Source organism: Vibrio sp. A37, assembly GCF_059777565.1.
The window spans coordinates 1-43484 of record NZ_JBLNLI010000022.1; the positions used below are offsets into that span (position 1 = coordinate 1).

Sequence of the window (43484 nt, forward strand, 5' to 3'; positions counted from 1 at the left end):
ACTGGATCGGGGGTTGGAGCAATCTAATCTAGTGAAGGCGTGTTGAGCTAGAAATGTGTTCTTGTAGTGATATAAGAACCCTCGCCCGATAGGGCGGGGAGAGGTCAGTCAGTGGTTGTATACACGCAACCAAAAGCCAAAATATTTAAAGGAAAACATGTCAACGAACCTCAAACAGACGTCCTAACTTTGCCTATGTTTGAAAATTGGATTAAAAGTTTAAGAAGACAAGAGTTTGCAACCTTTTCAAAGAGGGAGTTTTCTAAAATACATAAGCTTATCAAAGCTCACGAACGTCAATATGAAAAAGGGTATTTAAGGATTGGGGAAATACAGCTCACAACTTAAAGTATTCTTCCTGCATCAATCATCTATCCTCTTCATAGCTTTCCTGTAAACATCGCTACGTTCGCGCTTTCCGACAGCTAAAACGGTCACAATGATGACATCATCTTCGACTTTGTAAACTAGGCGATAACCCGATTGGCGAAGCTTAATTTTGTACATGTTGTCAGCCCCAGAAAGCTTTGAAGCGGGAACATGTGGATTTTCTAAGCGTTCAATGAGTTTTTTCTTAAACTGCTCTTGTAGCGTTGAACCAAGCTTTTTCCACTCTTTGAGCGCACTCTTTTTAAAGTCGAGCTTATAGGTCATCAATATTTACCGAAATACTCTCTTCAGATTCACGCTCTTTAGCAATGGTGAGCAGCTCTAGGTCTTCGAGTTTGTCCATCATCATTTCGTACGCTTCGGCAGGCACGCAATAAAATGCTGGTTCATTTCGGTTTAATACAGCAACAGGTTCACCGTAAGCACTCGTTGCGACTTTCATAGGGTTAGCTTTCAACTCAGTAATGCTTGCAGCAACATCGGCTAAAATTCTAGCGGTCATTTAATAGGCCTCTTAAGTGGTCTTAATATTGGTCATTTTAGTCTCAGCCAAGCTATATAACAAGTGTTATGAGTTGCAAAAAACTTTTGAACTCTCGAACAATTGAGCGTAGCAATATGGTAAATGTCTTAAGAACTCGGTCATCTAGACTCTTATTGTTTGCAGCGAGTCTATTTTGAGCAACCTAGCCTTGCCAAATATCAATCAACATGCTTATCATATAAACAGTTTTAGCCGTTTGTCCTATTTGGACGAACACTAAACGCTCCTATTTGGAGCTTGAAATGTGGTTATCACTTCGGTGGTAAATGTCGGGAGAGAATCTCCATAGTCTAGGCTGAAAACTAGCGAAAGTAGCGACACCACACACTCTGCTTTTACGATCAAACCTCGCTCTCTTGAGCTTACCGATACACCTAAGCTACGGCTTAGTTATGACTCTCCCTACCCTATTTGTCTTTGGGCAAGGAGTCGTACTTTCCCATTGGAACGTACACCCAACCTTTATGAACTCTTCGCTTCTACTGTCATGGTATGAGCGGCTTTGTCGTGTCTGCAAGATAGCTTCTAGCAACACACTATCTGAAACCTACGGGTAAACCTTACCCGTCTGGGCATAGGTCTACCCTTTATTGGAGAAACCTATGACCAAACAAACTCAGTTATTACAGAACTCACTCCCTCTCATTGCTGCAGGACTTGGCGACAAGTTAGGTGTGCGTGTGACGGTCAGTGGTAATCAGGCCAGTACAGATAGCAAGTCCATCAATATTCCTGATTTTCAAATCTCCTCGAAAGAAGAAAAGGATGCGGTACTTGGCTTTATGAGCCACGAAGCCGCACACATTAAGTTTCATACCTTTCGGGGTATCGATTACGACGATATTCAAGTGCCACTGCGCAAGCATATGTGGAATATCTTGGAAGATTGTCGTATTGAAACCGCCATGATTGATTCCATGATTGGCACAAGAAAATGGATGAACCAAATTTGGATCAAGCGTCAAAAAGAAGGAACGCGAGAGCCGGTCACAAAAGACGATGCGCCAGCATCTATTCTGTGTGACTACCTGTTGTTTACCTGCCGTGTTCATCATCGTGGACAACAACATTTGGAAAACTATCTAGATGCCGCTGAAGAAGCATTTATCGAGGTATTTGGTTGGAAATTATTGAGTCAGCTACAAGCGCTCTTAACCCAGCAAATTGGTCGTCTGTCATCCTCAAAACAAGCCATGGCTCTTGCAAAAAAGGTCGAAGACCTCATCAAGAACCATGCCCCTGAAGAGGAAGACAAATCTTCACAGGAAGAACCTGAACACTCAAGCGAGCCACAACAAAGCGAAGAGAACTCAGATGAACAAAGTGATGATGCTGATTCTGAGAAGCAACCTGATGCAGATACCTCTGAACGTTCTCATGCAACACAAGAGAGTGAACAGTCTCAGCAAGGAGAGTCTAAAAATGACGGCTCTGAGGAATCTGAATCTGAATCTGAATCTGAATCTGAAGACATTACAGAAGGTCATGAGCCAAGTAAAAGCCAAGTTCAACCTGAATACGTCGAACCGTCATCGGAAGACATAGCCAAAGCCATTGTTTCGGCCTGCTCTGCCTGTGATGAAGACTTTACCGACGAAATGGAAGACTTCGCTTTAAAGCTGACTAAGTTAGCCAATGCGAATACCGCGCAATCCACCGTTAGTATTCCTGATTATAAGTCCGTGATCGCCACGTCTTATATGAAAGGACAAGGTGATGCGTTGGTGAAAGCCGTCAAGCAGACCTCAAATACTCTGACCGCCAAGCTGCAAGGGTTGGTGCAAGAGAATATGAGAGTGAAAGCGAAAACGGGGACTAGAGGGCAAAAGCTCAACACGAAAGTGCTTCAGCGCTACAGCGTGGGCGATGGCCGATTGTTTAAGTCAAAAACCACGAAAAAGGATATTGATACGATTGTAGAAATTGCGATTGATAACTCTGGCTCAATGGTGGGCTCTGGCAGCAATGATTTACTTCAAGTGGCCAAAGAAGCGCAAGTGGCACTGGCGTATGCGTTAACTCGTATACACGGTGTGACAATAACCGCAAGTGCTTACCCGTTGACCGCAACAGAGAATACGGTAATGGAACTGCTCAGTGAAGGAGAACACGTCAAGCACTTACCGGCGCGTCTCTCTTACGCAAGAGGCCAAGGCCATCATACCCCATCAGGAAGTGCCATGTGGCATTGCTTGAGAAAGGTATTGAGAAGTTCAAAAGAGAAAAAAGTGATTTTGTTTATCACTGACGGATACCCAAACTACGACGAAGAAGAGGCACTTCGTCAACTCGTCCTGCGAGGCGAGCAATCCGGAGTGTTCATTGTGGGCATTGCAATTGGCAGTATTGCAACGAATAAAGCGGATTTTTACCGCTTCTTCAATCATGCGCTGTTCATCTCGAATATCCGTGACTTGAAACAGGAATTGTTCAACATCGCTCAAGACATCTTGATCGACTAGAGCAAAAGAAACCGCTACCCACAAGGGCATACATCACGCCCTTGAGCATGATGTTTGCCCGTTAATCGGAGAGCATCATGCGAATTAGAACCTCTAAGACGTTAGAGAATACATCTCAGTGTTTGCTGTTTCCAAAAGAGCTAGAAACCCCAACGGAGTTTTGGTTTGATTGGACGGATACTGAAATCATCTCTATACAACGCGCCATGATTGTTCAAGCGCTCACTGAGTTGCAAGACCATCGGCGTTCCAGAAAAATGCGTCAAGAAGCTTGGGATTGGCTTTTCAGCAATGAAGACCATGCTTTTTCCAGCCGAGTGTGCGCAAGAAATAACCGACTTGATATCGAAACACTGCGAAGCATCGTGCGACGACTGGTGAACGATATCTAACCTCCACCTTTAGACACCCAATGGGCTATTTCCCATTGGGAAGTAGCGCCATGGGTTCGGTTCAGGAGCTATTATGCCTATTTTTACGATCTTAATGTTTGTACTCATTGTTACTGTTATTGGCTATGCCTGTCAGCACTATGGGACCTTCATTTCTGACTAGTCACGTTTAGCGTTTTCTCTGCCATTGGGGCTTTTCAAAGCCAGTGTTTAAGCAGGTTTTGCAAAGCCTCAATGAACACAACGGAGAAAACCCATGCAAAACGTCACTACCCACCCACCTCACATCGCTGTTTTACCTAAACATCAGCGTGTGTTCCTAGACGATTGGACAACCGACGACATCAATGAACTCCAATACGGCTTGATAAAATCAGCGATAGACGATGTTCGTGATGGCCGCAAATCCAAAAAAATGCAGCAAGAAGCGAGAGATTGGCTACTGAGTGAAGATACCACTCTCCCACTTTCTTTCTCGAATTGCTGCCATGCATTGGGTCTGGATGCCGATGTCCTGTTGGACTTGGTAGACAAATTAACTCATGGAGGATTGTACCTATGAACTTCCAAAACAAAAGCGATGCGGTAAAACACGCCGCTCAAGGTCGATGGCTCGAAATTTTGAGTGCTATTGCGCCTGATTTAGACAATGCAATAAAACGCTGTCCTCATCATGTCCCCTGCCCTGTGCATGGTGGCAAAGATGGATTCAGACTGTTTAAAGACGCCAACCAAACCGGTGGGGGAATTAGTAATGCAGACGGTGCAAAGCCGAATGGCTTTGAGTTACTCATGTGGGTTCTCGATTGTGATTTTAAAACGGTCTTGAACGATGTGGCTGACTATCTTGGACTGAACAAGTGGAACACCCAAGATGTAACACCCAAAGCAGCGAAGCGCAGCTCCGATTATCGGGACGCCTCCCAAATAGATGAAGCCACCTTGGATAAAAGGCGATGTGCGCTAAGAAAGACTTGGCAACAGTCGTTAGCCTTACACTCTGCAAAAGCTCAGCTTGCTCGGCAATACCTCACACATAGAGGAATTAACCTGGCAATGATGAACTTAGAAGGTTTGAGTAAAACACTACGCTTTCATCCTTCACTTGCACTATGGCATGAACAACAGTTCATCGGTTATTTCCCTGCGATTGTGTCCATGGTGAGCTATAGCGACGGCCAGCCTGCGTGTTTACATCGCACTTACCTCGACAATCAAGGGCGAAAATTGAACTTGATGATAGAGGGAGAGCCTGTTCAGTCGAAAAAACTGATGGGACGATGCAAAAACCAAGCGCTGACTGGCGGAGCCATCAGACTGGGTATCGCTCAACACACATTGCATGTTACTGAAGGCATTGAAACCGCGCTCAGTGTGATGCAAGTGAAAGGCGAAGCCGTATGGCCTTGTGTAAGCAGTACGTTGCTGGCCAAGTTCGACCCTCCGGAAAATGTCACAGATATTTTTGTTTGGGTGGACAAAGACCGCAAGAAAGTACTGGATAAAGGCAAAGTGGTACAAGCTGGGTTAGATGCTAGCATGGAACTGTTTGAAAGGATGGAATCTAAAGGGGTGAACGTGACAATAATGCTCCCTGAAGATGATATCCCAGAAGATAGCAAAAGCCTTGATTGGAATGACGTACTCGTCTCTCGTGGCGAACACGCCTTTCCAGCTCATTCGCTGTATCTTTGGCATTAGGAGGCGACCGATATTAATAGTGAGAATGAACCTGACGTATTGACGGTCAATCAGCATAAACCGCTACTGATTGTCAGCCTCGAAGGCCAATTCCTTGCGAAATTTAACCCTCCTACTTCAGGGGGGATGCACCAAGAGCTGAAGCTTTTGGCTCGCTCTTTCCCTGAGTCTGGAACTTTTGAGACGCTGATGCATTACTCTAAGAGCAATTCGTTGGCTCCACTAAAGTTTAACGAAGCCCTACTGTGATTGAATATTCGCAGTAGGGCTTTCTTTTTTCCTCACATTACCCGGACAGAGCTCACAAAGTTGGTTCTTCCTCTCACTTCTGCTCTCCCAAGTTCTTTTTTAATCTCTAGCAAGCTCCCACCATCGACACCTAAAAGGATATCCCACAAACTCTATTTAAGTTCCCATATATCATTAAGTTATATAAATGCCCACCGCTCTTTTCATTGTTAAAGCATTACCTATATTTACCGATTTAGGAAATTCCAAACCTCATGAGTAAATAAATAGGACAGCAAATGATCTACCCATAAAGAAAGGAATACCCATGTTCAAAAGGACGTCATTAGTGTTGGTGTTTTCAGCATGTCTCACTCCCACTATCGCACTTGCTCAGGATACCACAACGCAGAACATTGACTCTTACTACCAAGATGCTGAGCGAGGTTGGTATTGGTATGAACAACTTCCTAAAGAAGAGCAACAAAAATTTGTCGAAAAGCTCCTTCAAGAGCAGCCAAATGTCATCCCCGACCAAACAAAACCGAAGGAAAATTCGCAACCGGCCAAAACTGAAGATAAGCCGCTATCGAATGCATGGTTTCGCGCCAATTTTCAAAATTACATGGATGCAGCAATAGATAACCCGTATGACGAAGATGCCATGCGTACCTACCTATACCTTGAAAAATTCATGCGTGATAGAGCTGTTGCCTTTGGCTATGAAAGACAAAAAGCGGTCTACAACGACCCGTTCCTCGATGCATCCAGCAAAAGGCCCACTGCTAGCTTTGGCATGAAAACCATGAGCCGAGCGGCTAACAACAATCGTGATGCGCTGTTGAAGAGTTTTGGTGATAAATCAGGGATATTCTTTTTCTATCGCTCGGATTGCCCTTATTGCAAGCAACAAGCTCCACTCATTCGAGGTTTAGAGCGTGAGTTTGGTTTTCAAATCAAGCCCATTTCTCTTGATGGCCAACCCCTACCCAACAATCCATGGGAGGGCTATTTAACCAATCAAGGTCAAGCCGAACAATTGGGTGTTGCTCAAGTGCCTGCCATGTACCTATTTAACCCAGACAACAATGCCATTGAGTTGGTGGCTCAAGGACTCCAAGCTTTACCTCAGTTGAAGAAACGCATCTTGTTAGCAGCAGAGCGTGCCGAACTCATCACACACGACCAATACAGCACTACCATACCGACGGGGCTTTATTCCGATGTGAGTGGCGGCATCATTGGCCATTTCCCAATGCCAGAAAACTCACCTAACACATTCAAAAATCTGTACTACCAATCTTTGGAGGCGAAACAATGATCAAGGCAAAACCATTCAACTTAAAGAAAAACGCGTTGTTTATTGGCCTTAGCCTCATGAGCCCAATCAGCTTTGCAGGCTCCATTAGTTCTCAAATGGACGATGCATTTAACGCTCTCGTCAATGTTACCGATGCAACAGCGTACAATACCGCAAGGCGTGGTGTTATCTCTGGGGGGCAAGTGTTTATAAAAGTGCCTACAAAGCGTGTCAGTTTGACCTCCGCTACCGCTCCACGTATCACCGCAGGATGCGGCGGTATTGATATGTACGGTGGTTCATTTAGCTTCATTAATGCCGATGAAATGGTGGAAACTTTCCAGGCTATCGGAGCCAACGCTCTAGGTTATGGAGTTAAACTTGCTGTGACCTCAGCTTGTCCAACCTGTGAGCAGGTTATGACTTCATTAGAGAAAACCGCTCAAGCTATCAACTCTCTCAATATTGATAGCTGCCAAGCCGCCGAAGGATTAGTTCAAGCCACAGGTTGGAGTGCAGCTGTAAAAGATGCCGACAAATCATCGAAGATGATTGGTATCGATACTGGTACATTTAGTGACGCAGGAGAAGCTTGGACTAAAGCTTGGAAATCAGGTACATCCCCAACTAAAGAACTAGAAAAAAATGACCCTGATAAATACAAAAAGGAAATCACAGGCAATATAGCTTGGCGAGCATTTAAAGAAACTAGCTTCAAGGACCTCTACGGTGGTGACGATGAATTCTTGGAAATGGTGATGACCATTACTGGCACCGTGATAATGAACAACACGTCATCAGACAATGAATCTTCCGCTGCACCAAAATCATTTAAAGGTCACGGAATCAAATTGGTTTCCCTTCTGGAAGGAGCAGAAACAGGACCAGCTTTCAAGATTTATAAATGTGACACAGTTACAGAGAATGGTTGTCTCAATATGTCAGAAGCACCAACAAAGGAGATTTCAGATAAAGGGCTTAAAGCTAGGTTTTTGGATGCCTTAACTGGCTCTGGCGGTCTAGTTGAGACCTTCGGCACAGATGCCAAAATGTCTGACGATAAACAAAAGCTCTTGCAGTTTAAAACGTCTATAGGAGGACTATGCACGCAAAAAATTCGACTCGCAATGATCAACCAAAAAAATCAATCACTCGCAACACAAATAGCCTCTGACTGCTCAGACCGAATGGCATTGGATGCAGCAATGGCACAAATCAATTCTTATATTGATGCAGCTCAGGCAGCTTTACTCAACGCGGGTTCTTCAGACAGTCAAAAATCAGCTAAAGATGCTGCAAAGAAAATATTTGAAGATAGCCGAAAAGCCTACAAGGACGAATACGAGCTGTTGAGCAAAGACTACGACTATAAAACTGTCAAAGACAAAATATCAACGGTGGTACTGGAGAGCAAAGCGAAAACAACGCAAGGAGAGAAATAATGGTATGGGAGATAGTGGCGTTTGGTAACGTCAACGCCCTAAATTTAACTTTCAATGCTATAGCAAGCATTTTTGCGGAAGGAAGTTATAAGTCCGCAGCAATCGCAATCATTTTATTGGTGGTGGTTGGCAGTTCAATGAAAAGTTTAACTGATGGAAAACAAGAACTCCCTTATGCGAAACTGCTGGCAGCTTTGATCATTTATATGATGGGGTTTAATACATTTTCGACTGTATCGATAGAAAACCGCTATGATGGAACCGTGACTACTGTTGACAATGTCCCTGTCGCAATTGCTGCTCCTGCCTCCTTAATTTCGCAAGTTGGGTTGTATATGGCAGAAACCGTTGAGACTGCTTTTGGGAATACGGGCTCTGATATGGAAAGAGTGACCTCATCTGGCTATTTGTCTCCACTAAAGCTCTTAACTACCTACAGAAATAAAACCATGTACCGCTGCCCCGCCGGTGAAGAAATCTCTACTGGTAATGGTATAAACCTGTGTCAGTCTCTATCGTCTTACATAGCAGAATGTGCCATGGTAAAAGCCAATCGAGACAACGCCTACCTATCGATGTCTGAAGGTAACTTCTTAGATGCTATCAAGTTTGATTCAGAAGCGTTTGCAACAGAAATTATAACAAGCTCTGGGGTTGCCGTAACCAAATCTTGTAAAGATGCATATGAAATTATTAAGGGGCTATTTGATAGCACCACCTTTGACAATATGGTGAATGTAACAACTTCTGGATATGGGGTTGGTACAACAACTGAAACTGGTATTGAGAAAACAGGTGATGCATTGAAAGCGATAGGAGTAGACTCGGGACAGGCTCGTAACCTACTCGCCACGATGTTTATGAGAAAATCAGCAGAAGATGGAGAACTTGAGTTTTATTATGCAAATGGGGCTTCTGATTTAGCAGAAAACCTGAACAGCTCAATAGAACAAAGAAATTATGCTTGGACACTGCAAGGAGAGATGTGGGTTCAAATCGTAGATAAATTCTTGGCAATCATGGAATGCCTTATATACGCAATGGCGCCGTTTATCGGTCTCATGGTTTTAACTGGCTCTTTGGGTTCCAAAACATTTCTTTTGTACTTGCAAATGCTTGCAGTTATTCAATTAATGCCTGCGTTGCAAGTAATAGCACAAAACATCATTCTTTCGGACATGATCACCTATACAACTGAGCTTGCGAATAGAAAATATGAAATAGGTTCAATGGCCTATGAATTTAGGCTACTTGATAAAGCAAAAGAGTTGATTGGTTTAGGTGGCATGATAGCTGCCACCATTGTACCCGCGATGGCTATGGCTCTAGTGACAGGTTCCGGTATGGCCATGATGGGAGCGATGAAAGGTGCAGCTGCGACGCCAAAAGATACCGATGCTGTGCCTGATTTAGCTGGGCAAGGTGGGTCAATGACCAATTTGGGCGTGATGAATACGGCCAATATGGATGCCTATGGTAATCGTATTACTGAAAACACCCGTGACCAAATTGGACAAATTGCGAAAGGATTAAGCGCAACTAACAATGTCCAAGCTGCAAAAGATCGTGTTGACACTGCACAGCAAGCCTATAGCACTGCACGATCAAATATAAATCAATCGACTGACGGTACAAGCTATAGTGCTTCTGATATGAGATCGGCATCAACCTCGCTACTTGGAAGCAGTCAAACCCTCGATAGCTGGGCTGATAAGCAGGTTGACTCACTATCAAAAGGGTTGAATCTTAGCGAATCTGAAAGAAACGAGTGGAAACAAAAAATTGTATCCAGTGGTCAATTTGGTGTTGAAGCGGGAATTAAGGCTGGTTTATTTGTCTTCGGAAAGGCTAGTGCCAGTGGTTCAGTGGCTGCCTCCAATGAAGATGCAAATGGACGTAGCGTCAATAAAGAGATGCAAAAGCGGTTTGATAATATGACCTCTGGTGAGAAAGGTAAACAATTCACTGCGAGTTACCAAGAAGCAAAACAAGCAGCAAGGTCGAACAATGAGAACTACACGACGCAGAACAGTACTATGGACAGCAATATTAAAAAGTCTGAAGCAGCTTACAGCGAAGTGCAATCTGCTGAACAATCGTATGCAACGAGCCAGCAACTGAGTAGTACCATTTCTCTTATGAGTTCAGACTTAAGTACCGTACTGCACAGCACATCGCAGGATCGCGGTGTTATGAACAGAGTGTCGAGTGACTTCCTTGATTGGGATGACAACAAAAAAGCTCAATATGTCTCATTAGTTAACCAGTATGAGGGAGGCGTTGATGGTAATGCTATGGACAGTCAATCGGCTCGTTTGGCAGCTTATCTCGCCACAAATAGAATATGGGGAGATGAACAACAGTCCCTCGAAACTCTATCTCTATATAAAGGCAATCAGCCATCCACAACCGATGAACTCGTCAATTCAAGTCTTGCGCCAAAAGACAACACGAAAACTCAAACTGACTCAAACACAGGAGAGAAAACTAAAATAAAAATAGAAGCGCCGGAAAGCTTTGACAAAGACACTAAAAACATTGCCGATCCAATAAAACCAAGTGAGATAACTAGAGGAAACACCCTTTCAGAAGATAGGCAAGGGGAAATTTTAAATGACGAAAAAGCTCAAGAGCATGTTCAAGCGGTCGTAGCTAAAGGCAAAGAGAGCATGGTTCATCAAGAACAAGTGTTTTATGAAGGGACAGCCTCGCCATATGGGCCTCCTACAAGTGGCTTCAATCAACAGAAAACCAACCTAGAAAAAGAAGCGGATACTAAGATAGATGAAAGTAACCGCAACAAAGGTAACTTGATAACTCAAACCTTGGGCTTCGTCGCAGATGTGAAAGAGGAAGGTATGCAACTCATATCTAACTCAAAAGATAGCCTTGACAAAGCAACCAATTACTTTAAGAAAGATGGAAAATAAACAAACAGCATAAATCTAAAATAAAGGGCATTAACTGTGTGATCCCGAACCTTGACTGACAGCACAGTTAGTGCCCTTTATATTAACTTAAAAGTATATATCGATACATTTAGGTGCTTCGCATACTCTTCTCTCGTTAACTCAACGACTTTGGCACTTATATTAGTCAGTTTACTTAAATCTGATTTCTTTACATTCTTGATAATTATTGGGTTATTGAAGCCCCATATTAACATACGATTTTTCTTCGAATCATTTGAAAACTGCATACTAAAACTACGAGAGCCAGTCCTATAATCTTTGGCGTTGGCAACTATCGGTACATATTCTTTATTTACAGCACTTACCTCAATAACTAAAAACTTGGAGTTAATATAATCTAGCAATCTACTTGTATATGGTTTTTTTTGTAATTCATTCGTATTTTTTTCCTTATATAAGGCCAATGTATATGGTAATTCTTTTTTCCTGTCAGTAACATTAAAATACTGAGAGAGAGTCTTCTCAACAGGAGAACGCCTTACGTTCCATGATATTGGCACTCTAATATCATAGGTTCCATTGCCATTATTAATAAAACGAGGCTTTCCAAGGATTATTTTTGTTTCATTAAGAAAATAACCGAACACATTCTGGTTAATATCTTGCTTGGCTAGCTCAAAGTCCTTGTCATCGAGCTCTGCTAATTGAATCAATGTACCCTTTTCAAAAACTTGTTTTGCCGTTGAGCGGTTATTATTTAACTCCTTGAGTATTCCTTCACGAGCAGCCATTAAATCTTGCCTAGACGTCCCTGTGTTGATTGTATTGGTCAACTCTAACAATTTTTTTCTAAGTCGTTTATTGTCATCTGATAGGAATTTTATTTTTTCTTGTCGTTCTGGATCAGACTTTAACTTCGCGATCCCCTCTTTAATTGATTGCTTAGATAGCTTTATTTTTGCATCAGTAACTAATTGAATGCTACCAGATTGGCTAATTTCTCTTTTATCAATACGAGAAAGGACTTCCATAAACCCTGCACTAAGAACACGAACTTGTTGCTTGGTGATTTTTCCATCTAGTAATTTTAATTCACTCTCTACATATGTCCCAGCGTAATCAGAAGCAGACTTCTTTGCCTGCTCTATGTTTATCGCTTTAGCATCAGTCAATGTATCATTGTCACCAAGCACATAGATTTCCGTTACATTGAGAACAATATCCTTCTTTGAATCCTTATCGACAGTCACATCAGCCAACGTCGAAAATGAATAGAAAATGAGATAGAGAAATAACAGCTTCATTTTTATCTTGTCCATAAGAATGTAATTATTGCCAATTTTACCATGGCACATAAAAGTCCAAAATCTTCTACACAGTCAGGTTGGGGTTACTCGAAATATTAATAGAAAACCTGCACATATAACATTGAGTAAGTCGTTAATTACTATTTGAAAAATCAATAATCAGTGGAAGGCGATACTAATCATACATAGTGCTGTGTCGCACTATTTACATTTCGGCGAATGTGAGGTCGTGGTCCCAAAATACGAATGATTACATCTAAATATCTAGTCCAAAATACTACAATAATTCGTCCTTTACTTTGTAGTACAAATTATCATCTTAATTCGTTACTACATTTGTTACGGTATAGGTTGTTGAAAACACCTTTACCAAGAAATGTTTTTGATGGTCTTCAATCATGGATGAGATACAAGACGAAATTTACCAAAAAATCGACCAATTGTACGCAGAAGCGGTTCATATCCAACGTGCATGGATGAAACTGGTCGCTGATCGAGAAATCAATCGAACCTATAGCGCCCACAAACAAAACGAATCGACGAACTATGAATTTCGAATCGAATTATCCGATTGTTCTTTTTCGCTACGATGGTTCCGTATTCAGTTTATTAAGCGAGGCAATAAAACCATTCGAATTAGAAAAGCCATCGCCATCCCTGCTTCAGGAAAATATAAGGCAACGCAATTTCGATATGCCGAAGATTGGGAATTGCAATACATCCTCCAAATGGAGGATGCATTAGCCAAAATTCGTGTGAAAGTAAAACACCTGATGAAAATGCATCATTTAGCCATCGCCGTCTCCAAGGTAGATAAGAAAAAATTCAAGAGCACCCCTATAAAAGAAAGAGTTGAACCCTCCCCTTACTCAATTAGAAAGTTCAAAGAACAGCTTTATTAAGGAATATCAGATGGACGTTACGATTAGAAGCATCGGAGAGCATGAACTCACCGATGAAATGAACAATATTATCGACGCGGTTCAATCAGGACATAGCATAAAAAGTTACGCTTATGCAGGCTCTGGGAAAAGCACGCTACTGAGAGCGATTGAAAAGTATCACGAGGGAAAGCTCGGCCTGTATATGTGTTATAACAAGTCGCTAGAGAAAGAAGCGCGTAAGTTGTTCAAAGGTCATAGCGTCCATATTGCGACTTCTCATTCGTTTGCATTAAACAGTTTCGATAAACAAGCCAAATCGAATTTCCTAAAAAAAATCCATTTAAACACTGTGGTGAGTCAGTCATCAAGTACAGTCAGTTCGACACAAACCATGCAGAATTCAAATTACTCGACATACCAAATAACTGGCGAGTCGTGCTTTCGTCGGCCAATCAATTCATTTCATCCGCATCACGACAATTTTCAGACATTCACCTTGTAGAGAAAGCCGAGCGAATTATTGGGCAGCTCGTTAAACATCAACAAATACGGCCAGAACAGAAAGAAGAGTTGCTCCAATATTGGGTATATCATTGTGAGATTTTTTCAAAAGCCATGCTCGATGCTGATAGCCCTTGCCCTAGCTCTCATGACGCGTACGTAAAATACTGGCAGTTGAATGACCCATCCATTGATTATGACTACATCATGTTTGATGAAGCACAAGACGCCAATCCTGTTCTTTTGAGTGTGATATTAAAACAATCTTGCCAACAAATATTTGTTGGGGATAAATATCAAAGTATTTATCAATTCCGTGGTGGAGTGAATGCCATGGATATCATTCCTTACCCTGCCTTCCCTTTGTCTCACTCATTTCGATTTGGGCCCAACATTGCCAGCTTGGCCACGAAAATACTAAACCACTGCGATGATAAAATAGTGATTCATGGGCGAGGCTATGATACTCAGATTATTAAAGGCTCAGAATACCATGGAGGCAAGCCTTTTTTGTATTTGGCCCATACCAATATTCACTTGCTGGATGTGCTGGTTTCTTGCTACCAAGCAAAAGTGTCGGCTGTGTTCACATCGAACAAGGCGGGCAATACGCTCAGTAAACTTAAAAGCATGATAAGCCTTCATGATTCTGGCGAAGCCATTTCACCTGCCCACAAAAAATACACCTCCCTAGAAGCCTTGCTGCTGTCTGAGCATGATTTAGAAACACAAACGTTAGGAAATTGGATAGCACATGAGCCTGATAAAGTTGGATTGCTGATAGCAGCGCTTAAGTGGACGTTAAACCTAATTCCCACAAAAGCACTAGTTCACTTATCTACCGCCCACCTATCCAAAGGGCTTGAATTTGATACTGTCATGCTGGCCGACGACTTTAAAGCGGCCATCGCGAGCTTTCACAACGGAAAACCGCTGGACGAAACGGATTTAAATTTACTCTACGTGGCCATCACCCGTGCAAAGAGAACCCTAATCCTACCGGATAAATTGTTTGAGGCAATGCAGGAAAATCTAGCGTTCACATTGAACAAGCACAAACCAGCCCCGCGTATGTTGGACAATCTTCTCCCGAAGCGAATGCATCCGCTTAAGGTGAAAGCATGCTCGGATCCCAAGATTAAAACCGTTTGCTCCAATGCAGCTCAAGAGTTGGAATCAAGCATTCAATCTAGCCCCTCTTCCTTGGTCAGCTCTACGTTGCTACAGCACACCGCTCAGGCACAGCAAGTCAACCAAGCAGACACACGCTCCCAACAAACGCACTATGACTCAAAGAAAGCATCAAAAGAGACACAAACATTCACACAGATCAAGCCTGAGCCTTGTCCTAAAACGTCGGTGACAAACACATCAAACGCGATATCCATTGCTGTCGGGCACAGCCAACCTGACGATTCTGCTCTGACATGGACACCCACTGACACCAATGAGTACTTGAACCCAAACCTTGCCATTGTTGGCACCATGGGTACTGGTAAAACTCAAACAGTCAAATCCATTCTCGCTCAACTTAAACAGCAAGAACAGCTGAACACCGGCAATGAGTCTCTTGGTGTGCTGATATTCGATTACAAATCTGATTACGTAGATGATAAGTTCATCTCGGCCACTGGCGCGACCGTATTGGAGCCAAATAACCTCAAAATCAATCCGTTTGCTCTGCACTCTCAACACCGTTTGGCGCCTATGAACACTGCAAAGGTCTTTATCTCAACGCTGAGCAAAGTGTTCAAGCTGGGCGTCAAACAAGAGCAAATGCTCAAGAACTGCATCATTGCCGCCTATGAAAGCAAAAACATCGACAAAGATAATCTGGGCAGTTTTAATAACACGCCGCCGACGTTACGTGATGTCTTTGCCATCTACAACTCGCAAAAGAAAATACCGCAAGACTCGTTAACCTCAGCGCTATCCGATTTGTACGATTTTGAGATTTTTGAGAAAAATGGCCGTCTATGCCAGAACCTTTATGACACCTTAGAAGGTAATGTGGTTGTGGTGAGCTTAGGTGGACTCGATCCAAATCTGCAGAACCTGATTGTGGCCGTTCTTCTCGACCAGTTCTACACCCAAATGCACCTTGCACCAAAACCCGAGCCTCAAGGCCATGAGCGCGCATTAAAGAAACTGGTACTGGTCGATGAAGCCGATAACTTCATGAATCAGGATTTCATAAGCTTACGAAAAATTCTTAAAGAAGGCCGAGAATTTGGCGTTGGGTGTTTACTTTCGACTCAGGGTCTCGATCACTTTCAGACCTCAGAAAACAGCTACAGCGACTACATGACTGCTTGGATTGTTCACCGCCTAAACAACCCGAAATCGAAAGATGTCGAACAGCTGCTTAATACCAAGTCAAAGTCCGAATTGGACAAGAGATTGAATGAAGTTCGCGAGCTAAAAAAACACCATTCCCTTTTCATTAACGGTAAAAAAGAGGTGACAGCTCAAGAATCTACTGCATTTTGGGCGCTGAAACCTTGACGATAAATAGGCGGAATTCGATTTAAAATACGCGACGTTAATTTCTGCCCAATGTTAGGGCAGGATATTTTTTTGTACGGCAAGCCCAAACAAAAAGTGGGACAAACACGTACATTAATATTAGGTAAGCAATTGAAGGCGCCGTATAACGAACATCGTTAAGCAAACTTAGAGATAAATAAATAGCTAATGCTACGTTCTGAACTCCAACTTCGATAGTGATTGATTTAGATTGGGGGGCATTCAGCCCAAAAGTTCGACTAATCAGATAACCTGAAGCCATAGTAATCGGAATGAGTAAACCCACACTCAATGTGAGTTCGAGTGGAGCACTAAATAACTGATCGGAATATTTAAAAATGAGCGGTGGTGTCAGACCAAGAAGCAATAAAAAAGCTGAATTTGCCACAATCCTCTGTAGTTTCTTGGTTATATCAGGGAATACTCGCCGTGCAAACATCCCTATTAGTACAGGAATCACCGTATACATCACTACGCTTTCTATCGTTTTGTAGACAGGCAGATAAACGCTGGACTCTTGACTAAATACCACTATTGATAAGCTATTAAAGATAATGGGTACGGACAAAATAGAGAGTAAACTACTAATAGACGTCAGTGTAATTGACAGAGCCACATCCCCTTTGGCTAAATAGGTCATATAGTTGGAAGATGCCCCACCAGGACATACACCAATCAACAACACACCCAGAGCGATGTACGTGTTGTTCAAAAATAGCGCAATGCACAGAGCAACAACAGGCAATAGGATGACTTGACCTATTAGACCCACAAACACCGGTTTGGGTTGATAGATTATTCGAGAAAAATCACTAAATGAAAGGCCCATCCCCATCGAAAAGGCAATGGTTACCAGAGCAAGTCGAACCAAGTCTAAAGTCTGCAAAGTTTTACTTCCTGTAAATGACCTACAAAGACCCACTATTTATACCAGAAGACAGCCGAAAATATAACGTATTCTCTTATACCTTTGGCCAAATTTGGATAATAAGGGACAATGCCTCTTCTGTGCCTTTTGTTTCGGACGGGCTGCAAAGAAAAATGATAAAAAGCGAGGATTCTATTAAATTATTTAAATTTTTGCTTAACTGGCTTTCAATATTCGCAGAAATTAACATGAAGTTACGTGATTTTTCACTGTGAAATAAGGAATTAAAATTACTAATAATATTAATCAGTACGATATTCAATAAAGATAAAAATATGATATAAAACATTTTTTTAAATGGGCAACTCACTTATACTCTGCGAAATTTTTCAAGATTACTTAAAAATAAGGGTTATGACCATTTTGCAAAAAAAACTCGGCCGCCCAATAGGTACAGACAGTAACATTAGAGAAAAACTCGTTTCTTGTTCAAGCACTCTCTTTCTATCGATGCCCTTTGAGAAGGTTTCAACGCGCTTAATAGCAGATAAAGCCGGCGTCAGTAGTTCTTTGATCCGATACTATTTCGGCAACAAAGATGGCTTATTTGAAGCAGTCATTGAGTCCATGTTATTGCCAATCCATGAGGCTTACTTACAGCTGTCTATCGATGCGAACCATCAATCTTTGATTGAATACCTAACCACTCTATTTAATGAGCTTCAAAAAAATCCTAAGTTACCTGAGTTTATACGAAGAATATTGAAGTTTCCCAGACACAATAGCAACAAAGAATATTTAAACGATATTATTAATCAATTCAACATTAATGTTAACGATAAATTATTAACTAGGCTTGTGGAGAATGGTGTGTTTCGCGAGGGCATGACACCGCAATTATGCAGGGTTTCATGGATTGGTCTTATCTTATCGCCTTTTTTATACTCTGTAGATACTCTTGGCTTCAACCTAGATGAAGAGGCGAACCAAGAGTTTCTTGCTGAGTTGCTGCAACACAACATTGATGTCATGCGCCATGGGTTTCTCTCAAATAAAAGTTAACTGGATAACTATCACGACACAGCTAAACACACTCCCACTTCTGATGTCATCGCGTTACTTGAACCCACCGAGTACATAAAGTTAAGTCATTAGGTTCAATAAGGTTTGTTGGTTAACAACTTACGTAGCAAAACGTCAGGTTGTAACCAACAACACTACCGCTAGACGAAATTTAGGAAATATTCCCCTCTATGATTCAATGAGATTGCTCATCTTACTGTTAGGGAGGATAGAATGTTTGATTTACTCAAGTTGGTCACGTTTGCTGCCGGATGCGCTGTGATTTACGGTTTAGCGACCGGCGCAGATTTAAATGAATTGTTTACACAGATTACTTCCGAAGCCATACCCGTCATTAAAAAGGTGATAGCATCGGTTTGGGAAATCATCCAAAGTGCCCTTGAAAAATAAGAGGGCTTTGTCATTGAACTGACCATTGCAGACTAAACGCCCTGCGGTGTCTAGTCTGGGTAACACAATGAGCAGTCCATAGGATTCAATAGCCCAAAACCAATCAAATCGATTCTGGGCAGGTCTCTACATCAACGCTTTTTAAGATAAAGAGAGTTGAGTAAATAGGTAGGCTGCATCCATATTGGTCGGCATCCCTCCCATACTGGTTGGGCCTAACCCGACCGGTAGAAATGATTGGGTTTGCCCCTCTTGGTTAAGAGGTACGTAATCAAAGTGGCCTGTTTTCTGACCCTGTGGGAGCTCCTGATTGACGACGTTGTACAACATGGTGATGTATGGCGTGCCCTCGACACTGTAGCTATTCATCGCGGTCACATTTCCAGCACCAATATTGGCATACATCTGAGTCATCGCCGACACAGTCCAACTGCTTCCACTGGCAGGGCCAGTTTCCAACATCAACCCGTTTCCTTGATAATTGGGAAAGGCGAGTTCTTGAACATTGTCTTGAGAAGTAAACAATGTCCCAGCTTGAGCACCAATCGGGTATGTTTGACCGTCCATCGCTCTCCATTGGTCATTGGAGTAGCCCCATATAAACTGCTGTTTACCATTGTCGATACTTGATTGTGAATATTGACCGATAACATACAGGGAATCATCGTTCGCATTGCTGAGTAGCTTAGCCGCACTGTCAAAATTGTTCAGTGAAGAATCCGACTGCATGAGAGTCGTCCATTTGGAATTCGAGTTGAGAGGAAGTGGCGCAGTAACAATGCAATTACTGGATTGTTGATAGCCACAGTCACTTCCGATATACAACGTGCCATTTTTGTTTAAAAGAGAGCGGATAGCAGTTAACTCTGGCAAGGTTATCTGGCTCCAGTGTTGGCCATCGTACTCCCATAACTCGTCTCCTCCAGCAACAAACACATAATCTTGATCATTCTGTGTGTACGTTAATATTTGCGTAATGTTAAAACCTAGCGACGCCCATTTCGTCCAATGCACGCCATCCCATCGATAAATGTCTCCATTACTCAAAGACGCGATGAGCGACGAGAGATGATTAGAGTCGGTATAGCTGGCGATCGCCGTCACACCGTCAGAAGAATCAATTTTTCCGCTAAAGCCTCCAATCGAATTTGCAGAAATAATATGATTATATTGGGTAATGGTGGAAGCGATATAAGAGCGGGTTAAGTCTTGGTCCAAAATATACTGTTTCCCACCCAGCGCGAACTCCGTATCGATTTTAAAGTGTATTGATTGAGCATCACCACTGGCACCATTATCAGTTATTGTTGCCTTGGCAATTTGTTGGCCGGGGTAGAGACCGTTTTTGGCATGAAACACAATAGAACAGGACGTCGCACTTGAAGAGATCAGGTATTGATTGTTTGACGATTTACTCACTTCACAGCTGTTGGACGCTTGGTATTGTGTATCAAGGTCTATTTGATCTGAAGAAAGCGTGAGGGTGCTACTTACTCCACTTTGGTTATCAATCGTGAGTTTATAACCATTGATGCCATATTGTGCGAGTGCGATAGACTGAGGCGTGACACCTAACGACATTGGAGCGGCATGAGCGAAGTTGAAGGCACTGTAGGCTAGACTAACGGCTGTGAGGTATATCGTTGGATTGCGCAAATTGTCTCCTTACTATATTTACAAGTTAAAACAATAAAATAACATTTGAGCAAACTCTCAAACTTTTAATCGTTAAACAATGGTTAAAATACCCCACTAGATGAATACAATTACAAATGCAATAATCAAGATTTATACACCAAGATTTTGATATATATAAAAATAATGATTAGCAAGGTTGCACATTAAAGAACAATATGAGGTCAATATGCTTAACAAGCGTTCTGATTGTCATTTTTATGCACGATCTAAATCACAAAAAATGTAGTAACCTTTGTCGAATGAGTGAGTTAGAATCGGAATCAATATATTCACCACCGCTAATACCATATTTTTATCGTCCAAAGTGTTTCCTATAGGGCCACATTAAACAAATGATAACCACAGGTTACAAAAAGGAAAAACATCCCCATACTGATATCACTTTCTTCAAGTATCGTAATTACAAAAACTTTTTCGGAACTTGCTTCATTGCTCCCAGCAGCTAAGTGCACACTCTTCTTTGCCATACTCCCCACCACAGATGATGTGCCCCTCATCATTGAGTTAAGACCTAGATTTTGGCCAGGCATAAAATGTGTAATAATTTACTCAATCATTAATATAGGAAGAACAATTGAGTGATTATTTACACATTAATTGAGTTATTCCGATTTTATGAGTAAAATATTACACATAATGTCGGGGAGATGTTGTTGATGGATAAATTAACTTTACAAGCCTTTTTACAAGGCGAGTGGCTGGATATTGCGATAATTTCATTTCCTAACAGTGAGATCGGAAGTTATCGAGTCACTGAACTCAACTACGGCAACGATTATGCACTCGCCCATCTTGGCAAAGACGACTGGCATGCGCCTTCCATTAACCATGCGGTTTCTTTGTTCTTTGATGATATGGGATCGAGTGGGTGGCTAAAGTTTCTGGATGATATTATGCCAAGTGGGGCAAGTAGGCGATATTGGGTCAAGCAACTCGACATTGAAGATCTCCCTCCTGATCAGCAAAACTTTGTGTTGCTTAAGGGGGGGACCATGTCTCCGGTGGGAAACTTGAGAATAAGAGAGTCTTTGCCGGATTACAACCCCTTAGCACACGAGCTCTATTTCACGGCTGATGATGTAAAGAACCGAGCCAGTGACTTTCTCGATTATGCGCAAGAAAGAGGCGCTGCAGCGGGGGGAGCAACGGGGGCAGGAGGAGAAGCTCCAAAGTTACTGCTTCGATGTGGTAAGAGCGATAAAAAAATTTGGATCGACACATATCAAGACGATAACTTTAATCTCGACCGACACTACCTTGTGAAATATCCGAGAGGTTCAAGGCTCGATGTCGACTGTAACATTCTTCGATCAGAATATTATTATTATCATGAACTTACCGACATGGGCTATGAGACAATTGCCGTAGACAATATGCGTCTCGAGGAAGGCTCACATTACCCATCGTTGTGGCTGCCAAGATTTGATATTCAAGTGAATGAAGGCCAGATTGTGAGGCTTGGAATGGAGTCTGTGTATTCAATATTGGGACGAGGGGCAGGCGCAGAATTGGAGCACGAATCGACAATAAGGGCGCTCGTAAACAAAATTTCCCAAAGTCATATGGTATTAGAGCAAGGATTTCAGTTCGACGTACAAGGTTTCGTTATTGAATGGGTCAAACGCGATTTGCTGAACATTCTATTTGGCAACAGTGACAACCATGGTAGAAACACTTCGTTTTTAAAAGGTGATGGGGTTATTAAATTGGCTCCGATTTACGATTTTGCCCCAATGAAAGCCGACCCAGAAGCGATTCCGCGATCAACAAAATGGCGTGCCCCATTTGAATCCGGTGGCGAGTATGATTTTCCCGGTATCGCAGAAGCGCTTTCCGATCTAGTTGCCCCTACTGTATTGTTAGGGGAGTTGCGTATTGTGGCTAAGCAGTGCCTTGGTCTTAAGAAGCGGTTAGCAAGTAGAGGCGTGCCAGAGCAGATTTTAGAGATGCCAGCTATTGGTCTGAATTTTGTTGCCGATAAAATACAACGGTGGGGATTAATATGAAAGGTGAGAAACAAGACGCCACAAAGGAGTCTCTCAGTGAGACAGTCGCTCGCCTAAAGGCGACCAGAAAACCGGATAGTTCAGGGATGGTTGGTTCGGTAAACATTAGCGCCACCCCCACAGCTTCGATGAAGTTTAAAAAGAACGCTTCGAAGCGTTCTTCTGCAATTAGCGCAGAAGAGCGAAGTACTATGATGAAAGAAATCATCGAGCAATTACTGCTTGGTGAATTAACTCAAGGGCAAACTCTGAGAGCGCTTCGTGTTGACTTACTTAACCTACAACAAGCCGATTTCGCTAAGCTCGTTAAGGTATCTAGAAAAACCGTTTCGGATATAGAAAATGATAAAGGTAGCTATACTACCGATATTTTGAACAAAGTTTTCCGTCCATTTGGTTTGAAGGTGGGGTTGATTCCATCCTCTCCCCAAACTCTATATTCACTATTTGAGCGCATTCTGAGAGCGGCACATACCAAAGATACATGACCTCATTTTTTGAGTCAGTGCGATATGCCTCTCCATTGAATTCGAGTAACAAAGTATATGAGTCTAACAACAATAAATCCGGAGAAAGACTCTACACACCACCGAAAGAGAGTATATAGAATATTTGCCCATAGTGATTACTTAGGCAACGCGAATAATAATGTTTATTAGCTCAGAAAGTAGCCCCATAGAACCACACTAAATAAACAAAACCCACAGGTTACAAAATGGAAAAAGAACCGCATAGCGATATCATTCAAGATGGTGCCAATGCATATTATCAAGGCATAAAATACGAGAACAACCCACACACTAATACGACGTTAAAAGAAAAATGGGATATAGGCTGGCAGCTAGCCGCTGACATGGAGAAACATCAGAGACAAAATTTGCGGCATTAAGCAAATCAATAAAGAGAGTTCGGAGAAAGATAGATATTTAACTTGTGAGGGGGCTTTGGAAAGTTCTTCGTGTAGTAACTCACAAAGTAATACGAGATAGCCAATTACTCTTTGCTCTGTCGCCTCTTCAATTACAATCCAGAACGTATTTTTGCACATAGTTTTTAATGAATTTTTTGTAGTTATGTGCTGTTATCTACTGCTCGGAACTCACCAAGCCCCCTGCGCGAGCAAGACTATAACGTTTTCATTATAATGTCTATGATTGCATATTGATTTTTTCTATTATTTTTATATCAAGTGCATCCACACCAATCCCTCCTTACTTCTTGACTGTTAGTGTTAGTGATCAAACTTTAATATCCCAGACTCGATAGTAGGAGGTTGAAAAGTAAGCGATAGTCCCCATATTCGCTATGTGTTTAATAACTACAAATAGAACATGGTCATTAAAGATTTCGAGTACTATCAAAGCTTACGCAGTGTTTTAACAAACTCCCTTTTACACCTTCTGGTACAAGTCGCTAACTCAGAGCGCTTTTTAACTGTTGAGAAACGTAATGAAATACTCATTCGCTACCTTAAACCCAAGCTCAAGCAAAAAACATGGTCAATTGTTAAAAAAGACGTCCGTGTGATGATTCAAATTGGTCGAAAAAGAGGTGGGAATATAGAAAGAAGAATGTACGAACTTCTCAATGTGTCCAAAAACTGCGAATTCGACGGAGTTCAAAAACTCTATGACTTATTGGTTTATTTAGATGAGGAAAAAGGATTTCCATCCCTGCTGTTCGAACCAGACAAAAAGGTGAAACCAGAAATATTGTATATTCTAGAAGATCATATTGAGCATTGTTTTGAAAATAAGGAACAAGTGGCACCGATATCAATGCTTCTACAATCAGAGCGGGCCCCTACCCTAATAGACATCATTAACAACCAGCAAGCTTTTAGGGCTGAAATGCAGGAGTGGAATGCCGATAGTAAACAAGCGCATATGCTTTTGCATCCTGCTTAATATCACTTCTTTTAAGAAACACCATGCTCAATCCAAAATTTGTACTTGTCATACGTGCAAAACCGAGCGAAATTTGCTGATGTTCGCGCGAGTTCCGAAAAATACCTACTCCGAAGTTCTTTACTTATTTCCCCCTATTGAAAACTTGGAGTAGTCAAATTGGCTTCGACGACTCCAATTTAATATTCAATAACTCATGGAACATTTTAGGACACAACTTTGACAATGCAGCATTGGTTAGCCAAGCCGCATCGTCAAAACGAAGAGTGCATGCATTTCGAATATATCTGGTTTCCATACCCCATCCTCACCGACTCTCTATACAACTAGGCACTCAGCAGACGGACGATTGTCCGGCTTGATAAACAATCGCTTATGCCTATGTGGTGTTAGCTTAAATAATTCTCTAAAGGTGCAAAACATATTGGTTTGAGAACTTCGTCATATATCATTCGCATCATCGGTTTGGAGAGCTCTTCATCTGGTATAGCGAGAATGTCAACGTAACCTAAATATTGTCGCGATTGTTGAAATTGTGTCATATGATGATCGCCTTTCATGAAATCTCGTCCGATTCCCATCAAATCTACAAGTGACTTATACTGCTCGAGAGCATTACCGGCACTTTTGAAATTCTTCAGGTGCGCTTTTATATCCTTGCCAGAATTAATTTTTGACAAAAATACAGTTTGTATAATTTTACCAGACTCGAATCTAATCTTTTTATCGTTGGCATATAAATTATTAACCAAGGCATAAATTGCAAATTTAGCGCTAGTAGAGATGAGCAGCTCATGAGCTTCTTTCTGAGCAATCATAGGATTTTCTATTTGTTCGTTAACTGAAGCAAGTTGTTGCTCATAAGACTTTATTTTGTCTCTGTATATCTTTTTATATGGATTATTAGACCCTCTTGCTTGCATATCTAATTTTTTGTATTTTGATATTTTTTCTTTGATACGTAGCTTTTGCTTTTTAAGATTTGGAACAGGGTGAGTCATCATATCAAGCAAATATTCTTTAGTTTTATTGTGCTTATAACTTTTATAAGCTTTCCAAATCAAATATCCATTGGCAAAAAGAGCTATACCTGCAGTGATAGCCCAACCCACTGGAGAAGAAACAGTGAGTATCGCAGTTGTCGCGATAAATACAGCGGTCTGCAAGGTAGTAATACCACCTCCCATCCAAAGCTCAATTTGGGTATTGGTTTTGCTTGTCCCTACACCTTTCAAAAGTCCACTAGTTATAGATACAACTGGTGCCTGCTTTAACTTTTTCTGTAACGCTTTTAAATCATTAGTCAGCTTTTTTTGCTCTTGGAGCTTTTTACGATTGACATAAACACCGCCATAACCGACCACGGCGTTTAGTCCTCCATTCAAATAACCAACCATCGTCAAAGAACGAGTTAAAATCATGCGGCCTACATGACCGTAATGATTCGACAGGTATAATACTTCACTACCAAAAGCAGTCGCTTCGTACGCATATGTAAGATTGTTGTTAGTTTCATCTATTTGATCGTATCCATCTTTTTGCAGCTGCGGAGAGTTAGCTAGCTGATTGTACATCTTGCTACTAATAGGTTTGGTACTGGGCATTTTTACCTCACATAAAATCAATGCATTTGACAGTAAATACATAATTATTTTATGGAAATAACGTGACCAACTTCAAACTATAACTTTATTTACAAATCGAATAAGCGATAGATTTCAAATAGATAATAATTATCATTATCTCGAATATGCTCTAAAAAATGCGGCGATGAAATTGGGCAAGTGATAAATTTATACGTAAAATCAACCTATCCAAGCTACCCATGACCTCTTGAACTTTTGAACTTTTGTCTACCACCCGTATCAACTGCTTTTGAACTGAGTAAAAGCAAATCTAACAACATACAGTGGAGGCTAAGCCTCGCTTTGAGTAAACGTTAGATATAACCTTCACCGCATTAAACCCAAGCTCAAGCAAAAAATTTGGTCAAATGTTAAGAAGACATTAGCGTTATGATTTAAATTGGCCGAAAAAAGGCGAGAATATAGAAAAAAGAATGTACGAACTTCTCAATGTGCCCAAAAACTGCGAATTCGACGGAGTTCAAAAACTCTATGACTTATTGGTTTATTTAGATGAGGAAAAAGGATTTCCATCCCTGCTGTTCGAACCAGACAAAAAGGTGAAACCTGAAGTATTGTATGTTCTAGAAGGTCATATTGAGCATTGTTTTGAAAATAAAGAACAAGTGGCACCGATATCAATGCTTCTACAATCAGAACAGGCCCCTACCCTAATAGACATCATTAACAACCAGCAAGCATTTAGGGCTGAAATGCAGGAGTGGAATGCCGATAGTAAACAAGCGCATATGCTTTTGCATCCTGCTTAATATCACTTCTTTTAAGAAATACGAGACTCAACTCAACATTCCCAATTTTTATACTTGCAAAACCGAGTGAAAGTTTCTGATGCTGGCGCGAGTCCATGCATAGAAATTTCAATGTCTTTTTATCAAGGACGAGGGCCCCAGAAAATAAACAATCCCCCCGTTCGTAGACGTTGAACATAGGATTAAAAGCACAAAAATTAGCCAACATGTTGCTCATTTGTACGATTTTCCTTAGAAGAGATAGTTTATAACAGGTGTTGCGTTTCAGGCGACGGAAGGCCAGATCAACTGGCCAATCTAATTGTCGCTCAATAGGCTTCTCGATAATTGGGAATTCAATATTTGAATCCTCCAAAACAAAACAGAAACTGCTTCACTACTCAATCTGAACCTGAATTCCAGGATCCACAAGAAACACCACGATTAAGTCTTGAGTATAATTCACCAGAGGACATACGCATTATATCATTAAAATCATCATGTTGCAGTCCTAACCCATTCTCACTATTCAACTCAAGAGAACCACCTGCAAGCTTCCTATATTTACCAAGTGAACTTTCAAAAATCTCACAACTTCTGCTTTTATTTGATATTTCATCAACCACTACCTTCGCCCCATTAGAGTGAGGTGTTTGCATGACGTATTATTTAATATACAGCTTATCGACTCAGTATTAGTTTTTGCACCTAGTGCATTCACTGTAGGTTCAATACTGTCATCAGACCGACAAAGAAAGCCCTTCCGACCTCCTGAAAAAACCTTGTAATTTTCCACTGAGTGCGTTCGGTCGTGACTCAAATCGGTTGAATCACCAATAGAACTCCCGCTCGATAAACGTCCCTATAACCTTGTCATGCATCTCTTCTGATTTTGAAAAACCGATCGTTTTACGCACGAGTCGTTTCAATCTTGAACGTAATGTCAGATTGGTTCGCTCAATTCGTTGAGTGAACCTTTTACCTACAACGTGCTTTGCCCTTGGTAACTCTTTCGTGTAGACACTGAAGTCATCAGTAAAAAAGAAGCGGATGTCGAACGGCTTTAGTAAAGCGAGTAACGACCTCAACGCATCCGTATTACGTTTACCAAATGCGTGAGCAATGACACGTTTGTAGCGCGGCTCCCATGCATACCAAAGCCAACGACGGTGTTTCTTATTACCTACGAAAGAACATTGCTCATCGACTTCACAGATTAGACTGATGTTTGCTCTATCGAAAGGTATCGAGGTTACTTGCCTTGGCGAGAGTTTTTTAAAGTGCTCAATACAGTGTTGTAGGCCACATTCAAGACTCTGGCTGTTTCCCTAACGCCAGAGCTATTCATTGCCATTTCTACAATTTTTTCTTTACGAGCTTCATAGACATAATCGATTTGAAAGCTCTTTCTACACTCGATACATCTGAAGCGAGGAAAGCCTGAATGTCCCTTTCCATGTTTACGGACGGGTTCAGTTTTATTGCAGAAGCGACATTGAACTTGGATGGTAGCCATGAGTTAAAAGTAAAGAGAAATCAGCAGGCTATGTTAGCACATTTCAACCGTTCTGAGTCATGGCCCGAGGGAATCTACTCTGTATTCAATTAAGCTTAGCCTGACCAGCTTCGGCTAAAAGTATAAGCTGGCGGTAAAGTAAGGTGATGGTTGCCACCACCTTACGAAATATCTATTTGAATCAGGGATCAGGCCACATTATAGCGATAGGGGAGTCCGAAAAATATTAGCTAAGTACATTCAAGAAGCGGGAATTACGCATCCGATATCCCCACATCAACTCAGACACTTCTTGTTTACATGGCTAAAAAAGCAAAATATTGATGATGCACTGATTCAACCTTATTCAGACCATGAGAAACGTTAGTCACTCATTCCCAACTCAGGGTTGTTCATAAAAAAGGCCTTTAGATCAGCTAAACCATCTTCAGATGGGTTATTGATTTCTTCGATACAACTTTTTACTCCAAACTCAGAAAACCTTTTTTTTTCAATATAATCTAAAACGTCAGTCTTTGAATTAAGGTATTTAGCTCTAATACGATTCATTGCATTCGTTCCATTTAAAGAACCATGCGTTGAAATGCTGGAATTATGACAAATGTGACTAGTACAGTTAAAATATTTCAATTTAAAAAGTGATCCGTGACTTGCAATATCATTGAACATCTTTTCAGAGAAAAAAGGGTTACCTGGTTCTGAATGGGACCAAATAAAGGATATAATTTCTAAGAATGGTACAGAATTTAATTTAGGTAATGCATCCAAATACATTCTAACTATACATCCATATGCAACCTCGCAGGCATATTCTGATTTTTTTGTAGGTATCAATCCACTCAAGCCTACAGCTCTTCCAGACTCATAATGAATACTGAATGGGTAATTATTTTTTGCTAGAAGTATATTTTGCAGTGCAAAAACAATAGACCTACCATTACCATCAGGAAATGGATGGAGCGTATGTAGTGATTGTATAAAGCAAGTTATCCTTTCAAAATCAGTTAATGGAACACGATATCTATTAAGATTCATGTAGCTTCCTTTTTTATTAAGAAATTCAATCATACAATCTATAGCTGATCTTAATTCATTACCAGAGATTGCCATGTGTAACTGCCCTGAATTTTTATATGGTGACAAATCATCATCGGGTGGTATTGAACTTTTTCTGTGAGAGAAAACAGAAGATAGACCATTATTGAAAAAGGTTTCATTTGATAGTTCTAATATTTTGTCCTTTATTTTAAATAATTTTCGCAAACCAATTTCTTTGCATAAAACAGATTCTATTAGAACTGAGATCTCTTTTAATATAAAAAAATCTTTCGTTTTATTTGAGTTTGTTTTTATAATCGATATTATTCTTTTGATTCTAGAATTAACATACTCAGGCCTAATTAATGGGTTTCTTTGTGATAATTTTAAGCTAATTTGTAATAGTAGGTTTGATATTTCTTCTAAATTTTGGCTAACAGATGGCGATAACGTAAAGTTACTATTACTATTACTATTACTATTACTATTACTATTATATTTATTGTATTTATTTATTGACGTATGTATTTCATGTAGCTTTTCTATGAAATAAAGTGTATTTTCCTCATTGAAAGCATATTTAATGGCAAAGGAAGAAGTTATCTTTCTTTCTAATACTATTCTTTCATTATTATATTTTTCTTCCAATTTTAAGAATCTAAATGGAGTTGCCTTGTTGTATACATGTAGATTGGTTGGGAAACGAGAGTTTATTATTCTTATGAATTCATCTATCTGATTCTTACCTAACTCTGAAGGGTTCATACTAGTGCCAAAAGTTTCAACTTTCATCGTCATTGAGTAAAGATCGTTTCCCCTAGTGCGCCTAAACCCCACAGTTGTACTAGATGATTTAGATATTAATTCTAAAATATCTATCGATAGATCGCTTTTATTTTTTATTAGATAATGTTCGAATTTATTCGCTATTGATATAGCTTCTTTGAAATATTTACTATGACGATTATTAGTGTATAAATCATTGATATAACTAAATTTAGATGATTTGTAGTCAAAAACGATTGGGTTGAGATCAGAAAAAGAAAAAACAATAGGTTTATATAAGGTATGTACTGATTTTAAATATTTCCTACAAGATACAATGCTATTTTTTATTTCAACATTCATTTTTATATATTCTCATGTTATGTATTTTTGAAGAGTAGGCCACTCGCTTTGCGATGCGGCTTTGTTAACGTGCTTACTTAATCATCAATTTTGACTTGAGCATATCTTCCCTCTTTCAATGTTGCACCGCCAGTTGCGCAAGTGAAGTATGAGAGTGACTATAAGTGGGGCTTCGTTGCATAGTTTAATTGATGTCTTATTTATCGATGTTTCCACTCATTAAAAATAAGGCGCTTCTCAACTAAAATTCAATTTCCCTTTTATAAACGATCCGTATCACCCCAACTCCTTTGATTGTGGCATAACAGTTTTAATTAATTGAAAAGCATGAATAGGTTAGTTTACAAACTATTTTTTCTGTTGATACAGAAAACCACGGTTTACCCGTGGATGAATGAACTATCCAAAATCACAAAACTGTCGCTTTAAAGACTAAAAAGGCGTTTAAAAGGGAGGTTATGGGAGGAACCTAGAAGTTCATTAACCCATTTTTCAGTATCTTAAGGTTATGTTCGAAAATCTGAACATCGAAATTATCGCTATGCTCTATACCGTAGCAGCTGAGTAGGAGTGGAGGTATACTAGATGGATAGAGAATCAAACTTATTAGAGATAATCCCGCCCAAAATGGATCAATATTATCTTGCAATAGCCCGTGCTTGGATATATTAGTAATGACTTTCTTATATACACTTATAAGTAACTGTAATTCTTCTTCCAAGAATTTTCGCCAAAGCGAGTTATCTACCAATTTTGTAGCAAGAAAAATAAATTTAATATCATGATAATTTCTTTTTAACATAATAGTAAGTGAGGTGATGGTTTTTTCTGTTTCTATTTTGTTAAATTGATCGTGAATACGCAAAATCTCATAGTAAAGCCTTCCAGTAGCATCCGTTATGATATATTCAAATAGGCCTTGCTTACTTCCAAAATAATACTTAACCAGCGAACTGCTTACTTTGGCTTTGTTGGATATCATTCTTATAGATATCTTATCGTAAGGGAGTGTAGAAAGAAGAATTCTTGCACTATTGGCCAATTCAAATTTAACATCTATACTATTTTTAAAAGGTCTACCAACTTTGGTTTTTTTATTTGTAGATAGCATTATAAATATCCTAAAGCATTAAATTATAAATGTGCAAATATATTTTTATGGGATATTACTAATTGTTTAAATTTAGTTTTAATCCCAGCTGACTTTGATTTATATATTAATCAAAAGCTATAGTTTCGATCAATTTTAATATTTTGATAAATGAATTCCATATTGGAATGCATAGACTAGCTAGAGTTAGGATCATGACGCTAATCTATAGAACTCTCGCTCAATGAATGTTCCAATTACTTTTGTCTTGGATCGACTCTGATTTTGAAAAGCTTATTATCTCTCGAACCAGTCGTTTCTACAGAGCTCTTAGTATTAAGTTTTTACTGAGTGTACCTTTTACCAAACATATGTTTGGTAAAAGGTACGTGGGATGAGTACACTCGAAGGTCATATTTGCAGAAAAAATTGATGGTGGAAGGAGATAACAAACAGAGTAGGCTTTTGAGGATTTCTGCATTCCGTATTCTCGAATGCATGAGTTAAAATGCGTCTACACGCTAAAATTGTCGATTGCCGACTTGATAACTTCCATAAATTGTCTCGCAAACTCATCAACGAAAACCAAGTTGTTGTGTCGAATCGTTAGCTGTGAAGAACATGATCCGAAATCTAGAACTAGAAAAGCACATCTCTGATGCGATGTTGGGGCGAGTTTGTTCGCCAACTCCACTATAAAGCAGAATGGGCGGGACGTACTATTGCTGAAGTTGAACAGCGGTTTCCAAGCTCTAAACGTTGTAGCTGTTGTGGTTCAGTGAGTGAATCAATGCCGACGAATATCCGTGATTGGGTGTGTGCTGAATGTAAGACACACCATGACTGAAATATTAACGTAGTAATAAATATAAAAACTGTCGGGCTGACGGGGTTAGCTTAAGGAGCGACTGGATCGAGGATTGGAGAAATTCAGTCTAGTGAAGGCGTGATGAACTAAGAATCCTCTTCATTTATGGGGAGGAGTATGTCAGTTTCCAACGAGTAGATACTGCTCATAGACTTCACATACAAGCTCTATATTTGGTATTTCGAATCGGATGAGGTTACTTGTCTCTGCTGGTGTTTTTAGAGTGCGCACGACGGTGTAGTATCCCACTTTCAAAATACGTCCAGCATCGCGTAATTCTGCACTAATCAGCCCGATATTAACCGGTTTTCTTTTATGCTTGGTTTCTAGGCTTTATAGGTATAATCGAGTTGGAATGTGCTTTACAACCGAAGCAATGAAAATGTTGGTGTCCGGTAGAGTTCGTTCCATACTTTCTCACAGGTTTAGTTTGACCAAAAAATTGGCACTTCGATGGCGGTCAGTCCGCTTCTCAAATATGGAATGATAACTTATATCAAAGAGTTGATGTAATGGCCGAGAATTTTGGCAGAGACGAATAGTTAGGCTATGAGAACTCAAGTAGATATCAGTATTCAGAACGGAAGATTTTATTTTTATTTAGTATAAAATAACGGTTATTGATTATTTATTTAATTTAAAAAGTATATGATTAAATTCTCAAAACTTGCTTTTTTTATTTTCATTTATATAATTTCACCAATATCCTATTCAAAATCTATATATAAAGGTGATACGGGTCAGTATTGCTATTATTACGGTAAAGTCTATAGCCTTGGCAGCATTATACGAGTGTCAGGGAAAGCATTAGAATGCTCCAAAAAATTAACGACTAACAACAAATACCCTACTAATCTTAATTCAAGTTACGGTGGACCCTTTTATACATCGGGGCATTATTATACATATGAATGGGTTGAGAACAAATAAAGCCTTTGTGTTTATTTTAACCAAACTTTAAGAAAAATCTATGAAAAATAAAAACAGTGACTTAGTAATTATTATGGTAACTATATTTGGGTTTACATCTGGTATTCTTGGAATAATACTTAGCGGATTATCAAGTGTATATGATGTAAATCATCATATATCGACCCTTGAGATAGGTCGAATTCTTTTGTTTTTTTGGCTAAACGTAACACTTTGTGTTGCATCTTATGGCCTGTGGAACTACAAACAATGGGGGTATAGGTTAACAATATTAATGTACTCAGTATTTGTTTTTTATAGTTTGATAGCTTTATATTTAGAAATGAGCAACAGAATACTTCCCTATTGTAATAAAGAATATTTCTTTTTTATGGCGCTGTCATTGATTGTAATTCGGTTCTTGCTACAAAAAGATGTTCGAGACAACTTTAAGAAAATAACCTTGCTGAACCTATGATGAGGCTCATTTTAAGGTCATGACTCAGAACGGTTGAAATGTGCTAACATAGCCTGCTGATTTCTCTTTACTTTTAACTCATGGCTACCATCCAAGTTCAATGTCGCTTCTGCAATAAAACTGAACCCGTCCGTAAACATGGAAAGGGACATTCAGGCTTTCCTCGCTTCAGATGTATCGAGTGTAGAAAGAGCTTTCAAATCGATTATGTCTATGAAGCTCGTAAAGAAAAAATTGTAGAAATGGCAATGAATAGCTCTGGCGTTAGGGAAACAGCCAGAGTCTTGAATGTGGCCTACAACACTGTATTGAGCACTTTAAAAAACTCTCGCCAAGGCAAGTAACCTCGATACCTTTCGATAGAGCAAACATCAGTCTAATCTGTGAAGTCGATGAGCAATGGTCTTTCGTAGGTAATAAGAAACACTGTCGTTGGCTTTGGTATGCATGGGAGCCGCGCTACAAACGTGTCATTGCTCACGCATTTGGTAAACGTAATACGGATGAGTTGAGGTCGTTACTCGCTTTACTAAAGCCGTTCGACATCCGCTTCTTTTTTACTGATGACTTCAGTGTCTACACGAAAGAGTTACCAAGGGCAAAGCACGTTGTAGGTAAAAGGTTCACTCAACGAATTGAGCGAACCAATCTGACATTACGTTCAAGATTGAAACGACTCGTGCGTAAAACGATCGGTTTTTCAAAATCAGAAGAGATGCATGACAAGGTTATAGGGACGTTTATCGAGCGGGAGTTCTATTGGTGATTCAACCGATTTGAGTCACGACCTGATCTTTAGATATCGACTGACTGTAATGTATATCGCCACGTAACTGTCAGACTAGGTCAATATGATTAAGAGAACTTAGCAAGAAATTCAAAGAAAACAGGAATCGTGTGCATCGGATTTTTCAAGGTATGAATGATATGAAATTTTAATGTGTAGTGGTTAACAGGATGCTTGTACTACAACTAAATATAGAGAAGACCTTGCATTGTTATTATGATTTGAATCGAGGATCACCGTATACAGATGACACAATTCATTTGTGTGCATATTTTGTACCGCCCTTCTCTTAAGCGAATGATTTTTTATTTATTTATCTCCCACCCATAGCGGTAAGGTAGCATGAATCAACATACAAAACCTAATAATTCACTATTCAATAATTTTTTTAGACTACTTGGTTTAAGTAGCGTTGGAATTTTTGTCTTTTTCATCCCGATAACGATTAATAACAAGCAAAGTATCCCATTAGATCACATTGTAAGTTGGATTAAACATGGGTTGGGAGAAGGCGCTTCATGGTATGCATTATTCATGATCATCGCTGGCGCTGTGCATCCAATTGTTACGGGACGTTGGCGAAGTAACCGAACAGAAAAAGTATTTCTTTTCTTAAAATGGTTTGGTGTTGTTGCTGCAGTTCTAGCGATAACAAAGTCTGGCCCAGATCTATTGCAATCCCCGGATATGCTCCCATTTCTATTTAAAAAACTCGTAATATCAGTTGGCTTAATTGTCCCCATCGGATCTGTATTCCTTGTATTTTTGGTGAGTTATGGGCTTTTGGAGACGGTGGGGGTTGTTCTACAAAGGTTTATGCAACCCATCTGGCGGACGCCTGGTCGCTCAGCAATAGATGCGGTCGCTTCGTTTGTTGGTAGTTACTCTATTGGCTTACTCATTACAAATCGGGTATACCTCTCTGGACACTACTCGCCGCGAGAAGCGGCCATCATTGCAACTGGTTTTTCAACTGTCTCAGCGACGTTCATGATAATCGTTGCTAAAACACTTAACTTGATGGAGTTTTGGAATATATATTTTTGGGTCACACTCATAATTACCTTCGTAATAACAGCAATTACTGCGCGTTTACCTCCTCTTTCCAAAATCAATAACGAAGCGGAATATAGCGAAGAAGTCATTGCAAATGGTAGCCGAATAAAAACCGCAGTATCTAGAGGAATTGAAGCTGCTGAGAGGGCTTCTACGGTTAGAGTGAACATATTAGACAGTCTAAAAGATGGTTTAATTATGACTATCAGCATCTTACCAACAATCATGTCTGTCGGAATCATCGGACTACTTGCAGCGAAGTTCACCCCAGTTTTCGATTGGATAGGCTATTTATTCTACCCAATAACTTGGGTATGGGGCGTAGAACATAGTATGGAGTTAGCGCGCTCTAGTGCTGCAGGATTAGCTGAAATGTTTTTACCAGCTCTATTGATGAAAGACACGGACATAGTTTCAAGATTTGTTTCGGGTGTTGTCTGTGTATCGTCTATTCTCTTTTTCTCTGCATCAATACCTTGCATTTTATCAACGAAAATACCTTTAAATATAAGTCAACTTGTACTTGTCTGGTTTATTCGGACTTTCTTAAGTTTGACACTCGCTATCCCAATAGCATTATTACTTTTTAAATAAGGCTTTATTTTATTCTGTTGATACAGAGCGGCATGTGATTCCCCGTGGATGAATCAACGCTCCAAAATTACTATCTTTAACCGGAATAATTTTGAGTAATACCTTACTGTTATAACAGTAAGGACCACAGGAATGTACGTCGGCTCTATAGGTATATCATCCCGTATATTTTTTTGACTAATATAACTTATATTTAGTATAGTGCATGACCAAATATTATTATATATTATTTTGTAGTATGAGTAGACTTAGTATAATGACTATTAATGGTTTAATCATTAAGAACTTTCTGAATGTATATGAACTAAAAAGCATAACTGAAGCAGCTAAAGTATCTGGTTTAAGTCAATCTAATGTCACCAAACAACTACAAAATCTTGAATCAAAGTTAGGTGTCACGTTATTTGATAGACATACGAGAAACTTGGTACCAACGCAAGCAGGTGACTGCCTTTATGTGAAATTAGAGGAAATTTATAGTGACTTTTTGTCTTTAGAGGTTTTAACTAAAACGATTCAAGAAGGAAGATTTGGAAAGCTCAATATTGGGATTGGTAAGGTAGTGTCCCCCTTAATTAGCGAAGCCATTTGTTTAATTGAACCTGAACAGGAAGATATTAAGATCAATATCTTCTCTGATACGTTTTTTAACTTAAATAAAAAGTTACTGCAAGGTGATATTGACTTATTCATTTCTCCTTCAAATCTAAGCTCGAATATACCTGAACTTGATCTATTAGTTAAAATCCCATTTTTAAGTATAGAAACTGCTTGTGTATTTAATCCTTCGATGGGGTATAAATCAGATATTACAGATTATAAATGGGCATTCCCTCAATTTGATACTCATCATATTGCCTCGCGACTAAATCATCCTTTAGTTCAAAATTTCTACTTTAAAGTTAAAGAAAAAGGAAATATTGCTTTTCAAGTGGACAGCAATGATGTTAGAGTAAAAGTTGCTGAATCTGGCCAAGCAGCTACCCTTGTTCCCTATTTTCTAGTAGAAGAAAAAATCAAGCAAGGTAAATTAGAACGAATGAGTTCAGATATGGATTTATTTGACTTTTCTATATATTACTTAGCTAGTCGACCAATAAGTGAAAACATACAACATATAATAAAAATATTAAAAGAAAGGTTGATAAAAGATTTTAATTTCGTTGAAATGGTTGGTAAATAGATTTAAGATTTATTGCAACTATTATTTTTCTGAAAATATATATTAGCTTCAACTGAGTAGTGAAAGTTCAGAAAATTTTCTAATTGTGATTTAGAGCTAACGTTAAACTTTCTTTTTAATTCAGAAATAGCAGACTCGACGGTTCTAATTGATCGAGCTGTTACTTGTGATATAACTTTTGATTCCATTCCTAAAGAGATAAGTTTCATATAATCTAACTGCTTTTGGGTTATTTTATATCTTTTACGCAATAATTCAAACGGAGAAAATGCGCTATTATTTTTAGTGTTTTTTTTCTCTCCTATGATTAAATCAGATTTGTATCGCACTTCAATGCCTTCTTGGTCAGTAATTTTATATAAATAAATACATAGACTATGTAGAGTATTGTAATAGTAATTTATGTCCCAATGTTTTTTTTCTTTTAGTAAGAAGTAAAATGTATCCTTGTATTTTCCAAGATCAAAATCTAGAGCAAGGCATGATAAATTGTAGTTTGTTTTTAGTTTTTTCTTATAAAAATCATTTATTTTGTTGTTATGACAAGATGTTAAGTTATATAAGGGATTTACTGAGTCAAAATTTAGTGTTTTTTTGCTTTCAAAGAATCCATTTTTATAAGTTTCAAATAATAAATCTGGCTTAAGAGATGAAAAAAAAATTCCATTTTTATTACTTATTCGAGAAAAGCTTAAGTTAACAATTTCCACTTCAGGTATGATTGAGCCAATATTATGTTGAGTTAAGAAAGGGAGATTTTTATTATCAACAAGATATTGGTCTAGATTTAGAATCTTTAATTCATTTTCATTGGTTGATTTTTCGTATTTTGCTTCTTTGTACATAGCACACTCTAAAAAATATAGTTTAATTATTTTAAAAAACAACACTTACTAACTTACTAACTTACTAACTTACTAACTTACTAACTTACTAAATAGTTTAACTTACTTTAATTGAACCAAATAAATTTTATAGATATCTAAATTTAACTTGTTATGACTATTTGGGTGAAAAAATATTAATAATTTACTCAAAACTCGTCAACGTAAAAATTGTGATAAATTTATTCTAAAATAGGAATAATCCTCAGATAATCTTATAAAATATCTTTAATGTATAGGACTTATATTTACTTAAAGTATTACAATATTGAATGAATAAATATTAGGTATCAATATTTCGGATATAAAATGTACCTGTGTCCTCATTCTACCTCTAGTACCATGGCTATTTATTAGTTCCGCTATCATTTTTTCGAATATTGTAGTTCCTTATCGCTGCTGAAAATAATCTCCCCTAACTGAGATAGCTCAGTGAAGCACTCGCAGTAAGGCGCAGAAGAAGAATCGAACTGCTGAAAGTAGTGAGCTCTTGTAGTAAAAGAAACAGACCAAACCACCCTGAGTTATTAGCAGTAGATACCGGATTTTAGCCCTTTCTGAACAAAAAAGTTTCTGACATCGTCGAAAAATTAAGTTTTGTGCCGCTCAATGGAATATCGTAATTTAAACAGTTACATGAGATGGCCTGATCAAACTGATATTCTATCTGTAGTATCTATATTTTTTCTTGTTAAAAATTTGCGCTTAGCAAAAATATCATAAACACTTCGCCCTATTTTTGGTCGTGTATACCAGAGAGCCTCATCGCTGTCTGAGAACAAATCGAGTTACGATGTTGAGTACCAACGAAGTCCACATCAAACACCACAGGGCGGTTATTGAATATTCCGATATTGTCTTGCTTATAATCCCCCATAACAAAGGGTTCCGGTATTAAGTCTTTTTTGTTTAATATTCTGAATGTTTCACTATCACAAGGCTTTGCCTCAGGCATTTCAAGGATCAGTCCCTTCTGTCCCTTCGGCATTATTCCTACCGCTCTAGCCTTAAATTCAGCTTCTTTATTACACGGCAGTATGTTTATGTAGGTCGCACATCTATTGGCTAATGTATTGTTATTGTTCAAATAGTGCATTTTGAATTGATTTGAATATTTTTGGTTAAATATTTTGTAAACTTTTCCCTCAAGAAAATAGGCTGTACCCATATCTCCATGCTTTGCTCTCTCATAATTGGGTCATGACTCAGAACGGTTGAAATGTGCTAACATAGCCTGCTGATTTCTCTTTACTTTTAACTCATGGCTACCATCCAAGTTCAATGTCGCTTCTGCAATAAAACTGAACCCGTCCGTAAACATGGAAAGGGACATTCAGGCTTTCCTCGCTTCAGATGTATCGAGTGTAGAAAGAGCTTTCAAATCGATTATGTCTATGAAGCTCGTAAAGAAAAAATTGTAGAAATGGCAATGAATAGCTCTGGCGTTAGGGAAACAGCCAGAGTCTTGAATGTGGCCTACAACACTGTATTGAGCACTTTAAAAAACTCTCGCCAAGGCAAGTAACCTCGATACCTTTCGATAGAGCAAACATCAGTCTAATCTGTGAAGTCGATGAGCAATGTTCTTTCGTAGGTAATAAGAAACACCGTCGTTGGCTTTGGTATGCATGGGAGCTGCGCTACAAACGTGTCATTGCTCACGCATTTGGTAAACGTAATACGGATGCGTTGAGGTCGTTACTCGCTTTACTAAAGCCGTTCGACATCCGCTTCTTTTTTACTGATGACTTCAGTGTCTACACGAAAGAGTTACCAAGGGCAAAGCACGTTGTAGGTAAAAGGTTCACTCAACGAATTGAGCGAACCAATCTGACATTACGTTCAAGATTGAAACGACTCGTGCGTAAAACGATCGGTTTTTCAAAATCAGAAGAGATGCATGACAAGGTTATAGGGACGTTTATCGAGCGGGAGTTCTATTGGTGATTCAACCGATTTGAGTCACGACCATGTCGTTCTAATCCTTTGTCGGTACTCCTAATATCATGGTTGCATTATTGTCGACGAAAAATAAATTTTCTTTCAATTCGTGGCTTAAATTATAATAATCAACCAAAGGTCTAGTTAAGCCAGCGCCATTCGGGAAAGTATGAAACGGAGCAGATCACCCAACTTGAACTGATCAAACGACTCATCCAGCACTTCCCAAAAAAAGGTTTGCGTACGACCCGCTACTTTTGTTTATTGGCCAATCGTGTCGTCGGCGAAACCCTTTCCAAAGTCCGCGACGTTCTTAGAATGGAGTCTAACACCGAACTCACACTACCCCTTCGGTATGGCCAAAGATAAAGAGCTTTTAAAAGGTCGCCCCCTTTGAATGCATTCTGTGTGACTACCGACTGCGCGCCACTCGACATGACTACATATGCTGAAGGCTAAGCCTCGCTCTGAGCAAACCTTTTACAAAGCCTTCACCTCATATACACTGAGTAAGAAAGTTTATTAGAAATAATCTGGTGTTTCGCATCGGGACAAAACAATGTAGTTGCTCGGGAGAGCTACCTTGGCTGCCTTTCCTTTTCTAAATGTATGAAATATGCATAAAGTATGCATTTAGCTTAAACCAATTGGCCGAATACTGATGGCTCCTACCAACCACAATTCTTTTCAATGTAGGAAATCGCAACAAAGAGCCTCTAATGCTCAGTAGTCAATGTCGCCCAACAGTTTATCTAGCTCAGAAAGTTTCTGATCATAGTTCTCCAGCTGCTTTCTTGAGTCGATTCGTTTGTCTAACGCCACTCTAATTTTTTCTGCCCTTTCAACATGACCAATACCATTATACAAACCAATCAATTCCTTCATTTCGTCGTCCGATAATTTTGCCTCTTTATTCGTCAATCTGCTGCTTTCAATCTCCAATATTCTTTTCTTCATTGCAGTTAGCGAATTCAGCTCCTGAAGCTCTTGGTCTTGTTGGGAGGCCGCCGCCTCCTCTTTGGAGGCTTGGTGGTTTATAGCGTTCTCGTTGTTACTTAAGATAGAGCCCTTCATTGGCTCTAGAGGGCTAACCTGTGCAGCACTAATATCAGTCATGTCCAACATCGGTAACGGCTTTTCAAGAAGACTCTCTATTGGCTTATCTTTATTAATCCACTGAAAGTCAAAAGAGACTTGGGAGATAACCCTGCCTTTTCGTATGAGGGTAAACCCCAAAAACTTTTCATTTTTAGCAAAAAGGATTTCTTGACTGACTATAGGATGAGAGCTGAGGTATTCAACCGCTTTATGTACCCCGTTATTAATGAAGTAGTTGGAGTCCATATGGCATTTCTTGCCTTTATTAACGTTGCCATTCCGATCGATAACGCCCAAGTAATATCTTAATTTATCCAAGGAAATAGGGTTAAGTTTTCCTGTGGCTTTGAAACGAGAGAAAAACTCGTAAAGCCTTTTAGCCATCTCATTTTTTATCGCGATAAAGGAATGAGTATTGATCAGTGAAAAACCTTTGCTGTACTCGATGAACTGACTTTTCAATTCGTCATTCGGAACCAGTATTAATTTCCTATCTTTGTACTCACACCGTTTGAAAAAGTTGTAGTAGACGAATTCTTCATTGGTATTGGCAGTTTTTGCTTCGAAGCCAATCACATGGGAAACGAGTCTTTTCGCAACAGGCTTGATTTGAGATACCACACTAGTTCGTTTGTTCAAATTAAGCCATTCACTTAACTCACTCGAAGAGAAAGTATATCTAGGCGTACTGTCATCCCAATCATCTGGCTGCATGTGAGCCATCATCAAACCGAAAAGATCTTGTTCCCTTGCAGAAAGTCCCTGAGCTGAAAAAACTAGATCATGTGTCTTTTTGATGTGCCTTGGAAGCTTCGCCATATGTATCAATCTCTGTTCAAAATTTTATCGCTCTGTACCGCATTACAAATAGGTACTAACCGCATTCTAGATACGTATTTACCGCATTTCAAGTTGGACTCATTAGCTATGTAGCTCTAGATCAACCTTTTGATCGCATTTTAGATTAGGAATAGAAATTGGACCGCATTATAAATAGGTATAGAAAATTAAGAATATCAGCGACTGCCGGCAGTAAACAAACAATAAGAAAGAGTATCCATAGGCACAGAACCGATAGAAAATTCCTATCTAAGAGCTTGTAAAGGTTATAGATAAAACGGCGAAGTGATTTAATCACTCTTTACCGTTAAAGTCACGCCAATCAACGGCACGAATACGTAAGGTATCACAATGTCAGTAAAACCCTGCGTAGACTAAAGACTGGGGTGGCAAATAAGGCTTGAAATGCGATTGCACGGGTTAGGTATTACACTTCCTCTATCAAACCCAGTATTTGACGGCTAATCTAGAACTCAAATGCGGTTAAGCTAGTATTTCTGAAGAATTACCGCATTTGATTTAGGTAACTACCCTGAATAATCGCATCTGAAATAGGCAATAACGCCCAAACCTAGAACTCAAATGCGGTAGAATTGGTATCTAACGACAGTGACCGCATTTAGTTTAGGTAATACCTCTAAATAATCGCATCTAAAATAGGTATTAAGTCCCAAACCTAAAACTCAAATGCGGTTGAATCGCTATCCTGCGACAGTGACCGCATTTAACTTAGGTAATACTTCGAAGTAATCGCATCTAAAATAGGTATTAAGTCCCAAACCTAAAATTCAAGTGCGGTTGAACTGGTATCTAACGGCAATTACCGCATTTGATTTAGGTAATACCTCTAGATAATCGCATCTGAAATAGGTAATAAGACCCAAAGCTAGAGATCAAATGCGATTGAACTGGTATCTAACGATAGTTACCGCATTTAGTTTAGGTAATACCTCTAGATAATCGCATCTGAAATAGGTAATAAGACCCAAAGCTAGAGATCAAATGCGGTAGAATCAGTATCTAACGACAGTTACCGCATTTAGTTTAGGTAATACCTCTAAATAATCGCATCTGAAATAGGTAATAAGCCCCAAACCTAGAGCTCAAATGCGGTAGAATCAGTATCTAACGACAGTTACCGCATTTAGTTTAGGTAATA

The 43484-nt window shown here is 39.5% G+C and carries 44 protein-coding genes and 2 pseudogenes; 28 read left to right on the top strand and 18 right to left on the bottom strand.

Going from position 1 to position 43484, the window contains the following annotated elements; all coding sequences use genetic code 11:
- Nucleotides 1–363: 363 nt before the first annotated feature.
- Nucleotides 364–654 carry a type II toxin-antitoxin system RelE family toxin gene (locus ACM2FC_RS21050; protein ID WP_498483020.1) on the bottom strand — a complete coding sequence of 97 codons (291 nt, stop codon included), beginning with the start codon at nucleotides 652–654 and terminating at the stop codon, nucleotides 364–366.
- Nucleotides 644–892 (bottom strand): type II toxin-antitoxin system Phd/YefM family antitoxin, encoded by a 249-nt coding sequence (locus ACM2FC_RS21055; RefSeq protein WP_498483021.1) that lies wholly within the window; start codon nucleotides 890–892, stop codon nucleotides 644–646. Before ACM2FC_RS21055 ends, ACM2FC_RS21050 begins: the two co-directional genes overlap by 11 nt.
- A gap of 644 nt (nucleotides 893–1536) precedes the next feature.
- Between ACM2FC_RS21055 and ACM2FC_RS21060 the strand changes: the two genes are divergently transcribed.
- From ACM2FC_RS21060 to ACM2FC_RS21095, 8 genes are all read left to right on the top strand, one after another.
- Nucleotides 1537–3396, top strand: coding sequence for a VWA domain-containing protein (locus ACM2FC_RS21060; protein WP_498483022.1), 1860 nt, complete (start codon nucleotides 1537–1539; stop codon nucleotides 3394–3396).
- A 77-nt stretch (nucleotides 3397–3473) separates the two neighbouring features.
- Complete coding sequence (locus tag ACM2FC_RS21065) at nucleotides 3474–3788, top strand: hypothetical protein (protein ID WP_498483023.1); 315 nt, start codon at nucleotides 3474–3476, stop codon at nucleotides 3786–3788.
- Between the two features lie 256 nt (nucleotides 3789–4044).
- On the top strand, nucleotides 4045–4350 hold the full coding sequence (locus ACM2FC_RS21070) for a hypothetical protein (protein ID WP_498483024.1): 306 nt from the start codon (nucleotides 4045–4047) through the stop codon (nucleotides 4348–4350).
- On the top strand, nucleotides 4347–5489 hold the full coding sequence (locus ACM2FC_RS21075; protein ID WP_498483025.1) for a DUF7146 domain-containing protein: 1143 nt from the start codon (nucleotides 4347–4349) through the stop codon (nucleotides 5487–5489). The genes ACM2FC_RS21070 and ACM2FC_RS21075 overlap by 4 nt, the downstream gene beginning before the upstream one ends.
- A gap of 39 nt (nucleotides 5490–5528) precedes the next feature.
- Entirely contained in the window at nucleotides 5529–5738 is a 210-nt protein-coding gene (locus ACM2FC_RS21080; protein ID WP_498483026.1) for a hypothetical protein, read from the top strand.
- 307 nt (nucleotides 5739–6045) lie between these two features.
- Nucleotides 6046–7038: a conjugal transfer protein TraF gene (gene traF / locus ACM2FC_RS21085; protein WP_498483027.1), complete on the top strand. Its 993-nt coding sequence runs from the start codon at nucleotides 6046–6048 to the stop codon at nucleotides 7036–7038.
- Nucleotides 7035–8459 (top strand): conjugal transfer protein TraH, encoded by a 1425-nt coding sequence (locus ACM2FC_RS21090; RefSeq protein ID WP_498483028.1) that lies wholly within the window; start codon nucleotides 7035–7037, stop codon nucleotides 8457–8459. The genes traF and ACM2FC_RS21090 overlap by 4 nt, the downstream gene beginning before the upstream one ends.
- Complete coding sequence (locus ACM2FC_RS21095; RefSeq protein ID WP_498483029.1) at nucleotides 8459–11389, top strand: conjugal transfer protein TraG N-terminal domain-containing protein; 2931 nt, start codon at nucleotides 8459–8461, stop codon at nucleotides 11387–11389. Before ACM2FC_RS21090 ends, ACM2FC_RS21095 begins: the two co-directional genes overlap by 1 nt.
- Nucleotides 11390–11466: 77 nt before the next feature.
- On the opposite strand, the gene ACM2FC_RS21100 is transcribed toward ACM2FC_RS21095, so the two are convergent.
- Nucleotides 11467–12675 carry a hypothetical protein gene (locus ACM2FC_RS21100; protein ID WP_498483030.1) on the bottom strand — a complete coding sequence of 403 codons (1209 nt, stop codon included), beginning with the start codon at nucleotides 12673–12675 and terminating at the stop codon, nucleotides 11467–11469.
- 401 nt (nucleotides 12676–13076) lie between these two features.
- Between ACM2FC_RS21100 and mobI the strand changes: the two genes are divergently transcribed.
- Genes mobI through ACM2FC_RS21115 form a run of 3 tightly spaced genes read left to right on the top strand, consistent with a single transcriptional unit; the run spans nucleotide 13077 to nucleotide 16568 of the window.
- The gene (gene mobI / locus ACM2FC_RS21105) at nucleotides 13077–13580 is read left to right on the top strand and encodes a conjugative transfer protein MobI(A/C) (protein WP_498483031.1); all 504 of its coding nucleotides are present in this window, start codon (nucleotides 13077–13079) and stop codon (nucleotides 13578–13580) included.
- Nucleotides 13581–13590: 10 nt separating this feature from the next.
- Complete coding sequence (locus ACM2FC_RS21110) at nucleotides 13591–14064, top strand: hypothetical protein (protein WP_498483032.1); 474 nt, start codon at nucleotides 13591–13593, stop codon at nucleotides 14062–14064.
- Nucleotides 13998–16568 carry a helicase HerA domain-containing protein gene (locus tag ACM2FC_RS21115; RefSeq protein WP_498483033.1) on the top strand — a complete coding sequence of 857 codons (2571 nt, stop codon included), beginning with the start codon at nucleotides 13998–14000 and terminating at the stop codon, nucleotides 16566–16568. Before ACM2FC_RS21110 ends, ACM2FC_RS21115 begins: the two co-directional genes overlap by 67 nt.
- Nucleotides 16569–16605: 37 nt before the next feature.
- Here ACM2FC_RS21115 and ACM2FC_RS21120 read toward each other — a convergent pair whose 3' ends face one another.
- Nucleotides 16606–17475, bottom strand: coding sequence for a bile acid:sodium symporter family protein (locus ACM2FC_RS21120; RefSeq protein WP_498483034.1), 870 nt, complete (start codon nucleotides 17473–17475; stop codon nucleotides 16606–16608).
- Between the two features lie 396 nt (nucleotides 17476–17871).
- Between ACM2FC_RS21120 and ACM2FC_RS21125 the strand changes: the two genes are divergently transcribed.
- Together ACM2FC_RS21125 and ACM2FC_RS21130 are read left to right on the top strand one after the other, a co-directional pair.
- On the top strand, nucleotides 17872–18519 hold the full coding sequence (locus ACM2FC_RS21125; protein WP_498483035.1) for a TetR/AcrR family transcriptional regulator: 648 nt from the start codon (nucleotides 17872–17874) through the stop codon (nucleotides 18517–18519).
- A 234-nt stretch (nucleotides 18520–18753) separates the two neighbouring features.
- The gene (locus ACM2FC_RS21130) at nucleotides 18754–18930 is read left to right on the top strand and encodes a hypothetical protein (protein ID WP_498483036.1); all 177 of its coding nucleotides are present in this window, start codon (nucleotides 18754–18756) and stop codon (nucleotides 18928–18930) included.
- 141 nt (nucleotides 18931–19071) lie between these two features.
- On the opposite strand, the gene ACM2FC_RS21135 is transcribed toward ACM2FC_RS21130, so the two are convergent.
- Together ACM2FC_RS21135 and ACM2FC_RS21140 are read right to left on the bottom strand one after the other, a co-directional pair.
- Nucleotides 19072–20586, bottom strand: a complete 1515-nt coding sequence (locus ACM2FC_RS21135; protein WP_498483037.1) for a hypothetical protein — start codon at nucleotides 20584–20586, stop codon at nucleotides 19072–19074.
- Nucleotides 20587–20939: 353 nt separating this feature from the next.
- Nucleotides 20940–21095 (bottom strand): hypothetical protein, encoded by a 156-nt coding sequence (locus ACM2FC_RS21140; RefSeq protein ID WP_498483038.1) that lies wholly within the window; start codon nucleotides 21093–21095, stop codon nucleotides 20940–20942.
- Between the two features lie 189 nt (nucleotides 21096–21284).
- Between ACM2FC_RS21140 and ACM2FC_RS21145 the strand changes: the two genes are divergently transcribed.
- From ACM2FC_RS21145 to ACM2FC_RS21160, 4 genes are all read left to right on the top strand, one after another.
- Nucleotides 21285–22634 carry a type II toxin-antitoxin system HipA family toxin gene (locus ACM2FC_RS21145; protein ID WP_498483039.1) on the top strand — a complete coding sequence of 450 codons (1350 nt, stop codon included), beginning with the start codon at nucleotides 21285–21287 and terminating at the stop codon, nucleotides 22632–22634.
- Nucleotides 22631–23122 carry a helix-turn-helix transcriptional regulator gene (locus ACM2FC_RS21150; protein ID WP_498483040.1) on the top strand — a complete coding sequence of 164 codons (492 nt, stop codon included), beginning with the start codon at nucleotides 22631–22633 and terminating at the stop codon, nucleotides 23120–23122. The genes ACM2FC_RS21145 and ACM2FC_RS21150 overlap by 4 nt, the downstream gene beginning before the upstream one ends.
- Before the next feature lie 227 nt (nucleotides 23123–23349).
- Nucleotides 23350–23523: a hypothetical protein gene (locus tag ACM2FC_RS21155; protein WP_498483041.1), complete on the top strand. Its 174-nt coding sequence runs from the start codon at nucleotides 23350–23352 to the stop codon at nucleotides 23521–23523.
- Nucleotides 23524–23965: 442 nt separating this feature from the next.
- Entirely contained in the window at nucleotides 23966–24541 is a 576-nt protein-coding gene (locus tag ACM2FC_RS21160; RefSeq protein WP_498483042.1) for a DUF2913 family protein, read from the top strand.
- 154 nt (nucleotides 24542–24695) lie between these two features.
- On the opposite strand, the gene ACM2FC_RS21165 is transcribed toward ACM2FC_RS21160, so the two are convergent.
- Both ACM2FC_RS21165 and ACM2FC_RS21170 read right to left on the bottom strand, forming a co-directional pair.
- Nucleotides 24696–24839, bottom strand: a complete 144-nt coding sequence (locus tag ACM2FC_RS21165) for a hypothetical protein (RefSeq protein WP_498483043.1) — start codon at nucleotides 24837–24839, stop codon at nucleotides 24696–24698.
- A 91-nt stretch (nucleotides 24840–24930) separates the two neighbouring features.
- Nucleotides 24931–26145: a hypothetical protein gene (locus tag ACM2FC_RS21170; RefSeq protein ID WP_498483044.1), complete on the bottom strand. Its 1215-nt coding sequence runs from the start codon at nucleotides 26143–26145 to the stop codon at nucleotides 24931–24933.
- A 455-nt stretch (nucleotides 26146–26600) separates the two neighbouring features.
- On the opposite strand from ACM2FC_RS21170, the gene ACM2FC_RS21175 reads away from it, so the two are divergent.
- Nucleotides 26601–26936 (top strand): DUF2913 family protein, encoded by a 336-nt coding sequence (locus ACM2FC_RS21175; protein ID WP_498483045.1) that lies wholly within the window; start codon nucleotides 26601–26603, stop codon nucleotides 26934–26936.
- Nucleotides 26937–27316: 380 nt separating this feature from the next.
- Here the strand turns inward: ACM2FC_RS21175 and ACM2FC_RS21180 are convergent, their stop codons facing one another.
- Together ACM2FC_RS21180 and ACM2FC_RS21185 are read right to left on the bottom strand one after the other, a co-directional pair.
- Complete coding sequence (locus tag ACM2FC_RS21180) at nucleotides 27317–27541, bottom strand: hypothetical protein (RefSeq protein ID WP_498483046.1); 225 nt, start codon at nucleotides 27539–27541, stop codon at nucleotides 27317–27319.
- 204 nt (nucleotides 27542–27745) lie between these two features.
- Nucleotides 27746–28431 (bottom strand): IS1 family transposase gene (locus tag ACM2FC_RS21185; protein ID WP_498483047.1). Its coding sequence is split into 2 segments (ribosomal slippage): nucleotides 27746–28194 and nucleotides 28194–28431, totalling 687 coding nucleotides; the frame shifts between segments, so codons are not numbered across the junction.
- On the opposite strand from ACM2FC_RS21185, the gene ACM2FC_RS21190 reads away from it, so the two are divergent.
- Nucleotides 28360–28524, top strand: coding sequence for a hypothetical protein (locus tag ACM2FC_RS21190; protein WP_498483061.1), 165 nt, complete (start codon nucleotides 28360–28362; stop codon nucleotides 28522–28524). The genes ACM2FC_RS21185 and ACM2FC_RS21190 overlap by 72 nt on opposite strands.
- Nucleotides 28525–28606: 82 nt before the next feature.
- Nucleotides 28607–28798 (top strand): annotated as a pseudogene (locus ACM2FC_RS21195) (tyrosine-type recombinase/integrase); the annotation flags it as partial.
- Here the strand turns inward: ACM2FC_RS21195 and ACM2FC_RS21200 are convergent.
- The 3 genes from ACM2FC_RS21200 to ACM2FC_RS21210 all read right to left on the bottom strand — a co-directional run bounded on the left by ACM2FC_RS21200 (nucleotide 28795) and on the right by ACM2FC_RS21210 (nucleotide 32187).
- Nucleotides 28795–30597: a hypothetical protein gene (locus ACM2FC_RS21200; RefSeq protein WP_498483048.1), complete on the bottom strand. Its 1803-nt coding sequence runs from the start codon at nucleotides 30595–30597 to the stop codon at nucleotides 28795–28797. The pseudogene ACM2FC_RS21195 and the gene ACM2FC_RS21200 sit on opposite strands and share 4 nt — an antisense overlap.
- Before the next feature lie 469 nt (nucleotides 30598–31066).
- Complete coding sequence (locus tag ACM2FC_RS21205) at nucleotides 31067–31708, bottom strand: TetR/AcrR family transcriptional regulator (protein ID WP_498483049.1); 642 nt, start codon at nucleotides 31706–31708, stop codon at nucleotides 31067–31069.
- A gap of 323 nt (nucleotides 31709–32031) precedes the next feature.
- On the bottom strand, nucleotides 32032–32187 hold the full coding sequence (locus ACM2FC_RS21210; protein ID WP_498483050.1) for an IS1 family transposase: 156 nt from the start codon (nucleotides 32185–32187) through the stop codon (nucleotides 32032–32034).
- 158 nt (nucleotides 32188–32345) lie between these two features.
- On the opposite strand from ACM2FC_RS21210, the gene ACM2FC_RS21215 reads away from it, so the two are divergent.
- From ACM2FC_RS21215 to ACM2FC_RS21225, 3 genes are all read left to right on the top strand, one after another.
- Nucleotides 32346–32534: a zinc ribbon domain-containing protein gene (locus ACM2FC_RS21215; RefSeq protein ID WP_498483051.1), complete on the top strand. Its 189-nt coding sequence runs from the start codon at nucleotides 32346–32348 to the stop codon at nucleotides 32532–32534.
- 669 nt (nucleotides 32535–33203) lie between these two features.
- Nucleotides 33204–33485 carry a DUF1496 domain-containing protein gene (locus ACM2FC_RS21220; protein ID WP_498483052.1) on the top strand — a complete coding sequence of 94 codons (282 nt, stop codon included), beginning with the start codon at nucleotides 33204–33206 and terminating at the stop codon, nucleotides 33483–33485.
- A 40-nt stretch (nucleotides 33486–33525) separates the two neighbouring features.
- On the top strand, nucleotides 33526–33942 hold the full coding sequence (locus tag ACM2FC_RS21225; RefSeq protein ID WP_498483053.1) for a hypothetical protein: 417 nt from the start codon (nucleotides 33526–33528) through the stop codon (nucleotides 33940–33942).
- Nucleotides 33943–33959: 17 nt separating this feature from the next.
- Here the strand turns inward: ACM2FC_RS21225 and ACM2FC_RS21230 are convergent, their stop codons facing one another.
- Nucleotides 33960–34094, bottom strand: a complete 135-nt coding sequence (locus ACM2FC_RS21230) for a hypothetical protein (protein WP_498483062.1) — start codon at nucleotides 34092–34094, stop codon at nucleotides 33960–33962.
- On the opposite strand from ACM2FC_RS21230, the gene ACM2FC_RS21235 reads away from it, so the two are divergent.
- The 3 genes from ACM2FC_RS21235 (at nucleotide 34032) to ACM2FC_RS21245 (ending at nucleotide 37562) form a co-directional block, all read left to right on the top strand.
- A protein-coding gene (locus tag ACM2FC_RS21235) for an IS1 family transposase (protein WP_498483059.1) occupies nucleotides 34032–34708 on the top strand; the annotation gives its coding sequence in 2 pieces (ribosomal slippage) (nucleotides 34032–34260 and nucleotides 34260–34708; 678 coding nt in all). The genes ACM2FC_RS21230 and ACM2FC_RS21235 overlap by 63 nt on opposite strands.
- Nucleotides 34709–35071: 363 nt before the next feature.
- Nucleotides 35072–36379, top strand: coding sequence for a YjiH family protein (locus ACM2FC_RS21240; RefSeq protein WP_498483054.1), 1308 nt, complete (start codon nucleotides 35072–35074; stop codon nucleotides 36377–36379).
- Nucleotides 36380–36635: 256 nt separating this feature from the next.
- The gene (locus tag ACM2FC_RS21245; RefSeq protein ID WP_498483055.1) at nucleotides 36636–37562 is read left to right on the top strand and encodes a LysR family transcriptional regulator; all 927 of its coding nucleotides are present in this window, start codon (nucleotides 36636–36638) and stop codon (nucleotides 37560–37562) included.
- 2 nt (nucleotides 37563–37564) lie between these two features.
- Here ACM2FC_RS21245 and ACM2FC_RS21250 read toward each other — a convergent pair whose 3' ends face one another.
- The 3 genes from ACM2FC_RS21250 to ACM2FC_RS21260 all read right to left on the bottom strand — a co-directional run bounded on the left by ACM2FC_RS21250 (nucleotide 37565) and on the right by ACM2FC_RS21260 (nucleotide 39779).
- The gene (locus tag ACM2FC_RS21250; RefSeq protein WP_498483056.1) at nucleotides 37565–38407 is read right to left on the bottom strand and encodes a helix-turn-helix transcriptional regulator; all 843 of its coding nucleotides are present in this window, start codon (nucleotides 38405–38407) and stop codon (nucleotides 37565–37567) included.
- A gap of 772 nt (nucleotides 38408–39179) precedes the next feature.
- The gene (locus ACM2FC_RS21255; protein WP_498483057.1) at nucleotides 39180–39434 is read right to left on the bottom strand and encodes a hypothetical protein; all 255 of its coding nucleotides are present in this window, start codon (nucleotides 39432–39434) and stop codon (nucleotides 39180–39182) included.
- A gap of 210 nt (nucleotides 39435–39644) precedes the next feature.
- Nucleotides 39645–39779, bottom strand: coding sequence for a hypothetical protein (locus ACM2FC_RS21260; RefSeq protein ID WP_498483062.1), 135 nt, complete (start codon nucleotides 39777–39779; stop codon nucleotides 39645–39647).
- Between ACM2FC_RS21260 and ACM2FC_RS21265 the strand changes: the two genes are divergently transcribed.
- Together ACM2FC_RS21265 and ACM2FC_RS21270 are read left to right on the top strand one after the other, a co-directional pair.
- Nucleotides 39717–40393 (top strand): IS1 family transposase gene (locus ACM2FC_RS21265; RefSeq protein ID WP_498483060.1). Its coding sequence is split into 2 segments (ribosomal slippage): nucleotides 39717–39945 and nucleotides 39945–40393, totalling 678 coding nucleotides; the frame shifts between segments, so codons are not numbered across the junction. The two genes, ACM2FC_RS21260 and ACM2FC_RS21265, sit on opposite strands and share 63 nt — an antisense overlap.
- A gap of 159 nt (nucleotides 40394–40552) precedes the next feature.
- Nucleotides 40553–40756, top strand: a pseudogene (locus ACM2FC_RS21270) (transposase); the annotation flags it as partial.
- 354 nt (nucleotides 40757–41110) lie between these two features.
- On the opposite strand, the gene ACM2FC_RS21275 reads toward ACM2FC_RS21270, so the two are convergent.
- Nucleotides 41111–42304: a replication initiation protein gene (locus ACM2FC_RS21275; protein WP_498483058.1), complete on the bottom strand. Its 1194-nt coding sequence runs from the start codon at nucleotides 42302–42304 to the stop codon at nucleotides 41111–41113.
- Nucleotides 42305–43484: the final 1180 nt, after the last annotated feature.

What these genes read in the sequence shown, in the direction of transcription:
- ACM2FC_RS21215 (WP_498483051.1), top strand. Translation starts at nt 32,346, where the DNA reads ATGCGATGTTGGGGCGAGTTTGTTCGCCAACTCCACTATAAAGCAGAA.
- ACM2FC_RS21090 (WP_498483028.1), top strand. Translation starts at nt 7,035, where the DNA reads ATGATCAAGGCAAAACCATTCAACTTAAAGAAAAACGCGTTGTTTATT.
- ACM2FC_RS21210 (WP_498483050.1), bottom strand. Translation starts at nt 32,187, where the DNA reads ATGCATTCGAGAATACGGAATGCAGAAATCCTCAAAAGCCTACTCTGT.
- ACM2FC_RS21160 (WP_498483042.1), top strand. Translation starts at nt 23,966, where the DNA reads ATGGTCATTAAAGATTTCGAGTACTATCAAAGCTTACGCAGTGTTTTA.
- ACM2FC_RS21200 (WP_498483048.1), bottom strand. Translation starts at nt 30,597, where the DNA reads ATGAATGTTGAAATAAAAAATAGCATTGTATCTTGTAGGAAATATTTA.
- ACM2FC_RS21125 (WP_498483035.1), top strand. Translation starts at nt 17,872, where the DNA reads ATGACCATTTTGCAAAAAAAACTCGGCCGCCCAATAGGTACAGACAGT.
- ACM2FC_RS21220 (WP_498483052.1), top strand. Translation starts at nt 33,204, where the DNA reads ATGATTAAATTCTCAAAACTTGCTTTTTTTATTTTCATTTATATAATT.
- traF (WP_498483027.1), top strand. Translation starts at nt 6,046, where the DNA reads ATGTTCAAAAGGACGTCATTAGTGTTGGTGTTTTCAGCATGTCTCACT.
- ACM2FC_RS21130 (WP_498483036.1), top strand. Translation starts at nt 18,754, where the DNA reads ATGTTTGATTTACTCAAGTTGGTCACGTTTGCTGCCGGATGCGCTGTG.
- ACM2FC_RS21230 (WP_498483062.1), bottom strand. Translation starts at nt 34,094, where the DNA reads ATGTCCCTTTCCATGTTTACGGACGGGTTCAGTTTTATTGCAGAAGCG.
- ACM2FC_RS21275 (WP_498483058.1), bottom strand. Translation starts at nt 42,304, where the DNA reads ATGGCGAAGCTTCCAAGGCACATCAAAAAGACACATGATCTAGTTTTT.
- ACM2FC_RS21240 (WP_498483054.1), top strand. Translation starts at nt 35,072, where the DNA reads ATGAATCAACATACAAAACCTAATAATTCACTATTCAATAATTTTTTT.
- ACM2FC_RS21165 (WP_498483043.1), bottom strand. Translation starts at nt 24,839, where the DNA reads ATGGAAACCAGATATATTCGAAATGCATGCACTCTTCGTTTTGACGAT.
- ACM2FC_RS21255 (WP_498483057.1), bottom strand. Translation starts at nt 39,434, where the DNA reads ATGCCGAAGGGACAGAAGGGACTGATCCTTGAAATGCCTGAGGCAAAG.
- ACM2FC_RS21065 (WP_498483023.1), top strand. Translation starts at nt 3,474, where the DNA reads ATGCGAATTAGAACCTCTAAGACGTTAGAGAATACATCTCAGTGTTTG.
- ACM2FC_RS21260 (WP_498483062.1), bottom strand. Translation starts at nt 39,779, where the DNA reads ATGTCCCTTTCCATGTTTACGGACGGGTTCAGTTTTATTGCAGAAGCG.
- ACM2FC_RS21250 (WP_498483056.1), bottom strand. Translation starts at nt 38,407, where the DNA reads ATGTACAAAGAAGCAAAATACGAAAAATCAACCAATGAAAATGAATTA.
- ACM2FC_RS21055 (WP_498483021.1), bottom strand. Translation starts at nt 892, where the DNA reads ATGACCGCTAGAATTTTAGCCGATGTTGCTGCAAGCATTACTGAGTTG.
- ACM2FC_RS21140 (WP_498483038.1), bottom strand. Translation starts at nt 21,095, where the DNA reads ATGGCAAAGAAGAGTGTGCACTTAGCTGCTGGGAGCAATGAAGCAAGT.
- ACM2FC_RS21050 (WP_498483020.1), bottom strand. Translation starts at nt 654, where the DNA reads ATGACCTATAAGCTCGACTTTAAAAAGAGTGCGCTCAAAGAGTGGAAA.
- ACM2FC_RS21155 (WP_498483041.1), top strand. Translation starts at nt 23,350, where the DNA reads ATGGAAAAAGAACCGCATAGCGATATCATTCAAGATGGTGCCAATGCA.
- ACM2FC_RS21205 (WP_498483049.1), bottom strand. Translation starts at nt 31,708, where the DNA reads ATGCTATCTACAAATAAAAAAACCAAAGTTGGTAGACCTTTTAAAAAT.
- ACM2FC_RS21075 (WP_498483025.1), top strand. Translation starts at nt 4,347, where the DNA reads ATGAACTTCCAAAACAAAAGCGATGCGGTAAAACACGCCGCTCAAGGT.
- ACM2FC_RS21245 (WP_498483055.1), top strand. Translation starts at nt 36,636, where the DNA reads ATGACTATTAATGGTTTAATCATTAAGAACTTTCTGAATGTATATGAA.
- ACM2FC_RS21060 (WP_498483022.1), top strand. Translation starts at nt 1,537, where the DNA reads ATGACCAAACAAACTCAGTTATTACAGAACTCACTCCCTCTCATTGCT.
- mobI (WP_498483031.1), top strand. Translation starts at nt 13,077, where the DNA reads ATGGATGAGATACAAGACGAAATTTACCAAAAAATCGACCAATTGTAC.
- ACM2FC_RS21150 (WP_498483040.1), top strand. Translation starts at nt 22,631, where the DNA reads ATGAAAGGTGAGAAACAAGACGCCACAAAGGAGTCTCTCAGTGAGACA.
- ACM2FC_RS21175 (WP_498483045.1), top strand. Translation starts at nt 26,601, where the DNA reads ATGTACGAACTTCTCAATGTGCCCAAAAACTGCGAATTCGACGGAGTT.
- ACM2FC_RS21225 (WP_498483053.1), top strand. Translation starts at nt 33,526, where the DNA reads ATGAAAAATAAAAACAGTGACTTAGTAATTATTATGGTAACTATATTT.
- ACM2FC_RS21100 (WP_498483030.1), bottom strand. Translation starts at nt 12,675, where the DNA reads ATGAAGCTGTTATTTCTCTATCTCATTTTCTATTCATTTTCGACGTTG.
- ACM2FC_RS21190 (WP_498483061.1), top strand. Translation starts at nt 28,360, where the DNA reads ATGTCCCTTTCCATGTTTACGGACGGGTTCAGTTTTATTGCAGAAGCG.
- ACM2FC_RS21095 (WP_498483029.1), top strand. Translation starts at nt 8,459, where the DNA reads ATGGTATGGGAGATAGTGGCGTTTGGTAACGTCAACGCCCTAAATTTA.
- ACM2FC_RS21110 (WP_498483032.1), top strand. Translation starts at nt 13,591, where the DNA reads ATGGACGTTACGATTAGAAGCATCGGAGAGCATGAACTCACCGATGAA.
- ACM2FC_RS21145 (WP_498483039.1), top strand. Translation starts at nt 21,285, where the DNA reads ATGGATAAATTAACTTTACAAGCCTTTTTACAAGGCGAGTGGCTGGAT.
- ACM2FC_RS21170 (WP_498483044.1), bottom strand. Translation starts at nt 26,145, where the DNA reads ATGCCCAGTACCAAACCTATTAGTAGCAAGATGTACAATCAGCTAGCT.
- ACM2FC_RS21070 (WP_498483024.1), top strand. Translation starts at nt 4,045, where the DNA reads ATGCAAAACGTCACTACCCACCCACCTCACATCGCTGTTTTACCTAAA.